The organism is Amycolatopsis suaedae (assembly GCF_004214935.1).
Taxonomy (GTDB): domain Bacteria; phylum Actinomycetota; class Actinomycetes; order Mycobacteriales; family Pseudonocardiaceae; genus Amycolatopsis; species Amycolatopsis suaedae.
The window spans coordinates 279572-334060 of sequence record NZ_SFCC01000009.1 but is presented as its reverse complement, the minus strand read 5'-3'; the positions used below and the strand labels follow the sequence as shown (position 1 = coordinate 334060).

Here is a 54489-nt window from a genome sequence, read left to right as displayed (position 1 = left end):
GACGGTGGCGCCGCCGTCACCGTAGGCGCCGAGAACCTTGGTGGGATAGAAGGAAAACGTGGCCACGTCACCGAACGATCCGGCGATCCGCCCGTGGTGGCGTGCTCCGTGGGCCTGTGCGCAGTCCTCCAGGATGGGCAGGCCGTGCTCGGCGGCCAGCCGGCGCAACGGTTCCATCTCCACGCACTGCCCGTACAGGTGCACCGGCAGCAGGCAGCGGGTCCGGTCGGTGATCACCGCGGCGACGTCCTCGACACGCATGAGGTAGGTGTCCGGGTCGACGTCGACGAACACCGGCCTGGCGCCGACCGCGTCGATCGCGACGACGGTGGGCGCGGCGGTGTTGGCGACGGTGACCACCTCGTCGCCCTCGCCGACGCCGAGCGCCCGCAGGCCGAGCACGATCGCGTTGGTGCCGTTGTCCACCCCCACGCAATGGGAAACGCCGTGGAAAGCGGCGAATTCGTTCTCGAACTCACGCACACTCGGGCCGAGTACGAGTTTTCCCGAACCGAACACGGTGTCCACCGCGTCGAGAATGTCGGCCCGCTCCTCGGCGTACTCGGAAAGATATCCCCAGACGAATTGCGTCATTGTACTGCGCCACCCTCCACCCCGATTGCGGCCAGCCAACCAGTGCGCTCGCGCATTTGACTGCCGGACAAGCCTTACCCACCACTCGCGTGGAGGCAAGGTGCCGGGGAGGACACCGTTGCCCACTCTTTGACGGACAGGACATGCGTGTCAACTGTTCAGTTGACACCTCTGACCAGCGCCGGAGCGTATCGACGGAAACGCAGTGTCAGCGATGGCCGACAGATTCACCGCGGACCGCGATAACACGGACAGTAGAGAAATCCGCATCCGATCCCGGTACCCGGGCATTCTCACTGGTCAGCGGACTCCCGTTTGCTCTAACCTGAACGAGTAGCGTTACGGAATCGGTCAATGAATTCGACAGACCCACCGCACCCTGCCACCGGACGTGTACGGGCCGTAACAACTGAGGTAAAAGCTACCGATCGGTAGGAGCTTGACAGGAGCCTATGCGGTTGGCACGTTCGCACAATGAGGTCGGTTTCATCCTCGGATGTCCGACTTTCGTCAGGCTTTGACCAAAGCCGCGGATACCTGGGGGCAAGGTGACGGACGCACGGCTGGCCGGTCCAATGCCAGATTTCGCGGGAACGAGGGCCGAAAGGCAAGAACGGGCCCAGCGCTGGTTCACCGATTCCGAACTGATTTCGGTGACGGCGGAACACGAAGCGAGGCTGACGCGCTTCTTCGGCCTGGCGACATTCTCGGTCGGCATGGGGAAACTGGGCCGCGCCCCACGCCGCGTACTCGAAGTGGGCTGCGGTACCGGTCACCAGATCACCATGGTGGCCAACATGACGGCGGAAACGGAGTTCGTCGGGATCGACCCTTCCGCGTCGGCCATCGAGCGGGCGCGGCAGAACGCACCGGACAATCCCCGGCTGCGTTTCCGCCAACTCGGCGCCGAAGACCTCGCCGACGCCTCGACCGCAGCCGGGATCGGTGAGTTCGACCTGGCGTTCGTCAACCTCACGATTGCGTTGTGGACAGACCCGGTGAGCGGGCTCCGTGCCGTCACGGCACGACTCGCGCCGGGCGGGGTATGTTATGTGATCGACCTGGTGCGGCCGTCGGATCCCGAGCATGCAGCGCAGTTTCTCTCGGGCGCGGTGAACGAGGCCGAAAAGCGGTATCTGCTGGACCAGATGGCGGCGTGGTACACGCCGCGGGAACTCGAGGAGCTGGCGTTAGCGGTGTGTCCGCCGGGGGGCGGAACATCGGTGGAACTGACCTATCGGACGCTCGACGAGTACGCGGTCGACGTCGTGGGCGGGGCGGTGCCACTGAACGAGTCCACTATGGACGGACTCGGGACACGGCGCGGGCACGTTTGCCACCTCTTCCTCACCAACAACCGAAGTGATGGGGGCAGCTGACGTGACAACGGGGTCTGACGTCCTGTCCCCGGATTGGGGGCCATCATGGAAATCAGGGCACAGGGCGAGTGCCCGCACCGGGTCTTTGTCGTCGAGGACGGGTCGATCGTGGCACACGGCCTGTCTGCCACCCTGCTCTGCCACGACGACATCGACGTCGTCGGCGTCGCCGACGACTCGGACCGGACCGTGGAACTCATCCGGCAGGCCAGACCGCAGGTCGTGGTGATCGCGTCACTGCGCCACGAACCTGCGCGGTTGATCGACCGGATCCGGTCGGCATCGGGTATCTCGACGGCGGTGTTGCTCGTGGCGGAGCACGGCGTCGCGGGCCTGGGCCACCACACGTCCGGTTACGGCGTGATTTCCTGGCGGTCCACCGCCGAACAGCTGGCCGCGGCCGTGATCGACGCCGCTCACCGCGGTCCCCGCGCCGGGCTCAACGGCTCGGTGCGCCCGGCCGGCATCCTGCCCATCCCGAACGGGCGGGTGCGGCTCAGCAACCGCGAGATCGAGGTCCTGCTGCGCGCGGCCGACGGGCAGACCAACTCCCGGATCGCACGCGCGCTCTCGCTGAGCGAAGCCACGGTGAAGACCTACTGGCAACGGGTGTTCAAGAAGCTCAACGTGCACGACCGGACCACCGCCGTCACCACCGCGCTCGCGATGGGGGTGCTCACCTACGACCCGGAGGACTCCCCGGACGCACGCAGGCAGCACCGGCGGCTGCGGCTGTCCGTGGCGGCGGGAGCGGAGAATCTGGCTCCCCGGCGCATGATCGGCGAGTAAGCGGTTTCCCGGTCGTACTGCTAGGATTGGGAGAAATGTCCGAAGTCGCAGTTGGGGATGCGATTCGATGACCGATGACGCCGCCCGCGGGATTCGCGCGGGTGAACCGGACCGCGACGCCGCCATCGAACGGCTCACCGCGTCGTTCACCGAGGGCAGGCTCGAACTCGCCGAGTACGACACCAGGCTGGCGAAGGTCATGGACGCCACCACCGTCGGCGAGGTCGAGGCAGCCGTCGCGGACCTGCCCGTGCCCCGTGCCCAGGTGGAACGCATGGAGGCGGACAAGCAACTGGTCCGTCAGCGCAAGAAGTGGCGCAAGCTGCGCAGGGAGACCGGGCAGTGGGCGGGCGGTGCGGTGTTCTTCACCGGGATCTGGGGCGCGATCTCGATCGCCGTCGGTGAGGCGACGTTCTACTGGCCGGTGTTCCCGGTCGGGATCTGGGGGGTGGCGGTGCTCGCCGACGCCCTGTCCCCCGCCAAGAAGAAGAAAAAGAAGAAGGGCAAGAAGAAGTCGGCCTGAGGTCATGCCGTTCGTCGGTGGGGTGAACCACCCACCGACGAGAGGAGCACCGATGACCGCCATCGACGTCCCCGCCCTGGTCGCGGGCGAGCGCCGCGAGCTGGCCGCACTGCTGGCCGGCCTGCCCGCGGCCGCCTGGGACGGCCCGACACTGTGCGCTGGCTGGCGGGTCCGCGAGGTCGTCGCCCACATGACCGCGCCCTACCGGCACGGCCTGCCGAAGTTCCTGCTGGCGATGCTGGCCGCACGCGGCGACGTCAATCGCGCCGCCGACCGCCTGGCCAGGCGGGACGCCGCGGCGCTGTCACCGGAACAGCTCACCGCGAGCCTGCGCGACAACGCAGGCCACCCGTGGCAGCCGCCGGGCGGCGACCGTCTCGCCGCGCTGTCGCACGACGTCATCCACGGCCTGGACATCACGGTGGCGCAGGGCATCGAGCGCACCGTGCCGCTGGAACGCGTGCGGCCGATCCTGGAGGCGACGACGCCCAAGGCGCTGCGGTTCTTCGGCGTGGACCTGACCGGGATCCAGTTGCGCGCCGACGACCTGGACTGGTCCTACGGCAGCGGTGCGCCCCTGTGCGGCAGTGCCCAGGACCTGCTGCTGGTGATGTGCGGGCGCAGCCTGCCCGCCGGCAGGCTGCGTGGCGAGCCCGCTGACCGGTTCAGCCGATGCTGAACGGGTGTCCCCGGCGCTAGTCTCGGATGGTCCGTCCATGCGAGCTCCGCCGCCTCGTCTCGCGCCCGAGAAAGGAAGCGCACATGAGGCGTCGAGCAGCCGCCGTGGCCGTCACGACACTGCTGGCACTGACCGCCGTCCCCGGCGTAGCCGCGGCGGCGACGTTCAACATCAGGGACTACGGGGCCAAGGGTGACGGCAGCACCGTCGACTCCCCCGCCATCGACAGGGCCATCGCCGCGGCGAGCGCCGCGGGCGGCGGGGTGGTCGAGGTGCCGCCGGGCACCTACCTGGCCAGAACCATCCACCTGAAAAGCGACATCACCGTCAACCTGCGGGCGGGCGCGCGCATCATCGCGGCCGGCAGCGGGATGGACGCGCCGGAGCCCAACGAGTTCGACGAGTACCAGGACTTCGGGCACAGCCACTTCCGCAACGCCCTGCTGTGGGGTGAGAACGTCCGCAACGTCGCGTTCACCGGCGGCGGCACGATCGACGGCAACGACAAGCTGGCCACCGGCGACAACGTGCCCCGGGGCGTCGCGGACAAGCTGCTGTCGCTCAAACTGTGCGCCAACGTCAGCCTGGACGGCATCACCCTGCGGCGGGGCGGCCACTTCGCGCTGATCGCCAACGGCTGCGACGGGCTGCGGCTGACCAGGGTGAAGATCCACAGCAGCGAGGACCGGGACGGAATCAACTTCATCAACAGCTCGAACGTCGAACTGGCCGAATCGGTCGTCGAGGCCAGCGACGACGCGGTGGCGTTCAAGAGCGACTACGCGCTGGGCCGCACGTTCGTCAGCAGGCACAACGTCGTGCGGGACTCCACGATCATGTCCACGGAGAACAACGCCGTCCAGTTCGGATCGGAGACCTGCGGGGACTTCCGCGACATCGAGTTCCGCAACCTGAAGATCACCGGGGCGTCCAAGGCCGGGCTGGGCATCGTGTCGATGGACGGCTCGGTGATCTCCGACGTCACGTTCAGCGGCATCACGCTGACCAGGACCGCGTCGCCGATCTTCCTGCACGTCGGCAAGCGGTCGCGCTGCCCCGGCAATCCACCGGCCGGGCGGATCGCCAACGTCACCTTCCGCGACGTCACCGGAACCGATCTGGTCGCGCCGCGGGACGTGCCCGGCGACCCGGAGTACGCGAGCACGCTGTCCGGGCGCACCGAGGCGCCGATCGAGAACGTCACGTTCGACAACGTGCGGCTGACGGTCCCTGGTGGGCATCCCGCGGCCGAGGCCGGCCTGACGCCGCCGGCGGCGCCGACCACCTACCCGCCGCGGATCTTCGGCAAGCGGCCCGCGTTCGGCTTCTGGCTGCGGCACGCCAAGGGGATCACGTTCACCCGCAGCGAGATCCACCTCGACCGCGCTGCGCTGTCTGCCCTCGCTCCGCTCGGGCGCGGTCGGGCCCCCTGAGTCGGCGTCTTCCCTCCTCGCCGTCGCTCGCGGAGCGAGCTTGGGGCTCGTCAGTCCAGACACCGACGGGCCCGACCCGTGCGGGTCGGCTCCGAAGTGGTCACCGGGGCACCGGGGCCATCAGGCCGCCCAGCGCGCGGACGAGCGCGCCGGTGAGGTCGTGGCCGGGGCCGACCGCGTCGAGCAGGCGCTGGTCGGCCTCGGCCAGCACGGCCCGGCCGCGGCCGAGCAGCCGGGAGCCGGTGTCGGTGACGTGCAGTTGCGCGGTCCGGCCGCGGCCGGGCTCGGTACGGCGTTCCACGGCTCCGCGTTCCTCCAGCTGCGCGAGCGTGGACTGCATGCTCTGCACGGTCACCCCGGCCCGGCGCGCCAGCTCGCTGTAGGACAGGCCTGGCCGGCCGGCCAGGTGTCCCAGCGCGGAGACGTGCCGCAGGGACAGGCCGTCGGCACGCAACGCGGCGTCGGCCCGTTCGCGCAGCATGCGGCCGAGCACGATCAGCAGCAGCGCGGGGCCACCGGCGTCCGGGTTCTCCGGGGCGTTGCGGGGTTCGGTCACGGGCGTCATCTTCGCAAACCTCGGCGGTTACGGCCGGACCTCGGTTCAGTTACAGTGAGACTGAAACCTACGAGAGGATTCGGTGCATGGACGACAAGCGCCCGCGGGTGGCGATGCTGGCCTACCCCGGCCTGACCCTGCTCGACATGATCGGACCGCACACCTGCTTCGTCCATCTGATGGACGTCCACCTGGCCTGGAAGACACTCGACCCCATCCGCACGGACTCCGGCCTGTTCCTGTCGCCGACGACGACGTTCGCGGACTGCCCCGCCGACGTCGACGTGCTGTTCGTCCCGGGAAGCGGCTACGCCGACGTCGTCGAGGACGAGGAGGCACTGGAGTTCCTGCACGACCGCGGTACCCGCGCCCGGTACGTCACGTCGGTGTGCAGCGGCTCGCTCGTGCTCGGCGCCGCCGGGCTGATGCGGGGCTACCGGGCGGCCACCCACTGGTCGGTCCGGGACGTGCTGCCGCGCTACGGCGCGGTGAACGTCGACGAGCGGGTGGTGGTCGACCGCAACCGGATCAGCGGCGGCGGCGTCACCGCCGGGCTGGACTTCGGCCTCAGCGTGGTCGCGGAGATGTTCGGCAGGGATTCCGCGGAGCTGACGCAGCTGCTGCTGGAGTACGACCCGCAGCCGCCCTTCGACTCCGGCTCGCCGGAGAAGGCCGCACCCGAGCTGACCGAGCGGGCCCGTACGGTGCTGCGGGACCTGGCCGACGACCACGCCGCCCGCGCCGAGCGTCTCGCCGAGCGCGGCTGGGGCCGCGCCAAGGATCCGGCGCCCCAGCCCGCCTGACCGTCAGGCGCCGGCCGGCCGCTCGGACAGCACCCGGGCCGCGCGCAGGAACGCCGCGCGATCGGCGGCGGACAGTGCGGCGAGCAGCCGCTCCTCCCCTTCCTGGATACGGGCCTGCGCCGAGCGGCGGGCACGCCGGCCCGCCTCGGTGATCTCCAGCAGCCGGACCCGGCGGTCGGCCGGGTCCGGCTCGCGGCGGATCAGCCCGCCGTCCTGCAACGCCTCGAGGGTGCCGATGATCCGTGTCTTGTCGGCCCCGATCGCCTGCGCCAGCGCGGCCTGTGTCCGAACCGGACCGTCGTCGAGCGCGCTGAGTACGACGTAGCCCCACATCGTCAGCCCGTGCTCGGCCAGCACGGGCTCCTCGGCCGCCATCAGCCTGCGCACGAGCCCGCCGAGCATCGCCGCGAGATCCGGCCTGCCCTCTTCCGCCATGCGCCGGACGATACCGCTTGACCAATCGTAAGCGGACATAGATGATACGCACATGCATATTGATGAGCTTCAGATCCTCGACGCCCTCGCCGTCCGGACCAGCCGCGACCTGATCACCGGCATCACGCCTGCCGACCTGCGCAGGCCGACACCGTGTGCGGACTGGACACTGCACGGGCTGCTGACCCACATGACCGCCCAGCACCACGGCTTCGCCGCGGCAGCCGAAGGCGACGGTGATCTGGCCAACTGGCGTGCCGTGCCGCTCGGCGACGACCCGGTCGCCACCTACCGGAGCTCGGTCGACCGGGTGCTCAGGGCGTTCGCCGCCAACGGCATCGGCGACCGGAAGTTCCCGCTCACCGAGCTGTCCGCCGACGTCCTGTTCACCGCGGAGCAGGCGCTGACCTTCCATTTCGTCGACTACGTCGTGCACTCGTGGGACGTCGCACGCACGCTCGGGCTGCCGCTGCGGTTCGACCGGCACGTGGTCGAGGCCGCGCTGAGTGTGGCCAGATCCGTTCCGGACGGACCGTCTCGTCTCGAGCCCGGCTCACCGTTCGCGCCGGCGGTCGCGGCGCCGGGAGCATCCGGACTGGACGAGGTGGTCGCGCTCCTGGGCCGCTCGCCCGCCTGGCCGGAGGCCTGACACCCCGCGGCGCCGATCACGCATGAGTTCACCGCGGCGGGGAACCCGGAGCCGGTGAGCGGAACGGACATTCCCACGGTCACCCGGCTGCGGGACCTGGTCGGCCTGCTGCGCACGCGGGGTGACGAGGAGTTGTACGTGCGCTGGTCCCGCGGTCCCGGCGTCGACCTGGCGCAGACCCAGTCCAGCAAGGACGGGCTGACCGGTGTCAGGTTGCCGGGTCTGTCGGCCAACCCGCTGCGGGTGCAGCCGTGGTGGGGCGACCGGCCGCTCGACCTGTGGCTGGCCCGCAGGCTGCACGACTACCGGCACCTGCGCGAACTGCGTGCCGACGACGTGCGGCCGTGGGTGTTCCACGGCGTGGAGCGGTCCCGCGGCCCGGACAACGAGCCGCTCGTCGAGTGCCGTACGCCGCTGGCCTGGGTGGCCGACTCGGTGATCGAGGAAGCTCAGCGACGGGTCGACGAGCAGGGCTCGGCCGAATGGGGACCACTGGATCGCAGCCGCGACTGACGCGGCGCGGTCACGGCGTCCACGCCGGGTCCCGCCCGGTGACGCCCAGCAGGCGGTGCAGTGCCGGTGCCCCTTCGGCAACCGCCACCTCGGGACCGTAGACGCCCATCTGCCTGCCCAGCTCGGCCGAGCCCGCCGCCTCGGCGTAGACGTAGTCGATCAGTTCGGCGTCCCACTCCGGTTGCTGGCCGGTTGCCGCCGCGAGATCCCAGCCGTGCACGACCAGCTCCCCCGCGACCATGCCGCCGACCAGCGGCGCGGGCATCTCGGTCGGCCCGCCCATGTGCGTCATGCCCTGCCAGGCTGCGGGTTCGCTCCACACCTTCGCCGTGCGGGACAGCTGCGCGGCCAGGTCGGCTGCCCAGTCGCCGCCGGTCAGGTCGAGTTCGGTGTCGGAACCGGCGGGCGGCGGGACGGTTTCCTTGCGGCCGGCGCCTTCCAGCGACGGTCCCCAGAACAGCAGGTGGTTGAGCAGGCCCCGGACGTCGTAGTCGGAGCAGGGGGTGGCGGCGTCCAGCACGCCGGGGTCGATGCCCCGCACGACGGCGGTCAGGGTCCGTGCCGCGGAGGCGACGTAGTCGGTGTCACGCATGGCCGAATGCAAGCATCGCGCTCGCGGCGCTGTCATGAACAAACGCGACATAGACTCCGGGCGTGGGCAGGGACACCCGGGAACTGGGCGGTGCGTGGACGAAGTTCCAGCGGCACGAGTTCCCCGCGCCCTCGCCCGACCTCGCCGGCCTGGTGGACCACTACTGGCAGGTCTGGTGGGACTACGCCGAGCCGTACCGGCAGCTGATCGTGCCGTACCCGAACGTCCACCTCACGTTCCATCCGGGCGGTGGACGGGTCAACGGCGTGTGCACCGGCCACCAGATCCAGGTTCTGAGCGGGCGGTCGGGGGTGTTCGGCGTGGCGTTCCGGCCGGGCTGCTTCCGTCCGTTCCTGGGCGGACCGGTCAGCTCCATCACCGACCGGGTGATCGACGCGACCGAGGTGTTCGGCCAGGATCTGCCCGGCGAGGTGAACGTCGAGACCGTCGAGGCGTTCCTGCGCTCGCGGCTGCCCGAACCCGACCCGAAGGCGGGCGAGGCGGCCTCGGTCGTGGAGCGCATCGCGTCGGAACCCGAGCTGACCCGGGTCGACGCGGTGGCCCGCGAGCTGGGCACCGGCGTGCGGCAGTTGCAGCGGCTGTTCGCCGAGTACGTCGGCGTCGGGCCGAAATGGGTCATCCGCCGCTACCGGCTGCGCGAGGTGACCGACCGGCTGGCCGCGGGCGTGACGATCGAGTGGGCGGCACTGGCCGCCGAACTCGGCTACGCCGACCAGGCCCATTTCACCCGCGACTTCACCGCCATGTTCGGCGAGTCGCCCACCTGGTACGCCCAGCGCTACTAGGCCGTGTTTCATAAGTCTGTTCGATGGGCTTCGTGATCCAGGTGGTTCCTGGCGGTGCGGGCGGATCGCCCTCGTACTGGGCCGTACTCGGGCGCATCCGCCCGTGCCGTCCAGGGGCCGCCTGGGCGCGAAGACCGCGAACGTGACTTGTGAAACACGGCCTAGGAGACCCCGCAGTACCGCGGGCCCAGGCTCTCGCCGGGACCGACCACCGTCACCGGGCCGCTGACCGACGGGGCGCCGAGAGCGCCGCGGATGTTCGTCACCGTGCACGCGATCTGCTGGACGGCCAGCCCCGACAGCGTGTGCGGAGCCACCGACACCGTCACCACGAGGTCCGCGTTCGAGTAGTCGCGGCCGATCGAGATCCCCGGGGGCAGTTCGGTCCGCAGTCCCTGCGCCCGCTCGTCGGCAGTCGGTCCGGCGGCGAGCTGAGCGAGGGTGTCGGTGCTGCCGTCCGGCCGGGGCGCGGGCGCCAGCTCGTCCCCGGACACGAAGAAGATCAGCGTCGTGACCACCGAGCCGCCGGGTGCGTCGCCGCCCGGGATGACGGCGCTCGGCCGGACCCCGCAGGCCGCGACGGCCAGCAGGACGGCGAGCAGGACGGTCAGCCGCTTCACGTGTCCTCCCCCGCCATCCGGCTGTGCCGCGGCAACCGCAGCGTGAACACCGCGCCGCCCTCGGGCCGGTTGCCCGCCGTCAGGCTGCCCACCCGGTCGCCGTCGCGGTGCAGCCTGGCGTTCTCCCACGCGATCGCCAGGCCCAGCCCGCTGCCCTCGGACCTGCCGCGTGCGGTGTCGGCCTTGTAGAACCGGTCGAAGACGTGCGGCAGCACGGCGGTGTCCAGTCCCGGTCCGCTGTCGGTCACCTCGAGCACTATCCATTCACCGTCGGCCCACAGCCGGACCGACACCGGCGGCGCGCCGTGCCGCACCGCGTTGCCGACGAGGTTGGCCATCACGACGTCCAGCCTGCGTGGGTCCAGCCGTGCCATGACGCCGCCGGGAAGGTCGGCCTGGACGGTGTCGGTCCACCCGCGCGCTCGCAGGGTGGCCCGCACGGCGTCGGCGACGTCGACGTCGTCCAGCGCGAGTGCGGCCACCCCGGAGTCGAAGCGGGTGACCTCGATCAGGTCGTTGACCACCCGGGTGAGGTTCGACGTCTCCCTGCTGACCAGGCGGGCGGCGGTGCCCGCGTCGCCGGGCAGCCGGTCGGCCTCCTCGTCCAGCACGTCGGTCACCGCGGTCATCGCGGCCAGCGGGGTGCGCAGTTCGTGGGAGACGTCGGCGACGAACCGCCGCGCGTCGGCTTCCATCCGCCGTAGCTCGCCGACCTGGTTCTCCAGTGCCTGCGCCGTCGAGTTGAACGTGCGGCCCACCTCGGCCAGCTCGTCCGCGCCTCGGACGTCGACGCGAGCGGTCAGGTCGCCCTCGCCCAGTCGCCGGGCGGCCCCGTGGAGTTCACGGACCGGGACCAGGACACCGCGCGCGGCGATCCAGGCCAGCAGCAGCGCCAGTCCGAGCGAGACGCCGCCGGTGACCACGGCCGCGAGGGTGAGCTGTTCGACGCTGGCCCGCTCGGCCTCGAGGCTGCGGAAGACGTAGATCTCGACACCGGTGGGCACGTCCGGCCCGTTCGCGTTCTTGATGCGCAGCTGGGTGCCGATCACGAGCGCCGGAGCGCCGGAGCGGGTGACGCGCTGCCAGGCCACCCGGCCCGAGGCCACCACCGCGCGCAGTTCCGGGGTGGCCAGGTCCATGTCCCGGCCGGCGGTGATCGGCCTGCCGCGGAACAGCACGACGGCCGCGGAGTCCCGGTCGGACAGTGCGTCGGCGACGCGCTCCAGCTCGGGACCGGACGGTGGCAGGCTGGTCAGCGGGAACAGGGTGGCCACCTGGTCGGTGAGCGCCACGGCCGCCGCGTCCTGGGAGGTCTGCAGGATGACGTTGCGGGCCTGCCAGTACAGCACGCCTGCCACCACCGTCGTCGTGACGAGCCCGAGCAGTCCGAACGCGAGCAGCAGCCGGGTCCGCAGACCCCACCAGCCCGCGGTGTTCACAGTGGACCGAACCGGTAGCCGAATCCGCGGACGGTCTGGACGTAGACGGGGCTGGCGGGATCGTCCTCGATCTTCGCCCGCAGCCGCTGCACGCAGGCGTCGACCAGCCGCGAGTCGCCGAGATAGCCGTGTTCCCACACCGACTCGAGCAGCTGCTGCCTGCTGAGCACCCGGCCGGGTGAACCGGACAGCTCCAGCAGCAGACGCAGCTCGGTCGGGGCGAGCGCGACCGGCCTGTCGTGCTTGGCGACCACGAGACCGACCCTGTCGATGGTCAGGTCACCGTGCAACTCGACGTCGCGGCGGGTGTCCTTCGGCTCGCTGCCCACACGGCGCAGGACCGCGCGGATGCGGGCTTCGAGTACCCGCGGCTGGACCGGTTTGACGACGTAGTCGTCGGCACCGGCCTCCAGCCCGGCGACGACGTCCATGTCGTCGTTGCGCGCGGTGAGCATGATGATCGGCAGGTCACCGCCCGCGCGGATGCGGCGGCAGACCTCGAAACCGTCCATGCCGGGCAGCATCAGGTCGAGCACGACGACGTCGGGTGCGGCACCGGCCAGCTGCGCGAGGCCCTGCTCGCCGGTCCCCGCGGTCTCCACGCTGTGCCCCTGGCGGCTCAGCGCGAGGCTCAGCCCGTCCCGCACCGCCTCGTCGTCCTCGATCAGCAACACCCGCGACATGCCGCCCACTATCGCAGGGCGGCCGGACGGCGGGTCACCGCCACGGCCAGGCAGAACAGGATGGCAGCCACGAGCACCGCGCCGAGCCCGTCGGACAGGCGGTGCCAGCCCGCGACCATCGTCGCGCCGACGACCACGCCGATCCCGGCCGCGCCGGGCAGTACCAGCCACGGGCGTACCCGCGGCGGCACGAGGAGCAACACGGCGAACACCAGCCCGGCGGTGGCCGCGACATGGCCGCTCGGGAAGCTGTTGTGCGTGGTCGACCCGATCACGTCGAGATCGGGCCGGACGATCAGCTCCTTGAGCACGCGGGCGGCGGCGATCGAGCCCAGCACCACGGCCACACCGGCGGCCCCGGCCCGCAACCGGCGCAGGAGCAGCCCGGCCAGCAGGATCGCCCCCAGCGCGAAGGCCAGCAGCAGCGGGTTGCCGACCAACCGCAGCACGGCGCCGGCCGGCTCGCTCAGGGCGGAACGCTGCTCGTACCCGCCGCCGCGCTCGGCCCTCGGCAGCAGCACGCCGTCGATCCGCTGGCCGGTCCTGGTCCACACGAACACCAGGCACACCAGCGCGAGCCCGAACACGCAGCCGAGCGCGGCCCACAGCTCGGGGCGGCGGCGCCGGACGGCGCGGGTGTGGAGGGGAACGGTCGTGGCGGAGGCGAGATCGGTGGACACGCCTCCATCGTCGCCGCGTGATGTCCGGGGCCCGTCCTGCGAATGTCATCGTTTCGTCACAGGCTCACGCCGGGCAGGTTTCCGTGCGAAACGGTGACATGACCGGCGCACGGCGGTCACCTGACGGCGGCGGCGGGCGGACATCGGTGGCCCAGCGTTGTCGGCATGACCACCGAACCGTTCGTCGTGCCGGCACCCGCCCTGACCCGGGAGCGGGTCCTCGCCGCGCTCACCCGTGTCCTCGCCGTCCTGCTCGTGCCATTCGCCGTGCTGCGCAACCCGGCGCACCCGCTGCGGGTCGCCGCGAACTGGGCGCTCTCCCTGCGGTTTCCCGCCGAGGACCTGCGGGGGCTCACCGGCGCGACGCGGTCGGCACTGCTGGCGGCCCGTTCCCTCGCGCTGTGGCGGGACGGTCAGCTCGTCGGGGTGACCTCGGGCTACCGCGACCCGGCGCGGCAGCTGTCGCTCTACCGCAGGGAGGTCGGCCGGGCGGGTTCACCCTGCGCGGCACGCAGCCGGGTGCTGCCGCCGGACGAGTCCGCCCACGTGCGCGGCCTGGCCGTGGACGTGCGGCCACGCGAGGGAGCGCTGTGGCTGGAGCGGCACGGCGCGGCCCTTGGCCTGTACCGGATCTACGACAACGAGTGGTGGCACTTCGAGTACCGCGGCGCGGGGGCGGCGCCGCGCCGTCTGCCGTCACCGCGCTTCGCGTCGGCGTGACCGGTCACCAGCGGCGGATGCCGTTCAGCACGGTGTCGACGACGCGGTCGGTGTAGCGCTTGGTCAGCGGGCCCTCGCGGTAGAGCCAGCGGGTCCGCAGCGGTCCCCACAGCAGGTCGACGACGACGTCGAGGTCGGCGTCCGCGGACACCTCGCCCGCGTCGACGGCGCGGCGCAGCCTGCGTAGTTTCAGCTCGCGGACCGGCGTCTCCAGCCGGTCGGCGTAGTCGGCGGCCAGCACCGGGTCGGCCAGGATCTCGGTGGACAACGCCCGCATCGGCGCACTCAGCCGCGGGTCGTTCAGTTCCTCGACCGTGGCCCGCAGCACGGCCTTCAGGTCAGCCGACAGGTCTCCGGTGTCGGGCAGTTCGACGTCGTCGATCCGGCCGGACGGGCCGGTCGTGTACGCGAGCAGCGCGTCCAGCAGCACCGCGCCCTTCGACGGCCACCAGCGGTAGATGGTCTGCTTGCCCGCTCCCGCCCTGGCCGCGATGCCCTCGACGCTCAGCTTCGCGTAGCCCACCTCGCCCGCCAGCTCCAGTGCCGCGTCGAGGATCGCCTGCCTGGTCGCCTCACTGCGCCTACGTTCCGCCATGCGAACAGAGTAGACGAGACGGTCCGTCTTGCGAAATCGGCGACAGTGCTCTAGTGTAGGCGCGAGACGAGACGGACCGTCTCGTCAACGAGAGGAGCACCGCATGACGCGAGTCTGGTTCATCACCGGCGCGAGCAAGGGCCTCGGCAGGGCCTTCACCGAGGCCGCCCTGGGCGCCGGCGAGAGCGTCGCTGCCGCCGCCCGCACGGTGTCCACTTTGGACCAGCTGCGGGCGGAGCACGGCGACCGCCTGCTGACACTGCCGCTGGACGTCACCGACCGGGCGGCGGTCCACGCGGCGGTGGCCAAGGCGAGCGAGCATTTCGGCTGTCTCGACGTGGTCGTGAACAACGCCGGTTTCATGGCCACCGGCATGGTCGAGGAGTTCACCGAGGAACTGGCGCGCGCCCAGCTGGAGACCAACTTCTTCGGCGCGCTGTGGGTCAGCCAGGCGGTTCTGCCGGTGTTGCGAGCCCAGCGGTCCGGGCACATCGTGCAGATCTCCAGCATCGGCGGGATCGGTGGATTCCCGCAGAGCGGCCTGTACAGCGCCAGCAAGTTCGCGCTGGAGGGCATGAGCGAGGCGCTGGCGGGCGAGGCCGCGTCGTTCGGCGTGAACGTCACGATCGTCGAACCGGGCGGGTATTGGACCGATCTGTACACAACGGGAATGGTCGCCGCTGAGCCGAACGAGGCCTACGCACCGCTGCGCGCGGAGCTGGCGAAGCAGTTCGCCGAGGGGTCGGTGGACAGCCTGCCGCACCTGGCAGCACGGGCGCTGCGGACGCTGGTCGACAGCGACAACCCACCGCTGCGCCTGCTGCTCGGCAGTGCGGTCTACGACATCGCGCGGGAGCTGACCCAGGCCCGGCTGGACACCTGGGCGGCGTGGGAGGACACCAGCCGGGCCGCCGAGGACGCCGTTGCGGCACCGGCCGGCTATGGCGAGTGAAGCTCGGCGAGCCGCCGGGCGAGCAGCTCACGTTCGGCGGCGTTCCCGGCGCGGTCGAGTGCCGCCCGGTAGGCGTCGGCGGCCTCCTTCGCGCGGTTCAGCCGTCGCAGCAGGTCGGCGCGTACGGCGTGGAACAGGTGGTAGCGGTCCAGGTCCAGCCGCTCCACCTGGTCCAGCGCCGCGGCGGGACCGTCCACCTCCGCCACCGCGACCGCGCGGTGCAACGCCACGACCGGGCTGGGCGCCACGGCGGCCAGCTGGTCGTACAGCCTGACGATCTGCGGCCAGTCCGTCCGTGCCGCGGACGGCGCGTCACAGTGGACGGCGTTGATGGCCGCCTGGATCTGGTAGGGCCCCGGCTGCCCGCGCCGCAGGCAGCGGCGGACCAGGGCGTGGCCCTCCGCGATCAACGTGCGGTCCCAGCGTGAGCGGTCCTGGTCGGCCAGCCGGACCAGACAACCGTCGGCTCCGGTCCGTGCCGGGCGGCGGGCCGCGGTGAGCAGCATGAGCGCCAGCAGGCCGGCGACCTCGGGTTCGTCCGGCATCAGCTCGGCCAGCAGCCTGCCCAGCCGGATGGCCTCGTCACACAACTCGTCGCGGACCAGCGCCTCCCCCGAGCTGGCCGAGTAGCCCTCGTTGAACACGAGGTACACCACGGCCAGCACCGCTCGCAGCCGATCGGGCAGGTCGGCGTCACCGGGCACCCGATAGGGAATCCTCGCGTCACGGATCTTGCCCTTGGCCCGGACCAGCCGCTGCGCCATCGTCGGCTCGGGCACCAGGAACGCGCGGGCGATCTCCGCGGTGGACAGCCCGCCGAGCAGCCGGAGCGTCAGCGCCACCCTGGCGGCCGGAGCGAGCGCGGGGTGACAGCAGGTGAAGATCAGCCGCAGCCGGTCGTCGCGCACGGGTCCCGCCTCCTCCGGTTCGTCTCCTCCGCGCAGCAACGCGGCCTGGGCGTGCCGTGCGTCGCGGGTGGACTCGCGGCGCAGCCGGTCGATCGCCCGGTTGCGGGCGGTGGTGATGATCCAGCCGGCGGGGCTGGGCGGCAGCCCCGCCGACGGCCAGCGGTCGACCGCGGTGGCGAACGCGTCGGCGACCGCGTCCTCGGCCAGGTCGATGTCGCCGAGGACCCGGACCAGGACGGCGACGGCGCGGCCGTGTTCGCGGCGGAACACCTCCCCGATCTCGGCGATCCCAGCGGTCATCCGCAGCCGTCACCGTCCTGCAGCGGCCGCACCTCGATCGGCAGCGTGATCGCGGCGGCGAGCTTGCGGCCCCATGCCAGTGCCTCGTCGAGGTCGGCCGCCCGGACGACGGTGAACCCGCCGATGTGTTCCTTGCCCTCCAGGTACGGGCCGTCGGTGATCAGCACGTCGTCGTTCTTCGCGGTGAGCACGGTCGCGGTGCTCGGCGGGAACAGGCCGGCGGCGAACACCCAGGCTCCCGCCGCGCGCATCTCGGCGTTGACCGCCTCGACGTCCCGCATGATCGGGTCGAGTACCTCGGGCCCGGGCGGCGGGCCGTCGGGCTGGTAGATGCTGAGCAGGTACTGCGGCATGGTCGTGTCCTTTCCGGAGCCGACGGTACGGGTTCTCGCCCACTACACGAACGCACGACCGCCGGATCGACAGGCACCGTGGACTACCCGCGAGTAATATCGCCCGCATGGGTGTCGCCGCGGACGAACGTCAGGCCCTCTGCGCACTGTTCGACGAGGTCGGACCGGATGCGCCGACGCTGTGCGAGGGCTGGCTCACCAAGGACCTCGCCGCTCATCTGGTGGTGCGTGAGCACCGGCCGGACGCGGCACTCGGCATCCTGGTGCCCGGACTGGACGGCCACACCCGCCGGGTACAGGACGGCTACGCGGCCGAGCCGTGGCCGCGGCTGGTCGAGCGCGTCCGGTCCGGCCCGGCGTGGTTCTGGCCGACGTCGATCCCCGCCGTCGACGAACTGGTCAACAGCGCCGAGTTCCTGGTCCACCACGAGGACGTGCGCCGGGCACGCCCCGGCTGGGAGCCACGGCCGGCCGACGGCGCCCGGGACGCCGCGGCCTGGAAGGCGGCCCGCATGGCGTCGCGGATGACGCTGCGTTCGTCCCCGGTCGGGGTCGTGCTGCGCACGCCGGCGGGACGGCAGGCGCAGGTGCGTTCCGGCGACGAGCTGGTGGGGGTCGTCGGCGAGCCGGTGGAACTGCTGCTGTTCGTCTTCGGCCGGGACGAGGCCAGGGTCGAGTTCGAGGGCACGCCGGACGCCGTCGAACGACTGCGCGCAGCCGGCCGGGGACTCTAGAACAGCGCGCGCAGCGCCGCGTCGAAGGCCTCGGGGGCCTCCAGGTTCAGCAGGTGCCCCGCACCGGCGACGACCTCCCGCCGGGCACCCGACACCGAGTTCGTCACCAGGTCGGCGACGTCGTGGATGTCGCCGGAGTCGAGGTCGCCGACCAGGACACTCACCCGGCCCCGCAGCTCGCCGACCCGGTCGATGGCGCCGATGTCGATCGCGTGGACGAAACCGGTGGGCCCGTGCCGCTCCAGGCTGGCGGTGTGCAGCCGGCCCGCCAGCTCCCGCACCCGCGGGTCGACCTGGTCCGGCGTGCGCCGCGGACCGTCGGTCCACATCCGCAGCAGGCATTCGACGGCCTCGGCCGTGCTGGTCGCGGCCCGGATCCGGGCGAGGTGGTCGAGGATGTACGGATCGCGGTTGACCATCCCGCTGATCCCGGGCCCGGCGAGCAGCATCGCGTCGACCCGCTCGGGATGGGACAGGGCGAAGTCGATCGACGTCCGGCTGCCCTGCGACACCCCGGCCAGCGTGACCGACTCCAGGCCCAGCCCGTCGAGCAGATGAGCGAGGTCGGTGTAGTTGGCGAACGGCTCGGTGGGCGTCGAGGACTCGCCGTGACCTCGCGCGTCGAAGCGGATCACGGTGTGCTCGGCCGCGTGAACGTCCATCTCGCGGTCCCACATGCCGCCGCTCAGCGCGCCGGCGTGCAGGAACACGACCGGGCTGCCGGTGCCGCGCACCTCGTAGGCCAGCTCCCCGCCGGGTACGGGCATGCGCCGCCTCATGCCGCCACCGTCCGCACGAGCCGCAGCTGACCGATCTCCGCGACGTTCTTCATCAGCTCCGCGTTGACCCAGCCGAGGGTGTGCGCCACGGTCAGCCCGGAGTCCGGGAACGGGAACGGCGCGGGCCCGTCGAGGTCGGCGTCGGACAGCGAGTCGAGCACCGCCAGCCAGCGGGTACGCAGGTCACGCAGCCAGGCGATCGCAGGCTCGCCCGGCCCCGGCCAGGCGACGTCCTCACGACGACGGGGTTCGCGGCCGGACAGGTGATCCGCGGTCACCGTCCACCACCAGCCCAGATGCCACGTCACCCAGCCGATCGTCGGAACGGGGACGGGATCCGGTTCGGTCTCGGCCCAGTCCGGCACCCAGCCGTCACCGTCGGGACGCATGGTCCAGCACACCGGCGCCGGTTCGGCGAGGAAGTCCCCGGCACGCAACCGGCCGAGGTGGTACTCGAACAGCTGCCAGGTCAGGTCGAACTGCCAGCGCATCAGGTCGCGACGGGGTTCGGTCACCACGCGATCGTGTCACGGCGCTTCGCCGCGGCGAAGTGAATTTGGTGCCCGATGAGGCATACATGCGGCCGGAATCGCCCGCTACGGTCGGATGACATGAGCGGAGTCGATCTCACCGGCCGGGTCGTGGTGGTCACCGGCGCGGGGTCGGGCATCGGGCGCGCGACGGCCGTGGCGTTCGCCGAGGCGGGCGCCCACGTGCTCGGTGTCGGCCGTCGCAAGCAGGCACTCGACGAGACCGCCGGGCTGCACGCCGGGATCGAGGTCTTCCCCGCCGACATCTGTGCCGACGGCGCCCCCGAGGCGGTGGTCGCGGCCGCCACCGGCCGCTGGGACCGGCTCGACGTGCTGGTGAACAACGCCGGCGCGGTCGCCTTCCTTCCGCTGCCCCGGGCCACCGCGCGGCGGATCAACGAGCTGTTCGCACTCAACGTCACCGCGCCCAGCCTGCTGTCCCGCGCCGCCCTGCCACACCTGCGCAGGACGCAGGGGTCGATTCTCAACGTGTCCAGCACGCTCGGGCAGCGTCCCGGCGGCGAGGTCTCGCACTACGCCGCGTCGAAGGCGGCGATCGAGGCACTCACCCGCAGCTGGGCCCTGGAACTCGCGCCCGTCCGGGTGCGGGTCAACGCCGTCGCGCCTGGCCCGACGAAGACCGACATCTTCGTCAACGCCGGGCTGCCGCGCCGGATCGTCGACGCCATGGAGCAGGAGGAAGCGGACAAGATCCCGCTGCGCCGGTGGGGCGTACCGGAGGAGATCGCGGTCTGGCTGGTGCGGCTGGCCGATCCGGGCGCCACCTGGCTCACCGGTCAGGTCCTCGGGGTCGACGGCGGTCAGGCACTCACCTAGCGAGCATTCCGGCGAGCAGCGTCTCCAGCAGTTCCCGCACGGCCGGGACGAACTCGATGCGCATCCGCGCGAGGCCGGGCTCGGCGGCGTAGGCGGCGAGCAGGGCGGGCGAGGGCTGGGAATGCGGCCAGAGCGCGGACACCGTCAGCGCCGCCGCCAGCGCGAACCGTTCGGCCCCCTCGTTTCCCAGCTCCGGAACGGCCCGCACCACGAGGTCACGCAGCACCTCGACCCGCTTCAGCGTGCTCCGCTTGTGGCGCAGCACCGCCTCCGGTGAGACGTTGCGTTCCAGCACGGACGCCTGCGCGGCCATCAGATCGCACAGCACCGGGTGCCGCGACAGGGTCGTCGCCAGCACACCGACCAGCCGGATGGCCCGCTCGCGCACGCCGGCGTCCTCGTCGACGGTGAGGTCGGCGTCCACCTCGGCCAGCCACTTCCCCAGGTGCACGTCGAGCAGTTCGAGCAGCACCGCCTCCCGGGACTCGAAGTAACGCAGCACGTTCGACTTCGCCAGGCACACCCTGCGGCTGAGCGCGTTCAGCGACAGCTGGGCCACCGGCATCTCGGTCAGCATCGCCGCCGCCGTGTCGAGGATCACCCGGCGCCGTTCGCTGCGCTGTTCCTCGCTGTGCGCCCGCTTGAACGTGCCCATACGCGCAGCTTACAGACCTCCGGTCTGTTGCTAGCAGACCACCGGTCTGTTAGCGTCGAAGCTGTAACAGACCACCGGTCTCCAACAAAGGGGCAGCTCATGTACCAGGTACCCGACCAGACCGGCAGGCGGTTCGTCGTCACCGGAGCCAACAGCGGGACCGGCCGGGAGGCGACCCGGTGGCTGGCCGCCGCCGGAGCCGAGGTCGTCATGGCCGTCCGCTGCACGCGCTGGTCAACAACGCCGGCGTCATGACGCCGCCAAAGCGGCAGACCACCGCCGACGGCTTCGAGCTGCAGTTCACCCGGCGCTACTCGCCGGTGCGGGCCTACGCGCAGTCCAAACTCGCCGACATGCTGATGGGCCCGCACCTGGCCACTGTCGCGGACGAGCACGGCTGGGACCTGCTCAGCACGGTGGCGCACCCCGGCTACACGCGCACCAACCCGCAGACCGCAGGGCGGCTACTACGGCCCGAAGCGGTGGCTGGTCGGCCCGACGATCAAGGCCGGACTGCCCCGCAGCGCACGGGGTACCGATCTGGCCGCGTCGCTGTGGTCGGTCGCCGAGGACCTCACCGGCACCACGCTGCCGGCCGGTGCGCTCAGCCGAGTGTGACCGGCAGGCTGACGATGCCGTTCATCAGCAGGCTCGGGAACCGCTCCGGCTCGGTGTCCGGATCGGCGAGCCGCAGCCGGGGGAACCTGCGCAGCAGGCTGCCGATGGCGATGACCGCCTCCATCCTGGCCAGCGGCGCACCCAGGCAGTGGTGCAGGCCGTGACCGAACGCCAGATGCGGCGCGGGCGGCCGGGCGACGTCGAACCTGTCCGGCTCGGGAAACCGGGCCGGGTCGCGGTTGGCGGCCAGCAGCACCGGCACCACGACGTCGCCCTCGGGAATGGTCACTCCGCCGACGGTGATCGGCGCGGTGGTGACCGACGGGATCGGCACCTGCGCCGGGCCGTCGTAGCGGAGCTGTTCCTCGACGGCCGCGGCAAGACGGTCCGGTTCGTCTCGAACCAGCGCCAGCTGTTCCGGGTGGGACAGCAACGAGTACGCGGCGCCGGTGATCAGGCTGACCGTCGTCTCGTGCCCGGCCACCAGCAGCAGGAAGACCATGGAGCTGAGCTCGTCCTCGGACAGCCGGTCGCCGCCGTCGTGTACCTCGATCAGCGCCGAGAGCAGGTCGCCGGCCGGCGCGGAACGCTTGTCGGCGATCAGCTTGCGCACGTAGTCGACCATGTCGGCCGCCGCGCGCAGGTAGACCTCGGCCGGGTGCACCGGAGCGTTGATGACGATCGACGACCAGCGGCGGAACGTCTCCCGGTCGTCGACGGGAACGCCGAGCAACTCGGCGATCACCGTGATCGGCAGCGGGTAGCCGAGGCCGGCGACGAGGTCGGCCGGGGAACCACCGGCGCTGGCGAGCTCGTCGAGCAGCCCGTCGGTGATCTCCTGGATCCGGGGACCGAGCGACTCGACCCGGCGGGCGGTGAACGCCGCCGTCACCAGCTTGCGCAGCCGGGTGTGGTCGGGCGGGTTGGTGCTGAGCAGGTGGGTGTTCATCGCGGCGTGCAGGTCGGCAGGCACGGAGTCCTGGTGCGGTCCGCCCAGGTACTCCTTGGCCATCGCCGGGTGCGCGAGCAGTGCGCGGGCCTCGGCGTAGCCGGTGACCAGCCAGACGGGTACCCCGGTGAACAGCGTGAGCCGTTGCACCGGACCGGACTCGGCGAGGGCGGCCATCGCGGCGTGCCGGGCTGTGCCGGTGGTCTCGGTGAACGGCGAGGGAGCCTGGTCGGCGCTCATACTGCAGACGTTACTGGTCGGACTGGGAGGACGGGCATGGATTCGATGGAGCGTCTGCGCGCACTGCTGGACCAGGACCGGGTGCGCGGTCCCGGCGACGACTCGGCCGGCTACCTCGACCTGCTGCCGCCGGACACGCGGCGGCCTCGCAACCTTGCCCAGGCGGCCATGCACAACCCGCTGCTGGCCGCCGTCTACCAGCGCTGGTGGCGGCCCGCTGGAGCGATGCTGCTGGGCGGTGGCCTGCCCGGCGGCGACGGCGAGGCCCGGCTGGCGCGGCAGGCGCTGCGGCTGGGCGGCGAGCAGACCGTGCTCGACGTGGCCTGCGGCCCCGGCAACTTCACCCGTGGGTTCGGCGAGGCCCTGAGCGGCTCCGGGTTCGCCGTGGGACTGGACGTCTCCCCGCCCATGCTGGCCAGGGCGGTGCGGGACAACGCCCACGAGCGGGTCGGCTACCTGCGTGCCGACGCGCGGGAACTTCCGTTCGCCGACGGCACGTTCGACGCTGTGTGTTGTTTCGCCGCGCTCTACCTGGTGCCCGAGCCGTTCCGGGTGCTGGACGAGCTGATGCGGGTGCTGGCCCCCGGCGGCCGGATCGCGCTGCTGACCAGCGTCCACGCCGGGCCGGCGCCGCTGCACGCCGTCGAGGACCGCATCGCCACGCTGGCCGGCGGGCGGATGTTCGGCCGCGACGAGATCACCGGCGTGCTGCGTGACGCGGGCCTGGTCGACGTCGACCAGCGGGTCTCCGGGCTCGCCCAGTTCGTCAGCGCGGGCAGAGTCCCCGCCTAAACCCAGGAGAAGTCATGTCCACCGTGTCCACCAGCGTGGCGAAGCCGCCGGTCGCACTCGTCCTGCTGCGGCGCGCGGCGATCACCCTCGCGGCGCTCATCGTGCTCGCGGCCCTGTTCTGGGTGCCGTGGCACGCGCTGTTCGGCCCAGCGGCCCAGTGGCCCACCGCGGTCACCGTGACCGGGACGGTCGTGTTCGCGGTGGCGTTCCTGTCGTTCCCGGTCCTGATCGTGCGCGGGCACCGGCGCGGGTCGGACGCCGCGGCGCGGATCGCCGACACGATGCTCGGGGTGGTGTGGCTGCTGTTCGCGTGGGCAGTGCTCACCCATCTGCTCCGGCTCGTGCTCGCACTGTCCGGTGTGGACAATCCGCTGCGGGGGCGGATCGTCGCGCTGGCGCTGGCCGGGATCGTCGTGGTGCTGGTGGTCTACGGCGTGGCCGAGGCCATGCGGCTGCCGAGAATCCGCCAGGTCGACGTCACCCTGCCCCGGCTGGGCGCGGCGTTCGACGGGCTGCGGCTGGTCATGATCACCGACACCCATTTCGGGCCGATCGACCGCACCGCGTGGGGCGAGCGGGTGATCGCGGCCGTCAACGAGCTGGAACCCGACGTCGTCGTGCACGACGGTGACCTCGCCGACGGCACGGTCGAGCAACGCGCGGGCCAGGTCGCCGCACTCGGCGAGGTCGCCGCGGAGCAGCGCTTCTACGTGTCGGGCAACCACGAGTACTTCAGCGGTGCGCAGTCGTGGCTGGACCACATGGACACCCTGGGCTGGACCGGGCTGCACAACCAGCACCGGGTGCTGGAGCGCGACGGGCAGCGGCTGGTGTTCGCCGGGGTGGACGACGCCACCGCGGCGGCCTCCGGCGAGCCCGGCCACGGCCAGAACCTCGCCGCGGCGCTGCACGGCACGGCGCCGGGTGACCCGATCGTGTTGCTGGCCCACCAGCCCAGTCAGATCGGGCACGCGGTGGCGGCGCAGGTGGACCTGCAGCTGTCCGGGCACACCCACGGCGGGCAGATCTGGCCGTTCCACCTGCTCGTGCGTGCCCAGCAACGGGCACTGCAGGGACTGACCCGGCACGGCGAGCACACCCAGCTGTACACCAGCCGCGGCACCGGCTTCTGGGGCCCGCCGTTGCGGGTGTTCGCACCGAGCGAGATCACCATGCTCACGCTGCGCGCGGGGACCGCTGACCGAGCGCGGCCAGACCAGCCAGGTCGGCTCCACGCAGGGTGAAGCTGTTCGCCAGCACCACGACCGCGCGGCCGGTGTCCGGGACCAGCCCGGCGAACGTCCGGAACCCGGCGGTGGCGCCGTTGTGCCACAGGACCGTCCGGCCTTCGGATGTCGTGCGCATCCAGCCCAGTCCCACCGGGGGTGTCTGCGTGAGCTCGATCGCCTCGCCCAGTTCGGTGGCGCCCGGTCTCAGCTGTGCCCCCAGGAACACGGCCAGATCCGTGGCCGTGGAGTGCAGGCCACCGGCGGCCACCATGCCGTCGAGGTGCCACGGCTCCGCGCGCCGCCGACGCCAGCGGTGTCCGGTGGCGTGATCGGTACCAACGGGTGGACCGACGTCTGTGTTCACCAGACCGAGCGGTTCACAGATCCGGCGGCGTACCAGGTCCGAATAACCGGTACTGCCTGTCGCAGCCACCAGCGCCAGCCCGAGCAGCGCGGAACCGAGGTTCGAGTAACGCATCCGTCCACCCGGGGCACGACGCGACAACCGCGCCGCGGCGGCGAGCACGTCGGCTGGGGTCAGAGCGGAGTACGGATCGGGTGAACGCAGGTCTGCCAGTACGCCGACCGGCGACTTCGGCAGACCCGAGGTATGCGTCGCGAGGTGGCCGAGTGTGATGTCGCCGGGCAAGTCGACCGGAACACACTCCCGCACCGGTGTGCCGAGCGTGACGACATCGCGGATGACCGCGTCAGCGAGCAGCGTCGCGGTGAACAGCTTGGTCAGCGAACCGGTCTCGAACACGGTGGCCGCTCCAGGCATGCGGCCACCCCTCAGTTCGGTAGCACCGGCCGCGTAGATCACCGGTTCAGGCTCGTCCCTGGAAAGGACGGCGACCACCGCGCCGGCATGGGTCCGGGCGACCCTGCGCGCGGTGTCCTCAGCCGTCTGCCGCAGATCCATTCCTCCCCTGTTCGCCGAAACTCGCTAGGACTGACGGGGCCGCTCCAGCATGGTGTGATCCGGCTCGGCGAAGCCGAACTGACGGTACAGCCCGTGTGCGTCGTCGGTGTGCAGCAGCCAGCGCAACCGCTCGCCACCGGGCGACTCCTCCACCATGGCCCGCACCAGCGCCTTGCCCAGGCCGTGGCCGCGGTGCTCGTCGAGGACGTACACGTCGGCCAGGTAGGCCAGCGACACGCCGTCCGAGATCGCCCTGGCGAAGCCGACCATCGCACCGTCGCGGTGGTAGACGCCGACGACCCGCCAGGCCGCGTCGAGCTGCCGCAGCACCTGCTCCCTGGTCCGCCACCGCGCCCAGTAGGCCTTGGTGGACATGAAGTCCCACAGCGCGTCGCGGTCCACCCTGGCCGGGTCGTCGTCGAGTTCGTAGTCCCCTGTCGTCGCGATCATGACCGCGACCCTACGGCTACAGCCGTTCGACGATGGTGGCGTTGGCCAGCCCGCCCGCCTCGCACATGGTCTGCAGCCCGTAGCGACCACCGGTCTGTTCGAGTACCGACAGCAATGTCGTCATCAGCCGGCCGCCGCTGGCGCCGAGCGGGTGCCCGAGCGCGGTGGCGCCGCCGTTGACGTTGACCTTCGCCGGGTCGGCGCCGGTCTCGGCGAGCCAGGCGAGCACGACGCTCGTGAACGCCTCGTTGACCTCGAACGCGTCGATGTCGGCCAGTGCGAGCCCGGCACGGTCGAGCACCTTGCGGGTGGCGGGGATGATGCCGGTCAGCATGTACAGCGGGTCGTCGCCGGTGACGGCGAAGGTGTGCAGCCGTGCCCGTGGCCGCAACCCGAGCGCGGTGGCGGCCTCGGAACTGGTGATGAGCACCGCCGAGGCACCGTCGTTGACGGGGCTGCTGTTGCCCGCGGTGATGTTCCACGTCAGGTCGCCGAACCGCTGCTCCCATAGCTCGGCGCGAAACGCCGGGCGCAGGCCGGCCAGCACCTCGACCGTCGTTCCCGGCCGGACCGATTCGTCGGTGCCGACGGGCACCGGCACGCCGTCCGGACCGGGTGCCTTGAGCGGGCTGACCTCGCCGTCGAACCGCCCGTCCGCCCATGCGGCGGCGGCACGGTGGTGACTCTCGGCGGCGAACGTGTCGAGCTGTTCACGCGACAGGCCCCACCTGCGGGCGATCAGCTCGGCGCTGATGCCCTGCGGCACCAGGCCTTCCGGGTAACGGCGGGCCACGCCGGGGCCGAGGAAGTCCTTCCCCGCTGTCTGGCTGCCGATCGGCACCCGGCTCATCGACTCGACGCCGGACGCGATCACCACGTCGTATACCCCGCTGAGTACACCCTGAGCCGCGAAGTGGATCGCCTGCTGGCTGCTGCCGCACTGCCGGTCGACGGTCACCGCGGGCACCGACTCCGGCAGTCCCGCGGCCAGTGCCGCCCACCGCGCGGTGTTGGAACTCTGCTCGCCGATCTGGCCCACCGCGCCGCTGATCACGTCGTCGACGCGGGCGGGGTCGATTCCGGTGCGTTCGACGAGCGACCGGATGGCGTGGGCATGCAGATCGACCGGGTGCACTCCGGACAGTGCCCCGCCGGGTTTGCCCTTGCCGATGGGCGTACGCACAGCGTCGACGATCACCGCGTCGGTCATGTCTCCTCCTCGGACTGGTGGTTCCAGGTATACGCCGAGTCAGTTGGATTTCACAACCCACTGTGCGGAAGTGTGCGAGAATCGGCCCATGGGCACGAAAGGACGCGACTGCTCGATCGCGGGCGCGCTGGCGGTCATCGGCGAACGCTGGACGCTGCTGGCGTTGCGCGAGGTCAGCCTGGGCGTGCGCCGGTTCGACCACATCGCCCGCAACACCGGCGCCAGCCGGGACATCCTGGCCGCCCGGCTACGCAAACTCGTCGACGCCGGCGTCCTGGACCGCGTGCCCTACCAGGACAATCCGCCGCGGCACGACTACGTCCTGACCGAGGCCGGCCGGGCGCTGCGGCCGATCCTGCACAGCCTGATGGAGTGGGGCGACCGCTACGTCACCACCGGCGAGGGGCCGACGGCGTGGGAACACACCTGCGGCGACGAGCTGCACCTGCGGCACACCTGCGAGTCGTGCGGGCAGCCGGTCGACTTCGACGCGCTGCGCCCGTTGCGCGTCGGCAGCGTCGGAAACACGTGAAGGCCACCTTCACCACGTCGGACGTGGTGAAGGTGGCCTTCACGTGACAGCGGACCGCTACACGGCCGCCCGGGTCGACATCGGAACGCCGACGTTCGACTCGATCGCCGCGGTGACGATGCGGTCGCGGTGTGCCGACGGGATCACACCGTCGCGCACCAGCTCCCTGGTGACCGCCTTGACGTGCCGCACGAACTGGTTGTGCGACGCGTACTGGCCGTCCTCGTCGATGACGTCGTTGATCGTGCAGCCGTTACCGATGTCGATGTTGGGCACCTGACTGTCGACCGTGCCGATGACCACCGTCAGCCGGGTGTCGGAGTCGGGGCAGACGTCCGGTGCCGGTGGCGGTCCGTCCGCCACCACGGTGAACGACCCGGTCAGTTCCTGCGACACGTTGCCGGCCTTGTCACTCGCCCGGTAGGCGATGGCGTGCTTGCCCACCGCCGTCACCTCGACCGGCGCCGAGTAGGCGGTCCACGCCCCGCTGTCCAGCTTGTACTCGACCTTGTCCACACCGGACTTGTCGTCGGTGGCCGACACGGTGATCGTCGCCTTGCCGACGTAGGCCCAGTTGGCGTCCTGCGGACCGGTGATCAGCGTGAGCACGCTCGGCGGCGTCGTGTCGTCGGCCTCGACGACGGTGAACGACACCGACCCCTCCTGGGAGGCGTTGCCCGCCTTGTCGGTCGCGCGGAACTTCATGGTGTGCGCACCGACCGCGGTCACGGCGACCGGGGTCGTGTACGCCGTCCATGCGCCGCCGTCGAGCGCGTACTCCGTCTTGGCGATCCCGGAGCCCTCGTCGGTGGCCGCCACGGTCACCGTGGCCCTGCCCTTGTAGTTGCCGTCCGGATCCTGCACGCCGCCGACCGACGCCGACACCGTCGGCGGAGTCGTGTCGGACCTGACGACCGTGAAGTGGGCCATGCCCTCCGGTGAGGTGTTGCCTGCCTTGTCGGTGGCCCGGTAGTGCAGCATGTGCATGCCCGCGGTGGTCACCTCGACGGGCGTGCTGTAGGGGGTCCACGCGCCGTCGTCCAGCTTGTACTCGACCTTGTCCACACCGGACTCGGTGTCGGTGGCGGTCACGGTGACCTTGGCGACGTCGAGGTAGTTGCCCTGCGGGTCCTTGTTTCCGGTGACCTCCGACGTGACCGTCGGCGGTGTCTTGTCCCCACCGGTGTCCTCGACCACGGTGAACTCCGACGTGCCCTCAGGTGAGACGTTGTTGGCCTTGTCGGTGGCCCGGTAGAGCACCTTGTGCGCGCCGACGGCCGAGACCACGACCGGTTCGGTGTACGCGGTCCAGGCACCGTCGTCCAGTTTGTACTCGACCTTGCCCACACCGGACTGGGTGTCGGTGGCGTTGACCTTGACCGTCGCCGAGCCGATGAAGCGGCCCTGCGGGTCCTTGTTGCCGGTGATCTCGGTCGAGACGGTCGGCGGGGTGGTGTCCGGATCGCTTCCCTCGGTGACGACCAGTTCACCGGTCATCTGGCTGTGGCCGGGGATGGCGCAGAAGTACTTGTACTTGCCCGGCGTCAGCTTGATGCCGGGGACCGTCCACTCGCCCTTCTTCGAGTCGCTCGGCGACGCCTGGATGTTGAGCCGGACATCGTGGTTGTACCCGGGCGTCGACGTGTCGAACGTCAGGGTGTGCACCATGTCCGTGGTGTTTCCGGTGGCCAGGCTGTTCTTGAACGAGATCGTGTAGGTGCCTGCGGCGGTACTCGTCGGTGCGCTCTTGTACCTGACGAGGCTGTCGTCCGCGGTCCACTCCAGCACGGGCTCCTGCTGGACCGAGGGCCGGGGCGACGCCGCCGGCGTGGCCGAGGCCGGTATCGCGACCAGCCCCAGCATGGTGAGCGCCGCGGCCAGCGCGGCGAGCAAACGTCGGGACATTACGGGAAAACCTTCCTGGCGAGAGAGCCGGCCGGCGCGCCGTGGCACGCCGGCCGGCCGCTCTGGTTACAGCTGCCGCACCCGGATGTTGCGGAACTCCATCAGGTCGTTGTCACCGTGGTTCTGCAATCCGATGAACCCGCTGACGAACTGCCGCAGGTCGGTGGGCGGATCACCCTGCCGCGACGACTGCTTGCCCGGGACGTTGTCGAACTCGTTGATCACGACACCGTTGCGGATGATCGTGTACTTCTGTCCGACGACCCGGATCTCGTACTCGTTCCAGGTTCCCTTGGGCAGCGCTCCGGCCTGGTCGAGCGACACCGGGTCGAAGTTGTAGATCGACCCGGTCTTCTGCGGCTCACCGGTCGCGCCGTCGTAGAGCTGGACCTCGTGTCCACAGTAGATCGCCACCCAGGCCTGCGACGTCCTCGCCGACCCCGTCGTGCCGCAGCTACCCGGCGGACGCTGGTCCAGCGGCGTTCGCGGATCGGGGAACCGGACGAACACGCCGCTGTTGGCGCGATGCTCGTTCGGTGCGATGTCCTTGAACTGCAGCTTGAGCGAGAAGTTGCCGTACTGCTTCCCGGCGAACCACAGCATGCCCAGGCCACCGCTGGGCCGTAGCGACCCGTCCGGCTGAATGGTGAACTGCCCCGAAGGTGCCTGTTCCCAGCCCGCCAGCGACGTACCGTCGAAGATGGCGTCGTAACCGAAGTGACCCGGCCGTCCCACCGGCGACGCCTCCGCGTCGGCGTTGATCCGGCCCTGCTCGGCGTTGTTGATGATGCCGAGCTGCTTGAGGTTCTTCGTCGCCAGCTTCACGTGGTTGACGAAAGCAGCGTGGGTGGACCACGTGCTCTCGTCGTCGATCATGTCATCCACCGTGCACCCGCCGCCCGCGTTGCGGTTGGCGATCGTGGTGTCGGTGTCGGCGATCGTCACCGTCTTGCCGGAGTCGGGTACCAGGCAGCCGACGTTGGCCGTCGTCCGCGCGGTCGCCGTCGTCCCGTCGGCGTAGGTCACCGTCAGCTTGGCGGTGAACGGACCGGTGCGGGTGTAGGTGTGCCGCGGGTTGGCCTCGGCGGACATGGTGCCGTCGCCGAACTCCCACTTGTACGACACGCCACCCGCCTTCGACCCGTTGAACGCCACGGTCAGCGGCTTGTTCTGCACCTGCGTCGACGTCGCGGTCACCGCGGGGGTGGCCTCACCGCCGGTGTAGGTGATGCGGATCAGCTTCTGGTTCGGGTGCAGGCTGAAGAAGCCGTCGGCGTAGTCGAGCATGTACAGCGCACCGTCCGGCCCGAACTTGGCGTCCATCCAGCTGTCCAGCTGGTTGGGCGCGGTGCCGCGCGGGATGATGTGCCGCAGCGTCTCGGCGAACGCCGGTGGCTTCGCCTGCGGGACACCGGCCGGGTCCACGGTCACCGCGACCCGGTTGCGGTCGTTGCTCTGGTCACCGATGAACCACTTGTTGTCCCAGTACGCCGGCCACGCGACTCCGCTGTTGGTGTTCACCTGGCTGCGGTGGTACGTCGGCCCGGACATCACGGCCTGACCGCCGCCGGTGAGGTACGGCTGGGTGTAGGTGGCGTCGGCCTTGTTGTACGTCGGCACGGTGCTGTTCGGGCGGGCCGGGAACACCGGGCCACCGCCGTCCGGCGCGTACCAGATCATGTTGTCCTTGATCGGCGGCAGGTTCACCAGGCCGGTGTTGCGCGGCGAGGTGTTCAGCGGGTTGTTGCAGTCGTACCAGCCGGTCAGCACGGCCGGGTCGGTGTTGCTGCGGTCCCGGTAGGGCTGCCGGTTGCCCATGCAGTACGGCCACCCGTGGTTGCCGGCCTCGGTGATGATCGTGGCCGTCTCGTACTTCGCCGGCCCGAGTTCGGGACTCGGGTCGTTGGCGTCCGGGCCGACCCAGCCCGCGGTCACCCAGTTGTGCACCGGATCCACCTGCAGGCGCGAAATGTTACGCACGCCCATCACGTAGATCTCCGGCCGGGTCTTGTCACCGGGGTCACTGGCCTCGGGGAACAGGTTGCCGTCCGGAATGGTGTAGGTGCCGTCGGCCTGCGGGCGGATCCGGAGGATCTTGCCGTTGAGGTCGTTGGTGTTACCGGAGGTGCGGCGAGCGTCCTGGAAGGACAGTCCCTTGTAGTCGGCACGCCAGTTGTTGCCGGAGTAGCCGTTGGAACCCTGCGACGAGTTGCTGTCGCCGGAACCGATGTAGAGGTTGCCGTCCTTGTCGAACGCCATCCCGCCACCGGCGTGGCAGCAGCTGTGGATCTGCACGTCCCAGGACAGCAGATCCTTGCGGGTCGCCTGGTCGATCGTCTGCTTGGCGGCATCGTAGGTGAACCGCGAGACGGTGCGCTTGCCGATCCGCTTGTCCCTGTCGATGGACTCGTGCGGCATCCAGTAGGCGTACATCCAGCCGTTCTCGGCGAACTTCGGGTCGAGGGTGAGGCCGACCAGGCCCTCCTCGTTCTTGACCAGCTCGTCACCGCTGCCGCGGTTGCCCATCACCTTCAGCGCGGTGAGCAGCTTGACCTTCTTGGTCGCCGGGTCCCACTGGTGGATGGTGCCGCAGCCGAGGCCGACGTTCGGGTCCTCCCACTCGGGGACGGGGCCGGTCGGGCAGGCGGCCTTGCCGATGTAGAAGACCCGGCCGTTGGGGGCGATCGTCAGGCCGTGCGGCTCGCCGATCTGGTCCAGCTGTCCTTCGGCGTTGGTCGTGGTCAGGCGTTCGACCTTGTAGTTGGAGGCGATGGTGGCCTTGCAGTCGGCCCGCACCATGCCGGTCGTCCACTGCAGCGCACCGAGCAGGTGGCTGCGGAACTGGTCCTCGCCGTAGCTGCCCTCGGTGCGGCCCATGGTGGTGTAGAAGGACCGGCCGCCGTCGTAGTCACGGCACCACGAGACCGGGTGGAACGGGCCGTTCGCGCCCGGGCCCGGGTTGTAGGTCTTCTCCTGTACCTGCAGCACCGTGTGGACGTTGCCGACCGGGTTGACGTCCCAGTTGAGGAACCGGTCGGTGCGTTCCCAGTTCAGCGGCAGGCCCTTGTTCGCAGGGTGCTGCCGGTCGAGAACGTCCAGCGTGGCCTTCTGCGGAGCGGGCTCCGGCGGGGGCGGAGTCTGCGAGTTGTTCTTGTACAGCTCCAGATCCGCCAGCTGGGTGGCCGACTGACCGCCGTTGGCGGTGATGTTGAGCCGGTAGTGCGGGTACGCCGTGGTGTTCGCGATATCGAACTTCCTGGTCTGGTACCGCTCCGGGAACACCTCGTTGGTCCTGGTGTCCAGGACGGTCCAGTTGGTGCCGTCGGCCGAACCTTCCAGCGTCCAGTTCTTCGGGTCGCGGCCTTCGAAGTCGTTGGCCGAGGTCAGCGAGTAGCTGGAGATCGCGGTCGGCGTGGCGAGCTTGTAGGCGACCCACCCCGTGTTGGCGAACGTGAGCCACTTGGTGTTCGAGTTGCCGTCGAACAGCTTTTCCTTGGTCTCGTTCGGCGGATTCTCGCCGCTCGCGGTTGCCGAGGCGACGGCCTCCGGAGTGGGCCGGGAGCCCGTCGGGCGAGCGCCGATCAACCCGGTGAACCAGTCCGAGCCGTCCTGCGCGCGGGCGGCGTCGGACACGCCGAGGAAACCGTTGCCGGCCTTGATGTAGTTCTGCAGCGCGGTTTCCTGCTCACGTGTGAACTCGACGCCCTGCGCGGAGAGGAACACGATGCCGCGGTACTTGGCCAGGTTGGCCGCGGTGAACACGCCCGGATCGGATGAGGACGTCACGGCGATGCCGTTGTCCTGACCGAGCCGTGCGATGGCGTCGGATGCCCGGAGTACCGGGTCCTTCTGGTCCGCGGCGGGACCGTGGAACACGAGCACGGACACGCCGGTCGCTGCGGTCTGCGCCTGCTGTGCCAGCGGAGCCGGCGCGGCCTGCGCGGGCATGGTCGTCGCCAGCGGCAGGCCGAGCGCGACCACCGCCCCGACAGCCAGCGTTGTCGCGGCTCGTCGCCGCCTGAACCAGCCTGTCGAAACTCTTCGCCCCATCCCTCGCTCCTTCGTTGGTGGTTGGGTCGCGGTGAAAGTGCTGTCGGATCAGTGGCCGGCGTGGCCGCCGTGGTCGTGCGGTGCGGGCGGCGCCGGAGGTGGCGGCGGGGCCTGCTTCGCCGCCGCGCCGCCGGTGGTGTCGAGCGGTCCGCCGCCCGCGTTCGGGTGCTTCTGCGCCCCACCCGGCGGGATCGACGGGGGCAGCGGGCGGCCGTTGGGATCGGCGGCGACGGCGCCGGAATGCGCCGAGTGCCCGCCGTGACCGTGCCCCTTGAACCGGTCGATGGCCTCCTGCGCGCCGGGTGGCATGCTGCCGTCGGCGTTGCGCACCAGGAAGACCCCAGCCATGCCCTGGTCGGAGTGCAGCTGGACGTGGCAGTGGTACATCCACGCCCCCGGGCCGACGCCCTCACCCGCGATGACCTGGAACCCGAACGACGCGCCGGGGTCGAGGTTCTTGTTGTCGATCACGTGTGAGCGGTCGTTGTCACCGTTCAGCATGCCGGTGCGGGTGTCGGCCCACCGATGGGCGTGCAGGTGGAAGGTGTGCGGCAGGTTGCCGTGGCCGATGCAGATCCACTCGACGCGTTCGCCCAGGTTGGCCTCGAAGATCGGGGTCTCCGGCGCGATCTTGTGGTTGACCATCATGTCGAGGAACACGACGGTGTACTGCTTGCTGGGCAGCAGGTCGCCGCGCTTGCGCACGATCAGACCGCCGTAGAGGCCACCGAGGAGGCCGGCCGTGCCGTGGTCGCCGCCGAGGGCGTGGTCGTGGTAGTGCCAGTAGCCCGCGCTGCCCGGCATCCAGAACCCGTTGCTCGCCTGGTACTGGGTACGGCTGCGCCAGATGTAGGTGCGGGTTTCCCCCGGGTTGTTGAAGGAGTTGTTGAACGGCGCGCCGTCGGAGGCGGTGTCGTAGTTGACGCCGTGCGGGTGAATCGACAGGCGCTGGTCGGTGTTGTTGACCAGCTCGATCTCGAGCGTGTCGCCCTCGTACATCTCCAGCAGCGGGCCGGGAATGGTGGGCTTTCCCGGCTCCAGGCCGTAACCGTAGAGATCGGTGCCGGGGATCTTCTCGGCGTACATGGTGATCTGCCGGGTGATGCCGGGGGCGGCACTCGCCGGGGCCGACGACGCCGCGGCGGCCACCGCCGGGACGATCACGCCCGCGGCAGCGCCGGCCAGCATCGATCGACGCGACAGCCCGGAGCGGGCCGGAGCGCGTTTGTCCATTGTGGAGCTCCGTTTCGAGGGGACCGGGAGGGGACGGACTGGCCGCTCTTATCGCCTGACCGGCGGGAGGTCGGGACCAGCAGGGAGCGAGACAACGGCGGGGCGCGTCGAACGCCCCCGGCTATGTCGCCTGTGGGGTGACACCGTTGTCACACTGCCTCGCCTTCAACCCGGGCGTCCCGCTGGCGGCTCCGCGGGCTCGCGCTTCCGACGAAATGCGTCCAACTTATGCAGCGGTCCGACAAAAGTTAAGGCCCAAACGGACTAACGGGCGCGACATTTAGTGGACAAGGTCAAACTTGACCGGCTGAACCTACGTGGATAGCTCACCGAAGGGAAGGGTCCGGACGCGCCCGCGGGCGTCGTCCTGCAAGCGCTTCCAGGAAGCTGACGCTCCGTCCCCGGACGGCTACAGCGCGCTCCTGCTTTCTGCTGGCATCCGGGTGAACCGGGTTGCGCGAGAAATTATTTGCACCTCGCCGGGCGAAATGTCCAGACTCGGGTGAGTGGAGAAGGTGATCGTCATCGGAGCCGGCCAGGCCGGTCTCGCAGCTGCCAGAGCCCTGCTTGCCCACGGCGTACGTCCACTGGTTCTGGAAGCCGGCCCGGAAGCGACCGGTTCGTGGCCGCGCTACTACGACAGCCTGCAACTGTTCAGTCCGGCCCACATCAACTCCCTGCCGGGCCTGCCGTTCCCCGGGAACCCGAACCGCTTCCCCACCAAGTACGAGGTCTCGGACTATCTGCGTGACGGGATGGCGAAGACGGACTGCGAACTGCGCACCGGGACCCGGGTGACGTCGGTCGACCGAGTACGCGGCGCCTATGTGGTGCGGACCGACTGCGGCAACGAGTTCGTCACCCGTGCCGTGGTCGCCGCCACGGGGCAGTTCGACAACCCCTACCGCCCGGAGTTGCCCGCGCTCGGCAACTACACCGGCACCGTGCTGCACGCGGCCGACTACCGCCGGCCGGAGCCGTTCGCCGGCCAGCGAGTCGTCGTGGTCGGCGCCGGCAACAGCGCCGTGCAGATCGCGGCCGAACTGGTGGAGCACGCCGAGGTGACGCTGGCATCCCGCTCGCCCGTCCAGTACGCCACCCGTAAGCCGCTGGAACCCGACGCCGGGGCCTGGTTCTGGAAGATCATCACCGTCGCGTCCAGGATCCCGCTGGGGAGCCGGGTCAAGCACAGCTCCATTCCGGTGATCGACATCGCCGGTTACCGGGCGGCCATCGAAGCCGGCCGGCCCGGTCGGCGTCCGATGTTCACCGAGGCGGACGGTACGGTCCTGCGCTGGCCGGACGGCCGGTCCGAGCACGTCGACACGATCCTCTTCGCCACCGGTTACCGCCCCGCACTGGAATACCTGCGTCCGCTCGGCGCTCTCGACGCCAGCGGCATGCCTGCTCACCGCAACGGGATCTCCCGTACGCATCCCGGACTGGCATTTGTCGGCATGGAGTACCAGTGGGGCGTCCTGTCCGCCAGCCTGTACGGCGTCGGCCACGACGCACGGTATGTCGCCCGGCGTCTGACCGGGGTCCGGTCATCCTGCTGGCCGTGACGGAGGCTCGCCGTCGTCGAAGACCGCGACCGCGCGGGTCCAGCCCGCCGATGCGGCATGGATCTTCACCGGGAAGCAGGACACCTCGAAGCCCGTCGACGGCAGCGCCTCGAGGTTGTGCAGCTTCTCGATGTGGCAGTACCCGATCTCCCTGCCTGCCCGGTGACCTTCCCAGATGATCGAGGCATCGTGTTCCTCGGCGAAGCGACGTGCGGTGTAGGAAAAGGGCGCGTCCCAGCTCCAGGCGTCGGTCCCGGTGAGCCGCACGCCCTGGCGCAGCAGATGCAAGGTCGCGTCCCGGCCCATTCCGCAGCCTTTGGCGAGGTAGTCGTCCTCGCCGTAGCGGGTACCCGCACTGGTGTTGACCACCACGATCTCCAGCGGGCTCAGGGTGTGCCCGATCCGGTCGAGTTCGGCGTCGATGTCGTCGGGGGTCACGACGTAGCCGTCCGGCAGGTGCCGGAAGTCCAGCTTCACCCCAGGTTGGAGGCACCATTCCAGCGGCACCTCGTCGATGGTTATGGCCCGCCTGCCGTTGTCCATTGTGGAGGCGTAGTGGTAGGGAGCGTCCAGGTGTGTGCCGCAGTGCGTGGTGAGCCGGATCCATTCCAGCGCCCAGCCCTCGCCGTCGGGTAGATCGGCCTTGGTCGCGCCCGGGAAGAGCGACAGCATCTGATCGACGGTGTCGTCGTGCGCGAGATACTCGATCTCCGGGCACATGCCCGGAGGATCGGACGGGATGCCCGACTTCAACGGGACCGAGATGTCGACGAACGTGCGCATGCCGTCAGCCAACCACATCTCGCCCGGGAACTTTCCGGTCGTCGCGGACGACTCGTTAGCTGTGACCACCGATGACCTCGCCGAACGCCCCACCCAGGCGCGCGCTTCGCTGCGCCCGCTGCTGTTGCGCCTGCACTTCTACGCCGGCGTGCTCGTCGGCCCCTTTCTGCTGGTCGCGGCACTGAGCGGGCTGTTCTACGTGTTCACTCCGCAGCTTGAGCGCGTCGTGTACGACCACGAGCTGCAGGTGCCTGCCGGCGAGGTGACGCTGCCGTTGCAGCGGCAGATCGACGCCGCGGCACGAGCCGTCCCCGACGCCACCGTCGTCCGGGTACGGCCGGGGGGCGAGCCGACCAGCACCACGCAGGTGATCTTCAGCAGGCCGGACCTCGAGCCCAGCCACTGGCTGACCGCCTACGTCGACCCGTACACAACACAGGTGCGCGGTGTGCTGGAGACCTACGGTTCCAGTCAGGCGACCCCGCTGCGCACGTGGGTGGACGAGTTGCATCGGGGGCTGCACCTCGGCGACGTCGGCCGGCTGTACAGCGAGCTGGCGGCGAGTTGGTTGTGGGTGGTCGTACTCGGCGGGCTCGTGCTGTGGTGGTCGCGGGTGCGGCGCCGCCACGGCCGGGGCCGGCTGCTGCTGCCGGACCGCCGGGCGAGCGGTCGCCGTCGCGTCATCTCGTGGCACGCGGCCACTGGGACCTGGATCGCGGCGGTGCTGCTGTTCCTGTCGGTGACCGGCCTGACCTGGTCCCAATACGCCGGCGAGACGATCACCGATCTGCGTGCGGCCCTGTCCTGGGAGACGCCGACGTTGTCGACGAGCCTGTCGGAGCACGCAGAGCACGGTGGCCATGCCGGTCACGAGGGGCACACCGGCACCGCCACCGGTCCGGACGTCGGGCCCGACCGCGTCCTGGCCGCCGCCCGTGCGTCCGGCCTCGACGGACCGGTGGAGGTGACGCCACCGTCTGCCGAAGGTGAGGTCTACCTCGTCAAGCAGATCACCAACAGCTGGCCGGTGAAGCAGGACAGTGCCGCCTTCGACCCGGCCACCGGGCAGTTGCTCGAAGCGTTGCGGTTCGACGACTACCCACTGGGCGCCAAGCTGGCGCGCTGGGGAATCGACGCCCACATGGGACTGCTGTTCGGGCTCGCGAACCAGATCGTGCTCGCAGCGGTTTGCCTTGCTCTGGTGGCGGTGATCTGCTGGGGCTACCGCATGTGGTGGCATCGGCGGCCGACCCGCGACCGATTCGGCGTAGGCAGACCGTTTCCCCGGGGCGCCTGGCGTGCGGTCCCTCGCTGGGCGCTCGTGCCGCTGGTCGTGGCAGCCGGGTTCGTCGGGTGGTTCCTCCCCGTGTTCGGTGTGAGCTTGCTGGCGTTCCTCGTCGTGGACGCGCTCAGCGGGATGCTTGCCCGACGTCCTTCACGTAGCGGTGCGCGGGAACGGTAATCGGGCCGTCCTCATGGGGAGCCGCGTGATCGAAGATGCCTTCGTCGATCCAGCCACGGCGTTCATAGAACCGGCGGGCCCTCGCGTTGCCAGCTACGACAGCAAGCCATGCACGGCCGTGGCCCGCCTCGCGGACCAGCCGCTCGGCTTCGTCCAGCAACAAAGCGGCGACGCCGTGTCCCCGGTGTTCCTCGGCGACGTAGACCTGCTCGACCTCATCGCCGATGACCATGACGAAGCCCGCCACGGCACCGTCGACGGTGGCGACGACAGTGTCACCGACATGTTGCGCTGCACGGGTGTCGAAGGACTCCCTCGTACGGGCCACGAGCAGCGCATCGGGAACGTTGCCGAGATGGGCATCACGCCAGCCGGCGTACCAGATCCTTGCGATGGTGGCCCCGTCAGCCGCGGTCGCCGGGCGAATAGCGACGATCGACATCGGCTGAGTTTAGAACGAGCGGTTCGAGGCTCTAGCACGTCCGCCCGACCGTTCCCGCTAGCAACTCGCACCGATTCCTTCCTGCTTAGACGATTCCACCGTTGGCGCGCAGCACCTGACCGTTGACCCAGCGCGCGGGCCCGGCGAGGAACGAGACGACCTCGGCGATGTCCTCCGGCCTGCCGAGCCGCTCCAGCGGAGCCTGACCTGCCAGCCGGGCGACCGTCTCCTCGTCCTTGCCGTCGAGGAACAGGGCAGTTGCCGTCGGCCCGGGCGCGACTGCGTTGACCGTGATGTCCCGGCCACGCAGCTCCCTGGCGAGAATCAACGTTATCGCCTCCACCGCTCCCTTCGACGCGGCGTAAGCCGCGTAACCAGGCATCCCCAGCCCCAGTACCGACGACGAGAAGTTGATGATGGCGCCGCCCGTTCGGACCCGGCGAGCCGCCTGCTGGTCGACGACGAACGTGCCACGAATGTTCGTGCGGTGCATGCGATCCATCGCGTCGAGGGCGAGTTCAGCCAGTGGCGCCAGGTGCATGACGCCGGCTGCGTGCACAACAACGTCGATACCCCCGAACGCGCTCTCAGCCGTGTCGAACAGGACCTTGACGGCGACCTCATCGCCAACATCGGCCTGAACCGCGATCGCCTGACCGCCACCGGCGGTGAGGGTTTCGACCACATCGTGTGCTTCCTTGGCGTTTCCGCCGTAGCCGACGACGACGGCGAAGCCGTCCTCCACGAGCCGCTCGACACTCTGCCTGCCAATGCCACGAGAACCACCGGTGACGATCGCTACCCGGGTCATGAACTCTCCTTATCGTCGCAACCGACATGATGTTACCAACGATAACACACCTGATAACATGACTCTGTTATCGTCGTTACTGCGCCTCACGCTGCGCATGGGTCGCGCACCGCCGGAGAGCTCAGCCGCCGCCCATCACGCAATGTGGTTCTCATGACCTTCCGTCACGGAGGTGCGGCGGCTCGTGGCTCATGGAGCGGCACCAGCCGACTCACGTGCCGGCTTCCGCCCGGAGTCGTGATGACCACGTCTCCGTTCTCGGCCACGTGTTTCCATCCCGGGGTGTGCTTGATCCGGTGATGTCGTTTGCAGTACCCGTGAAGCTGAGCCACGTCGGTCGTCCCGCCTCGGCTCCACGGCTTGTTGTGGTCCAGCTCCGCGAAGTGAGCTGGCCGATGACAGCCGGGATGCCGGCACTCGCGGTCGCGGATGCGAAGAAACTCGTCAACGGTAGCCGTCGGTCGATATCGGCGCCGGCCGAGTTCGATCGGCTGCCCGGTCGCAGGCTCGGTGATGATGCGACGCAGGACGGCACCGGGTGTGGCGACCAGGTCACGGGCAAGGCTCGCCGAGATGGGGCCGTGCCCAGCCAGGTCGGCTGGATTGTCGTTGAGCTTCGCCAAGGTGAGGTAGTCGAGGTAGACATAGACCTCAGCCTTCGGTGGCGTACCGCCTGTTCCGGTTAGCAGCAGGTCAAGCGCGACATCGCTGCGGAGCTGGTCCAGTTTCCGTGGTTCATCCTTGGTCTTCAGCGCCTTCGCCATGTTGTCGATACGCGTATACGCAGCGACGGCACGCTCCACCGGTGCGTCCACCAACAACAGGTCGGCCACGCCGGCGCCGTTGTGCACGAGGTGCACGGCCCGCTGCTCGCGGCGCTTTCGCGTACGCCGGGCAAGCCCTTCAGGGTCGGCTTTGGCTGCGGCGTAGCACGCAGCACGGCGGGCACTCAATGGGTTCTTTCCAACTAACCGGCTTTCGAGCACCGCATCGACCTCACGGACTGCCGATTCGGACAGCCAGGAGGTCGCCTCACACACCTTGCCCGCGGTGTAGAAGCGCACCTTTCCTGCCCGCATCAGTCCCATGACCTTGGGCAGGCGTGAACGCAGCGATCGCGCATGCGAGAGTTCGCGGGTGGCCTGGTTCTCAGTTATCGCCAGCACCAGGGCAAGTTCCGCCGCACCATCCCGCTCGCTTCCACACAGGTCACCGAACATGGCGAGGGCGTCAGCCCTTACCGCCTCCAACTTCGCCAGCTGCGCGTCCACGGCAGCGAGCAGTCGCACAGCGGCGCGCCGCGAGTACTTCTCCGCGAGCCCAGCACTGGCCCGTTCGAGCAGCGTCGACGCCCGACCTTCCAGTACATGCACGACCTCCTCTTGGTACATGTCCATTGATTCCATGGGATCCGCTCTTGTGCCCATGATTTCAACATAACCCCTCCGACGACAGATTCGTCGCCCGTTCCGCGCGAATGGGCCATTCACGAAAGCCACTTACGCGAACGGACCGTTCGCATTCTTCGACGATTGCGGTTTTGACCCCGACGAGTCGCACGAGTAGCGTTGACGACATGACACGGGACGGGGCGCCGCCACGGGCGCAAAACTCCCCGCAGGACCTACACTCCCACCGTCATCCGCCGAAGAGCTTGGCACCTTGATCGATGACAGTGAGCACGCTGAGCACACCGAAGAGCAGGAAGGACCACGCCAGCGCCACCATCCTGCCGGAGCCGATACGTATCTGCTTCGGCAGGGTTCGGCGGTTGAGCACCATCAGCAAGGCCGAGTAGACGAACATCATCATGCCGCCAACCGATGCTGAAATGACGAGCAAAACCAACGGCTGCCCGAATCCAGCGAGCAGGATCACGCAACCGACCAGGATCAGGAGCCACACCAGGAGGAAATACAGAGTGGATTCCTTGACTCGCCGGGCGTAGGACGTCTTGATCACGTCCGCGACCAGCCGCGCGGTGTAGTCCACAATTCCGAGAGCAGCTGCGAAGAGCGAAACAGCTCCCACAAGCCAGAACAAGGTGCCGAACCAACCACCAACGGTCGCCGCCAGCTGCTCGCCCTCGATTCGAAGAAAACCGATGCCGTTGGGCAGGTCATCGCGGCCGAACACCGTTGAATAGGCAAGTAATGAGGTGAAAAGGATGGACACGAACGTGATCAGCACAAACGTGTACAGCTGTTCCCTGTTGGCGAAGCGCCACCACGCTCGCCATCGGGTCAAGTTCTCCTCTGTCGGCTCGAAGACGAACCCCGTACTCGGTGCGGCCTCCGGCTTTCCGGTGACGGGGCTCGCGATCCTGGGTACGTACCGCCCCATGCCGAAGCCCTTGTCACGGATCCAGTTGCTCTGCACGAGGTTCTGCCCGCCACCCGCGCCGGCGAACGCAAGGGCACCCAGCAGCAGGGCGAAACCCAGCTCCTCCGCGGGCAATCCAGCATCGGTAATGATCGTCGGCAGGTCGTTCCACGCGTCTGCCGAGATCGCCACGAACGCACCGACCCCCAGCAGGACGACAACGGCGGCGACCTTGAGCATCTCGACGCGTTCGAGCGCGACATAGACAATGGGCGCGAGAGTGAGAATCAACCCGATGGCCACCAGCATGCCGACGGCGATCCAGGTGACGCTTCCGCCCCAGAGGTAGGTCACCAAGGTGGCCGAGCTCGTCACCCAGCCCGGCCACAGGTTGGCCAGAATCGTCAGAACGGCGAACACCAGACCCCAGTGCCGCCAGTACCGGCTGAACCCGGTGAGAGCGGTCTCCCCCGTCGCCAGGGTGTACCGCTCGATCTCCATGTTGAGGAAGTACTGCGTCACCACGCCGACCAGTGCGGCCCAGACGAAAACCAGGCCGACCTGTGAGGCGATGTACGGAAACAGGATGAACTCACCGGAGGCGAGCCCGACACCCGCGGCGACGACGCCCGGCCCGATGATTCGCCAGGTCGATGTCGGCGGCTCAGGTAGCTGTGCGACCTTCGGGCGCGCCAGCACCCGCGCCGGGAAACGGTCCGCCACCGAGTTCGTCGCTTCGTCGCGTTCACTCGTCATCGCCGCGCCCTTCGACGTGGAAGATTCGCGGACCATACCGGATAGCCGGCCGTTCCCACCAGAACAGCCACGGCGCCCGATGGACAATGGGTGGGTGATGGACGATGCGGCGAGGCAGCCCGAGTGGGTCTGGTACGTCAGCTACGGCTCCAACATGGCTCGTCGCCGTTTCGACTGCTACTTGTCGGGCGGCACCCCGCCTGGGGCCCAGCGGATCTACCCCGGTTGCCGCAACCGCACCGCACCCACCCGGATACGCCCGTGCTCGATTCCCGGTGGGGTCTACTTCGCCACCTACTCCCCCGTCTGGAACGGCGGGCGCGCGTTCCTCGACGTGGCGCTTCCCGAGACCACACCGGCCACCGCCTACCTGATCACCGCCGGCCAGTTCGCGGACGTCGCCGCTCAGGAGATGTATCGCGATCCCGGCGCCGACGTCGACCTGCGGGCGGTGTTGACCAACGGCAGGGACCAACTGGGCCCCGGACGGTACGAAACGCTGCAGTACCTGGGAAACGTCGACGGCTACCCGTTACTCACCTTCACCGCGCCTTGGTCAGCGGCTGACGTCGAACCTGTACCGCCCTCGGCCGCGTACCTGCGCATGCTCGCCATCGGGCTTCGTGACACCCACGGCTGGACGGTCGCCGATACCGCCGAACATCTCGCGCACCGTCCCGGGGCTCGCGGCAACTGGACGGCCGGATCGATCGCCGCGGCGATCAGCTCGTAGCCGTCGGCAACACGTAACCTGACGACATGGAGGAGTTCGCGCACTACAACTGGCACCAGGCGATGAGTGGCTTGGCGATGCTGCACGCGCGGTTCCTGCACCACGAGTTCAGCAGGCACGCACACGACACCTACACGATCGGTGTACTGGACAGCGGCAGAGAGGAGCTGCGGTACGGCCGCGACACCGAGTACGCAGGCGCTGGCGCGATCGTGCTGATCAACCCCGAGATCGTCCACACCGGACGGTCAGTGGACGAGTACGGCTGGTCCTACGTCGCGCTGTATCCGCCGGTCTGGCTGGTACGTTCGCTGCTGGGCGCACAACCGGTGTTCACCTCGAGAATCGTGAACGACCCGCGGCTGGCCCGCCAATTGCGAGCACTGCCGAACGCGGACGCGGACGATCTCACGATCGTCCTTCGGCGACTGTTCGCGGAACACGCGACGCCGTACACCGACCCCGAGGCTGGACCGGGCTTGGCTCAGGAGGCGCAGCAGTTGCTGTTGGACCAGTTCCGCGACCCTCCTGGACTCGCCGAACTGGCTTCCAGATTCGGCGTGAGTCAGTACTCGGTGTTGCGTGCGTTCCGGCATCGCTATGGCATGCCACCACATGCCTACCTCAACCAGTACCGGGTTGGGCTCGCCCGGCGGCTCATCGAGCGCGGCCACCCACTGCCCGACGTCGCCACCGAGGTGGGATTCGTCGACCAGGCCCACCTGACACGACACTTCCGCAGGATGGTGGGAACGACACCAGGCCGCTACCAGCGAGCGGCGCAAGAACGTACAAGACCGCTCGGTTGAGTTCGCCTACGTTCGGCCAGGTGTTACCGCTCGAATCGTCACCCGCCGAACTGCGCTCACTCGGCTCCGCGGTCCTCGACGCCGCGGTGGACTTCCTCGAATCACTCGGCGCCCGGCCCGCCCACGATCCCCGGTCGTTCACCCAGGACGTCGCGATCACCGGCGAAGCGCAACCACTTGCCGAGGTGCTGGCCACCGCCCTGCGCGCCGCCGAAAGCGGTGTGGAGACCGCCGGGCCGCGCTACCTCGGCTACATCCCGGCGGGCGGGCTGGTCAGCTCGGCGGTCGCCGCCCTGCTCACCCAGGTACTCAACAGATACGCGACGGTGGCCGACCTCGCCCCCGGCCTGGTCGCCATCGAGCAGAGCGTCCTCGACTGGCTGACCACGGAGTTCGCCTTGCCCTCGACCGCCGGCGGCCTGCTCACCACGGGCGGATCCGCGGCCACGCTGTCGGCCGTCGTCGCGGCGCGCGAACACCACCTCGGCGACGAATCCCGCGGCGCGACGCTCTACGTCAGCGGCCACACGCACCTGTGCGTCGCGAAAGCCGCGAGAGTAGCCGGGCTTCCCCGCGACTGCGTCCGCGTCGTGCCGGTGGATGACCGGCTACGAATGGACCCGGACGCGGCAGCCCGGATGATCGCCGCCGACCGGCGGGCAGGGCGACAGCCGTTCCTGCTCGCCGGAACAGCGGGTACCACCGACACCGGCGCCGTCGATCCGCTGACGGACCTGGCTGCGCTGGCCCGCCGGGAGAACCTGTGGTTCCACGTCGACGGCGCCTACGGCGGCGCGTTCCAGCTCACCGAACGCGGGCGTGAACGCCTGGCGGGCGTCGAACTGGCCGATTCGATCGTCCTGGATCCGCACAAGGGCCTGTTCCTGCCCTACGGCCTGGGCACGCTGCTGGTCCGCGACACGGCGACGCTGGTCGCCGCCCATCGGCACGACGCACCGTACCTGCAGGATCTCGGGGACGGCACCGGGCTGCCCGACTACGCCGACCACGGCGTCGAGCTGACCCGGGAGCATCGCGGTCTCCGGCTGTGGCTACCGCTGCGGCTGCACGGCGTGCAGGCGTTCCGGGACGCCCTCGACGAGAAGCTGGACCTCGCCGAGCACACCTACCGCGAACTGGGGGCGATGCCCGGCATCGACGTGCCATGGCACCCGAGCCTGTCCACCGTGGCCTTCCGCTGTGCCGCGGGTGACACCGCCACTCGCGCCGTCTTCGACGCGATCCGCCGGGACGGCCGGGTGTTCCTCACCAGCACGACGATCGGCGGCCGGTTCCACATCCGGCTGTGCGTACTCAGCCATCGCACCCACGCCGAGCACGTCGACGAGGCGCTGGCCGCCGTCCGTGCCGCTTGCTCATCGACGGCGGCCATGACGAGGTCACCACGTCGCCTGCCGACGCCCTAGAAAGCCGCCTTGTACGCGGCCGCACCCTCGATCGAGTCGAACGGCCAGCTGACGAGACTGACCGGCACCCGGTCTCCGACCTCCGCGGCGACCCGAGCCGCGGTGATCAGTGAGGTACCGCCGCAGATCTCGATCAGTTCGGCACCGCCGTCGACGAGTTCGGCAGCGACACGAGCCGCCGAATCCGGGTCCGGCGCACCGACGACGGTGGTGCTGCCCTCGGCCCCGTGATCACGGACGAGTCGCTGGGTTCCCGCCGGATCCGATCCCGGCTCGTCGTAAATGGTGACCGTTCGGCGCGGTGACGCCTTCTCCTTCACCGCGGGGCCGTACCCGGCCACGCCGACCGGTACCCGCCCGGCGACAGCTTCGATGACCGGCGCCGCCGAGGCCAGGTCGAATCCGCGGTACAGCTCGATCAGCCTGATCCCGTCGGCCACGAGTTGACCGGCCACGGCCGCGGCAGCCGCGGCGTCGGGCACCCACACGAGCACGGTACGGCTACCGGTCCGCTCGAGCACCTGGCGATCCGAGCCGTCAGCGGGAGCACCCGGCCGAAGGAAAAGGAAGGCTCCGTCCAGCGTCTCCTCGTTGCGCATCTCAACCTCCACGATCAGCTTGGCATTAACTTGATACCAAGCTAACTGGCGAGCCGAGCCGGTTATTCCGTTCGCCGCGAGGTAGTGTCTGGCGAGTGTCGGAGGATGCCGTGGACCGGATGGTCCGGGAGTGGACCGTGCGGGAACCCGGACGGGACGTCACACCGCTGGAGGTCGTCGGGCGACTGCTCATCGCCGCGGGGCAACTGCAGCGGGACATCGTCGCGGCGCTGCGGCCGCTGCACCTGAGTTACGGGGACTTCGACGTGCTCAACACCCTGCGCCGCCGGGGTCCCCGCGGCGGCGTGCACGCCGGGGACCTGGCCAAGGCGTCCCTGATCACCACCGGCGCGATGACGTCACGACTGGACCGCCTGGAAAACGCCGGCCACATCCGCCGGACCACCGACCGGCACGACCGCCGTGGCGTCATCGTCCACCTGACGGCGAAAGGTGAGCGCCTCGCCAAGCAGGCACTCGACGCGGTGCTCACGGTCGACCGCGACTTCCTCGAGCCCCTGGACGGCGAGGGCCGCACAGCCCTCGCCGCGACGCTCAAGCAGTTACTCGTTCGCCGCGGCTGACGCCGTGCGGACCCTCCCTGCCGGGACCACCGAAGCCGCGGTGTAGAGCCAGGCGAACAACAACCACATCGCGGCGAAGATCAGGCCGACCGTGACGTAGGCGACGGTCCACAGCACAGCGGGAGTCTCGCTCTTGCGCTCGCGCTGGAGGAACTCGATCTCCGACATGAACGGCCGGGGGCCCGACGCCGCCTCGATGGCCGGCGCGCCCGCCGCCGGGTCGTCCGGGGCGTACACCGGCGCGAGCGCCAGCATCCGGTTCGCGGTGTGCAGCCTGATCCCGGTCTTCCAGGCGCCGTACACCGGCAACGGCTCGGCCGTCCGGTAGCGCCCTTCGCCGAGCGGCACCAGCGGCGCACTGAAGAAGTCGCCACCCTGCCACGAGAAGCCGTTGAGCCAGATCGCCGACTCCGCCAGTTCGGGGTCGCTGATGCGGACGGTCGCGTCGACCCAGCGCGGCTGGCCGCCACCGTGCGGGTTGGACACCGGCAGCCCGTTCGCGGACTCGGTCAACGTCACGTCGGCGGCCAGGCCGGCGGGCGGATCCTGCGGGACCACCACCGCGGACAACAGCGCGACCGCACCCAGCGCCCCCACTACGCCGCCGGCGTGACGCAGCCGGAACCCGCCGGGACGGCGCTCGACCGGACCGGTGGCGATGTCCTCGACTCGCTGGTACTGCCAGGCCCCGATCAGGCAGCCGGCCACCGCGGCCGCGGTACCGAACAACAGGAACAACCCGAGCTGCCCGGCGGGCCACGGGTCGGGCGACAGCCACCGCGACAGCGCCCACTCGCCGAGCAGACCGGCGGTACCTACGCCGATTCCGGCCAGAACCGCGCTCCGCAGCACGCCGGCACGCCCGGCGACGAGCACCACCACCTCGATCACCACGGCCTCGGCGACGTAGGGCAGCAGGGACGCGACGTGCAGGTCTGCGGCGAACGGAATGACAGCGAACAGCAGCCGGGAGGCGAGGAAGATCGCCAGCACGATCAGCGTGCCGCCCGGCCCCCAGGCGAGCCGGCCGTAGAGCAGGGTCCAGCCCGCGATCAGCCCGACCAGCACCACCTGCGCCAGCATCGGGAACTGCGGTACACCGAGGTCGAACTCCATCAGGAACGCCGATGCGCCCATCATCCACGCCCCGGCGAGCACCGGACCGAGGATCCGCACGAGCGGACCGTTCGCGCCGACCTGGCGGGCTTCGGCGAGCAACAGCTGCAACCCGATCACCACGCCGATGCCGCCGCCGATCATCAGCACGTGCGTCGGACCCCATTCCGTGACGTCCTGGCCGAACAGCCGGTGCCACACGTCGTCCAGGGGGAACCCGGCCACGCCGACCAGTCCGGTGGCCATCATCTGGACGCTGCCCATCGGAACCCGCCAGTACGGGCCGATCGGGAAGGTACGGGCCGGCAGCCTGCCTTTCGCCAGCCCAGCGCTGAGCACGCCACTGGCGAAGATTCCCATCAGTCCGAAGTAGATCGGGTAGTGCGACGGGTTGGCCAGCGGTCCCTCGTCACGCCCCAGTTCCATGTGGATGGGCACGTCCCAGTAGACGCCGACCAGGGCGGACAGTCCGGACAGGCCGGCGACCCCCATCGGCAGCGCCGCCCAGCGCGGCAGCCCGGTCCATTCGGCGACCTGGTCGGCGAACCGGCCGACCACCGTACGGTGCCCGGCACGCTCGCGGAGCACGAACAACGCCAACGGCAGGAACACGGCGAAGAACATCAACCCCGCGATGGCGATCTGACCGATCTCCGCTCCACCCGCGGGCGGACTGGGCTGCTGCGCGAACGTCCCGAGTGTCACTTCCGGCGCCTTCCGGACGATGATCTATGTGTTACCTTTAGTAACAGTTACCGAGGTTAGCATGTTACCTTCGGTCGCACCAAGACCTCTGGAGGACCCATCGTGAGCAGGTCAGCCCGTCTCCTGTGGATCGTGCCGGCACTCGTTGCCGCCGCCTGCGGCTCCGGTGAGACGGCGCAACCGGCGCCGCCCACCGAAACGTCGGCACACAGGTTCGCGATGGCAGGGGGCCACCGCACCGAGGGGCCCGACCGGATCGAGGTCACCGTCGGCTCGCCGGTACGCATCGAGGTCACCTGCGACGCCGACGACGAACTACACGTCCACGGCTACGACAAGGCCGCACAGTGTGGCCCCGGCGCACCGGCGGCGCTGACCTTCACCGCCGACGTACCAGGCGTCTTCGAGGTCGAGATGCACGCCAGCGGACCGTTGACACAGCTGCGGGTGCAGGAACCGCGGTGACCGGCACGTACCTGGCCCACGGGCTCGGCGGCCGCTCGGATCTGCCGGTCCCGCTGTGGCTGGCCCTCTACGCCGGGGCCGCTGCCGTACTGGTGTCGTTCGCGGCACTGGTCGTGCTGTGGACGAAGCCGCGGCTGCGTGGTCGCCAGGGCGGCGTACCGCTGCCCGCTGCCGTCACCCGGGCCGCGGACTCCCCCGTGGTCCGGACGGCGGTGCGAGTGCTCGGCGTCCTGGCCCTCGCCGGGTTCCTCGCCGTCGCCTGGGGTGGCCCGGCGTCCTCGGCCGACAATCCCGCACCGGCGTGGTTCTACGCCTGGTTCTGGGTCGGCCTGGTCGCCCTCTCGCTGGTGCTGGGACCGGTGTGGCGAATGGCCAATCCGCTGCGCACGCTCGCGTCGATGGTCCGTTCGCGCGCGAACCGCCCACTGCCCGCACGGATCGGTTACCGGCCGGCCACCGCGGGAATGCTGGCGTTCCTCTGGCTGGAACTGGCCTTCCCGCACTCCGACGCGCCACGTGCCGTCGCGGTGTTCGTGACCGTCTACGCCCTCGTGCACCTCGTGGCCGGGGTCGTGTACGGGCCCGCCTGGTTCGACCGCGCCGACACCTTCGAGGTCTACTTCGGACTCGTCGCGGCGCTGTCACCGATCGGCAGGCGCGACGACGGCAGGCTGGTGCTGCGCAATCCGCTCGACGGCCTGCTCACCGTCGACCGCGCGCGGGGACTGACGCCGTTCGTGCTGGTGGTCCTGGGATCGACGGCGTTCGACGGCCTCACCCGCCTTCCGGTGTGGACCGATACCACCAGGGAGCTGGGCGGTGTGGCCTCGGCGCTGCTGGCCACGGCCGGCCTGGCCGCGGCGATCGGCCTGGTCTCCGGCGCCTACGCGGGCGCGATCCGGCTCACCCGGCCGTTCCTGCGCCGGGGAACCGAGCCCTACCGCGAGTTCGCCCACTCGCTCGTCCCGATCATGGTCGGATACACGGTGGCGCACTACTTCTCGTTCGCTGCCTTCGAGGGCCAGCAGGGGGTGCTGCTGGCGACCGACCCGTTCGGCCTCGGCTGGGACCTGTTCGGGACGGCCGGTACGGCGGTCGACTACACCGCGGTACCCGTCGCGGTGATCGCCGCCGTGCAGATCGCCGGGATCGTCGCCGGCCACGTGCTGGGTGTCGTATCCGCCCACGACCGTGCGCTCGGCGTGCTGCGGAGGGACCATGTCAAGGCGGGCCAGTACCCGGTACTGGCCCTGATGGTCGGCTACACGGCCGTCGGCATCTACCTGGTCTCGGGAGCGTGACACGTGCACGTGGTGCGGATGCACCAAGGCGGCTGGGACGAGATCATGCTCTTCACCGGCCCGGTCGCCATCATCGTGCTGCTGATCGTGCTTGCCCGCCGCCAGGCCCCGCCGCCTGACGACGACGACACCGACGACGAGTGACCGCGGGTGCGACACTGTCCGGATGCACGTGCTGGTCGTCGAGGACGACGACGGGGTGGCCGCGGCGGTCACCGACGCCCTGGTGTCGGCGGGACACGGCGCCGTGCGGGCCCGGCAGGCGGCCGAGGCCGCCGCGCTGCGCAGGGAAGCCGACCTCGTGCTGCTCGACCTCAGCCTGCCCGACGGTGACGGGCTGACCCTGCTGCGCGACATCCGCCGCTCGTCCGACGTTCCGGTGCTGGTAGTGACGGCCCGCTCGGCCGAGCGCGACATCGTGCGCGCCCTGCGCCTGGGCGCCGACGACTACCTGGTCAAACCGGTCCGGCTGCGCGAACTGCTTGCCCGCATCGACGCGGTCGCCCGGCGCTCGCCCGCCCGGGCGGAACCGGGCATCGTGGATGTCGGCGACATCCGGATCGACCTGGCCGCCGAACGGGTCACTGCGGGCAGCACCGAGGTGAACCTGACCGGCAAGGAATACGGCATCCTCGCCGCACTGGCCCGCCGGGCGGGCCGCGCCGTCAGCAGGCAGACCCTGCTGGAGGAGGTGTGGGGGCAGTCCGGCCCGTCGGTGTCCCGGTCACTTGACGCACACCTGGTGGCCTTGCGGGGAAAGCTCGGCCGGCCGGGCCTGCTGACCACTGTCCGGGGGTTCGGCTACCGGCTCGGGGGCTGAGTAGCGCCGCCGAGTCCCATCCGTTACGAAGACAGTCCTAAGAACCGGTGAAGACCGGCGTGACGGGCCGCACAGCGTTCCTACGGTGTCGGCACACATCTCCGGCGCAACGAGGAGCAGGAGCGATGGAAACGTCTGCCACGACGAAGGACCCGCAGGCCACACCACCGACGGGCAAGGCGCGATTCCGCGGGCTGGGGCCGGGCTTGCTGGCCGCGGCGACCGGCGTCGGCGCGGGCGACCTCGTCGCCACCATGGTGGCCGGAGCGCAGTACGGCATGCTGCTGCTCTGGGCGGCGATCATCGGCACGGTCCTCAAGCTGGCCCTCGGTGAGGGTGTCGGCCGCTGGCACTTGGCTTCGGGCACGACCCTGCTCGACGGCTGGCGCAGGCTCGGCCGCTGGGCGACCGGGTTCTTCGGTCTCTACATCGTGGTGTGGGGCTTCGTCTACGGCGCGACGGCCATGTCGGCCGTCGGGCTGCCGCTCAACGCGCTGTTCGGCGGGCTCGCCGTGCGCGAATGGGCCATGATCGCCGGCGTCGTCGGCCTGGTGCTGGTGTGGATCCAGCGCTATCACCTGTTCGAGAAGTTCATGACCGTCCTGGTCCTGATCAAGTTCGCCTCGGTGGTCTCGGTGGCCTTCCTGGTCGCGCCCGACCTCGGTGACCTGCTCACCGGCCTGACGTTCCGGCTGCCCGAGGGGTCGACGGTGTACGTACTCGGCCTGATCGGCGGCGTGGGCGGCACGATCACCATGGCCGCGTACGGCTACTGGATGTTCGCCAAGGGCTGGAAGGGCACCGGCTGGCTGTCGATGATGCGGCTGGACAACGCCGTCGGCTACATCATGACCGGCATTTTCGTAGTGGCCATGCTGATCGTCGGGTCGACCATCCTGTTCGGACAGAAGCTCACCCAGTCCGACAGCGGCCTGCTGGTGCTCGGCAACGCACTCGGCGACCGGTACGGCCAGTGGGCGCGGATCCTGTTCCTGGTCGGCTTCCTCGCGGTCACGACGACGTCGCTGCTGGGGGTGTGGAACGGCGTGAGCCTGCTGTTCGCCGACTGGACCCGCACCATCCGGCTGCCGCACGGACGCCGCGCGGAACTGGAGACCGCCGTGGTGCCAGGGGAATCCGACGGCAAGCGCGGCGCCGCCTACAAGGCCACCGCGGCCGAGCGGTCGCTTCCGTTCCGGGGTTACCTGCTCTGGCTGACGTTCCCGCCGATGATCCTGCTGTTCCTGGACCGCCCGTTCGGGCTGACCCTGGTGTACGGCGTGCTGGGCTCGGTGTTCATGCCGTTCCTCGCCATCACTCTGATGCTGCTACTGAACTCGAAGCGGGTCGAACGGGACGGCCGCTCCCGCTGGCTGTCCAACGGGCTGCTCGGCGCGGCTTCGGCGCTGTTCCTGTTCCTGCTGATCACCGACCTGATCGAGCGCTTCGGCTGACCGATCAGGCGTCTCGACCCCGGGCCCGCACCGAGAACCGCCGCAGGCCCGGGGTCGCCGCACCGACCAGCACCACCCCGGCGACGGCCAGCAGGCCCCCACTGGACAACGCGACGGCACCCGACGTCGCACCCGCGACCAGACCGCCTCGCAGGTTGCCCAGCTCGGGTCCGGCCTGGCCGATGATCTGCTCCGCCGCCATCACCCGGCCACGCATACCGTCCGGCGTCGCGAGTTGCACGATGGTGCTGCGCGACACGACCGCCACCGTGTCGGCCGCCCCGGCGACCACCAGCAGCGCGAGTCCTGTCCACGCGTCGGGCGCGATGCCGAACAGGGCCAGCGCGACGCCCCAGGTGGCCGAGGCCGCCAGCACGACCCAGCCCGTGCGCGGCTGCCGGGTGAACGTCCCGGACAGAACCGACGCCGCCACCCCGCCCACCGCGACCGCGGAGAGGAACAGGCCGAGCGTGCGCGGGTCACCACCGAACCGTTCGGCGTTGACCAGCGGAAACAGGCTCATCGGCATCGCGAAGACGGTGGCGGCCAGGTCGGTGAGCAATGCGCCGCGGACGACCGGGGTGCGGACGAGGAACGTCAGGCCGTCCGCCACCCCGCGCAGCCCGGGCCGGGCCGGGTCACCGTCCGGCCGCATCGGCGGCAGACCGAACGCCCCGTAGAACGCCAGGCCGAACAGGACGGCGTCGATCAGGTAGCAGACACCGGCACCCCAGGCACCCAGGACGACACCTCCGAGCGCGGGCCCGGCCAGCATCGCGCCCTGGAACGAGATCCGGTTCAGTGCGAGCCCCGCCGCAAGCCGGGTCTCCGGCAGCAGGCGCGGCAGGAACGTCCGCGCCGCCGGGCCGGCGCCCGCCCCGAAACTGGACTGCGCCGCCACCAGCAGTAGCACCACGACGACCGGTACGCCGCCGGTGAATCCCTGCACCGCCAGCAACACCGCGCACGCCGCCTGGCCGATCACCATGACCAGGTAGAACGACCGGCGGTCCACCCGGTCGATCACCGTCCCGGCGAACAGACCGAACAGGATGACCGGTATCGCCTGCGCTAGACCGACGAATCCGGTCCACACCGGACTGTTCGTGGCCTCCCACACCTGGAACAACACGGCGACCAGCGACATCTGCCCGCCGAGCCCGGAACAGGTCTGGCCGATCCAGAGCCTGCGGAAAGCGGGTGCCGAACGCAACGGGCCCACGTCGACGAGCAGGCTGACGATCTTCACCGACGAAATATAACAGTGCTTATATTCCTAGCCCAGCCGCTCGGCGAGATCGTCGACCAAGCCGCCGATGTGCCCGCGCAGGAACGTGGCGACCAGTTCGGCGTCGCGCATGCGCACCAGGGCCAGCAGATTCTCGTGTTCGGCCAGCAGCGGGTCCGGCGAGGTGTAGTACCGCCGGTGCAGGCGGAAGGTATGCAGGACAGGCAGGCGCATGCCGTCCCACAACCGCTGCAGGCGGGCGACCCCGGACAGCTCGTAGAAGACGGCGTGCAACTCCATGTCGGTGGTGACCAGCGCGCTCCAGTCGCCGGCCTCCGCGGCGCCGCGCATCGCGCCGAGCCGTTCCGCCAGGCACTGTTCGAGCTGGTCCGGACCGCGGTGCAGGGCGAACTCCGCCGCGACCGGCTCGACAGCCTGGCG

At 70.1% G+C, this 54489-nt stretch carries 57 protein-coding genes and 1 pseudogene (2 of these 58 only partly in view); 28 read left to right on the top strand and 30 right to left on the bottom strand.

The genetic code is table 11. From position 1 onward, the window contains the following. A protein-coding gene (locus tag EWH70_RS19850) for a DegT/DnrJ/EryC1/StrS family aminotransferase (protein WP_130476933.1) crosses the window boundary here: on the bottom strand, positions 1-594 show its 5' portion. 513 nt of this gene lie to the left of the window's left edge; only the first 594 of its 1107 coding nucleotides appear in the window; it begins with the start codon at positions 592-594; the stop codon falls past the left edge of the window. Between the two features lie 548 nt (positions 595-1142). Here EWH70_RS19850 and EWH70_RS19845 point away from each other — a divergent pair. The 5 genes from EWH70_RS19845 to EWH70_RS19825 all read left to right on the top strand — a co-directional run bounded on the left by EWH70_RS19845 (position 1143) and on the right by EWH70_RS19825 (position 5397). After that, a complete protein-coding gene (locus tag EWH70_RS19845) occupies positions 1143-1973 on the top strand; it encodes a class I SAM-dependent methyltransferase (protein WP_130476932.1) in 831 nt (276 codons plus the stop codon). A 45-nt stretch (positions 1974-2018) separates the two neighbouring features. After that, on the top strand, positions 2019-2762 hold the full coding sequence (locus EWH70_RS19840; protein WP_130476931.1) for a response regulator transcription factor: 744 nt from the start codon (positions 2019-2021) through the stop codon (positions 2760-2762). Between the two features lie 67 nt (positions 2763-2829). Continuing rightward, positions 2830-3285, top strand: a complete 456-nt coding sequence (locus EWH70_RS19835) for a DUF1707 SHOCT-like domain-containing protein (protein ID WP_130476930.1) — start codon at positions 2830-2832, stop codon at positions 3283-3285. Positions 3286-3337: 52 nt separating this feature from the next. Continuing rightward, positions 3338-3964, top strand: coding sequence for a maleylpyruvate isomerase family mycothiol-dependent enzyme (locus tag EWH70_RS19830; protein ID WP_130476929.1), 627 nt, complete (start codon positions 3338-3340; stop codon positions 3962-3964). Between the two features lie 83 nt (positions 3965-4047). Further along, complete coding sequence (locus tag EWH70_RS19825) at positions 4048-5397, top strand: glycoside hydrolase family 28 protein (protein WP_165436338.1); 1350 nt, start codon at positions 4048-4050, stop codon at positions 5395-5397. 100 nt (positions 5398-5497) lie between these two features. Here EWH70_RS19825 and EWH70_RS19820 read toward each other — a convergent pair whose 3' ends face one another. Further along, a complete protein-coding gene (locus tag EWH70_RS19820; protein WP_130476927.1) occupies positions 5498-5962 on the bottom strand; it encodes a MarR family winged helix-turn-helix transcriptional regulator in 465 nt (154 codons plus the stop codon). 77 nt (positions 5963-6039) lie between these two features. Between EWH70_RS19820 and EWH70_RS19815 the strand changes: the two genes are divergently transcribed. Beyond that, entirely contained in the window at positions 6040-6756 is a 717-nt protein-coding gene (locus EWH70_RS19815) for a DJ-1/PfpI family protein (protein WP_130476926.1), read from the top strand. Positions 6757-6759: 3 nt separating this feature from the next. Here EWH70_RS19815 and EWH70_RS19810 read toward each other — a convergent pair whose 3' ends face one another. Continuing rightward, a complete protein-coding gene (locus EWH70_RS19810) occupies positions 6760-7191 on the bottom strand; it encodes a MarR family winged helix-turn-helix transcriptional regulator (protein WP_130476925.1) in 432 nt (143 codons plus the stop codon). Positions 7192-7243: 52 nt separating this feature from the next. Here EWH70_RS19810 and EWH70_RS19805 point away from each other — a divergent pair, with 52 nt between their 5' ends. Both EWH70_RS19805 and EWH70_RS19800 read left to right on the top strand, forming a co-directional pair. Next, positions 7244-7840, top strand: a complete 597-nt coding sequence (locus EWH70_RS19805; protein ID WP_130476924.1) for a TIGR03086 family metal-binding protein — start codon at positions 7244-7246, stop codon at positions 7838-7840. A gap of 54 nt (positions 7841-7894) precedes the next feature. Further along, positions 7895-8353 (top strand): DUF6098 family protein, encoded by a 459-nt coding sequence (locus tag EWH70_RS19800; RefSeq protein ID WP_130476923.1) that lies wholly within the window; start codon positions 7895-7897, stop codon positions 8351-8353. 10 nt (positions 8354-8363) lie between these two features. Here the strand turns inward: EWH70_RS19800 and EWH70_RS19795 are convergent, their stop codons facing one another. Beyond that, on the bottom strand, positions 8364-8945 hold the full coding sequence (locus EWH70_RS19795) for a TIGR03086 family metal-binding protein (RefSeq protein WP_130476922.1): 582 nt from the start codon (positions 8943-8945) through the stop codon (positions 8364-8366). Between the two features lie 62 nt (positions 8946-9007). Between EWH70_RS19795 and EWH70_RS19790 the strand changes: the two genes are divergently transcribed. After that, positions 9008-9751 (top strand): helix-turn-helix domain-containing protein, encoded by a 744-nt coding sequence (locus EWH70_RS19790; RefSeq protein ID WP_240687083.1) that lies wholly within the window; start codon positions 9008-9010, stop codon positions 9749-9751. Positions 9752-9912: 161 nt separating this feature from the next. Here the strand turns inward: EWH70_RS19790 and EWH70_RS19785 are convergent, their stop codons facing one another. Genes EWH70_RS19785 through EWH70_RS19770 form a run of 4 tightly spaced genes read right to left on the bottom strand, consistent with a single transcriptional unit; the run spans position 9913 to position 13173 of the window. Continuing rightward, complete coding sequence (locus EWH70_RS19785) at positions 9913-10371, bottom strand: GerMN domain-containing protein (protein ID WP_130476921.1); 459 nt, start codon at positions 10369-10371, stop codon at positions 9913-9915. Next, entirely contained in the window at positions 10368-11810 is a 1443-nt protein-coding gene (locus tag EWH70_RS19780) for a sensor histidine kinase (protein WP_205669176.1), read from the bottom strand. The genes EWH70_RS19785 and EWH70_RS19780 overlap by 4 nt, the downstream gene beginning before the upstream one ends. Then, positions 11807-12493, bottom strand: coding sequence for a response regulator transcription factor (locus EWH70_RS19775; protein ID WP_130476920.1), 687 nt, complete (start codon positions 12491-12493; stop codon positions 11807-11809). Before EWH70_RS19775 ends, EWH70_RS19780 begins: the two co-directional genes overlap by 4 nt. Before the next feature lie 8 nt (positions 12494-12501). Beyond that, on the bottom strand, positions 12502-13173 hold the full coding sequence (locus EWH70_RS19770) for a phosphatase PAP2 family protein (protein ID WP_130476919.1): 672 nt from the start codon (positions 13171-13173) through the stop codon (positions 12502-12504). Positions 13174-13338: 165 nt separating this feature from the next. Between EWH70_RS19770 and EWH70_RS19765 the strand changes: the two genes are divergently transcribed. After that, complete coding sequence (locus EWH70_RS19765) at positions 13339-13893, top strand: D-alanyl-D-alanine carboxypeptidase family protein (RefSeq protein WP_130476918.1); 555 nt, start codon at positions 13339-13341, stop codon at positions 13891-13893. Between the two features lie 4 nt (positions 13894-13897). Here the strand turns inward: EWH70_RS19765 and EWH70_RS19760 are convergent, their stop codons facing one another. Continuing rightward, a complete protein-coding gene (locus EWH70_RS19760; RefSeq protein ID WP_130476917.1) occupies positions 13898-14488 on the bottom strand; it encodes a TetR/AcrR family transcriptional regulator in 591 nt (196 codons plus the stop codon). Between the two features lie 103 nt (positions 14489-14591). Here EWH70_RS19760 and EWH70_RS19755 point away from each other — a divergent pair, with 103 nt between their 5' ends. Beyond that, positions 14592-15440: an SDR family NAD(P)-dependent oxidoreductase gene (locus tag EWH70_RS19755; protein WP_130476916.1), complete on the top strand. Its 849-nt coding sequence runs from the start codon at positions 14592-14594 to the stop codon at positions 15438-15440. Here EWH70_RS19755 and EWH70_RS19750 read toward each other — a convergent pair. Next, complete coding sequence (locus tag EWH70_RS19750; protein ID WP_130476915.1) at positions 15428-16648, bottom strand: RNA polymerase sigma factor; 1221 nt, start codon at positions 16646-16648, stop codon at positions 15428-15430. The genes EWH70_RS19755 and EWH70_RS19750 overlap by 13 nt on opposite strands. Further along, positions 16645-17001 carry a YciI family protein gene (locus tag EWH70_RS19745; RefSeq protein WP_130476914.1) on the bottom strand — a complete coding sequence of 119 codons (357 nt, stop codon included), beginning with the start codon at positions 16999-17001 and terminating at the stop codon, positions 16645-16647. Before EWH70_RS19745 ends, EWH70_RS19750 begins: the two co-directional genes overlap by 4 nt. Before the next feature lie 107 nt (positions 17002-17108). Between EWH70_RS19745 and EWH70_RS19740 the strand changes: the two genes are divergently transcribed. After that, the gene (locus EWH70_RS19740) at positions 17109-17735 is read left to right on the top strand and encodes a TIGR03085 family metal-binding protein (RefSeq protein WP_130476913.1); all 627 of its coding nucleotides are present in this window, start codon (positions 17109-17111) and stop codon (positions 17733-17735) included. On the opposite strand, the gene EWH70_RS19735 is transcribed toward EWH70_RS19740, so the two are convergent. Next, complete coding sequence (locus EWH70_RS19735; protein ID WP_130476912.1) at positions 17732-18514, bottom strand: alpha/beta fold hydrolase; 783 nt, start codon at positions 18512-18514, stop codon at positions 17732-17734. The genes EWH70_RS19740 and EWH70_RS19735 overlap by 4 nt on opposite strands. Then, complete coding sequence (locus EWH70_RS19730; protein WP_130476911.1) at positions 18511-19029, bottom strand: DinB family protein; 519 nt, start codon at positions 19027-19029, stop codon at positions 18511-18513. The genes EWH70_RS19735 and EWH70_RS19730 overlap by 4 nt, the downstream gene beginning before the upstream one ends. Before the next feature lie 96 nt (positions 19030-19125). Between EWH70_RS19730 and EWH70_RS19725 the strand changes: the two genes are divergently transcribed. Then, on the top strand, positions 19126-19881 hold the full coding sequence (locus EWH70_RS19725; protein ID WP_130476910.1) for an SDR family NAD(P)-dependent oxidoreductase: 756 nt from the start codon (positions 19126-19128) through the stop codon (positions 19879-19881). On the opposite strand, the gene EWH70_RS19720 is transcribed toward EWH70_RS19725, so the two are convergent. Next, positions 19874-20536 carry a TetR/AcrR family transcriptional regulator gene (locus EWH70_RS19720; RefSeq protein ID WP_130476909.1) on the bottom strand — a complete coding sequence of 221 codons (663 nt, stop codon included), beginning with the start codon at positions 20534-20536 and terminating at the stop codon, positions 19874-19876. The genes EWH70_RS19725 and EWH70_RS19720 overlap by 8 nt on opposite strands. A gap of 99 nt (positions 20537-20635) precedes the next feature. On the opposite strand from EWH70_RS19720, the gene EWH70_RS36245 reads away from it, so the two are divergent. Next, the gene (locus tag EWH70_RS36245; protein WP_420809076.1) at positions 20636-20791 is read left to right on the top strand and encodes a hypothetical protein; all 156 of its coding nucleotides are present in this window, start codon (positions 20636-20638) and stop codon (positions 20789-20791) included. Between the two features lie 349 nt (positions 20792-21140). Here EWH70_RS36245 and EWH70_RS19710 read toward each other — a convergent pair whose 3' ends face one another. Beyond that, complete coding sequence (locus EWH70_RS19710; RefSeq protein ID WP_130476908.1) at positions 21141-22343, bottom strand: cytochrome P450 family protein; 1203 nt, start codon at positions 22341-22343, stop codon at positions 21141-21143. A gap of 36 nt (positions 22344-22379) precedes the next feature. On the opposite strand from EWH70_RS19710, the gene EWH70_RS19705 reads away from it, so the two are divergent. Together EWH70_RS19705 and EWH70_RS19700 are read left to right on the top strand one after the other, a co-directional pair. Next, complete coding sequence (locus tag EWH70_RS19705) at positions 22380-23135, top strand: class I SAM-dependent methyltransferase (RefSeq protein ID WP_130476907.1); 756 nt, start codon at positions 22380-22382, stop codon at positions 23133-23135. A gap of 14 nt (positions 23136-23149) precedes the next feature. Next, positions 23150-24379 (top strand): metallophosphoesterase, encoded by a 1230-nt coding sequence (locus EWH70_RS19700; RefSeq protein WP_130476906.1) that lies wholly within the window; start codon positions 23150-23152, stop codon positions 24377-24379. Here EWH70_RS19700 and EWH70_RS19695 read toward each other — a convergent pair. From EWH70_RS19695 to EWH70_RS19685, 3 genes are read right to left on the bottom strand one after another with little or no spacing between them, the layout of a single operon-like run. Then, positions 24312-25286, bottom strand: a complete 975-nt coding sequence (locus EWH70_RS19695) for a serine hydrolase domain-containing protein (RefSeq protein ID WP_130476905.1) — start codon at positions 25284-25286, stop codon at positions 24312-24314. The two genes, EWH70_RS19700 and EWH70_RS19695, sit on opposite strands and share 68 nt — an antisense overlap. Positions 25287-25310: 24 nt before the next feature. Next, a complete protein-coding gene (locus EWH70_RS19690; RefSeq protein ID WP_130476904.1) occupies positions 25311-25736 on the bottom strand; it encodes a GNAT family N-acetyltransferase in 426 nt (141 codons plus the stop codon). Positions 25737-25752: 16 nt separating this feature from the next. After that, complete coding sequence (locus EWH70_RS19685) at positions 25753-26946, bottom strand: thiolase family protein (RefSeq protein WP_130476903.1); 1194 nt, start codon at positions 26944-26946, stop codon at positions 25753-25755. An 88-nt stretch (positions 26947-27034) separates the two neighbouring features. Between EWH70_RS19685 and EWH70_RS19680 the strand changes: the two genes are divergently transcribed. Beyond that, the gene (locus EWH70_RS19680; RefSeq protein ID WP_130476902.1) at positions 27035-27478 is read left to right on the top strand and encodes a winged helix-turn-helix transcriptional regulator; all 444 of its coding nucleotides are present in this window, start codon (positions 27035-27037) and stop codon (positions 27476-27478) included. A gap of 57 nt (positions 27479-27535) precedes the next feature. Here EWH70_RS19680 and EWH70_RS19675 read toward each other — a convergent pair whose 3' ends face one another. The 3 genes and pseudogenes from EWH70_RS19675 to EWH70_RS19665 all read right to left on the bottom strand — a co-directional run. Beyond that, positions 27536-29383, bottom strand: a complete 1848-nt coding sequence (locus EWH70_RS19675) for an OmpL47-type beta-barrel domain-containing protein (protein ID WP_130476901.1) — start codon at positions 29381-29383, stop codon at positions 27536-27538. 66 nt (positions 29384-29449) lie between these two features. Beyond that, entirely contained in the window at positions 29450-33433 is a 3984-nt protein-coding gene (locus EWH70_RS19670; protein WP_130476900.1) for a ThuA domain-containing protein, read from the bottom strand. Positions 33434-33682: 249 nt separating this feature from the next. Next, positions 33683-34666, bottom strand: a pseudogene (locus EWH70_RS19665) (multicopper oxidase domain-containing protein); the annotation flags it as partial. Between the two features lie 506 nt (positions 34667-35172). Between EWH70_RS19665 and EWH70_RS19660 the strand changes: the two are divergent. Continuing rightward, positions 35173-36231, top strand: a complete 1059-nt coding sequence (locus EWH70_RS19660) for a flavin-containing monooxygenase (RefSeq protein WP_130476899.1) — start codon at positions 35173-35175, stop codon at positions 36229-36231. Here the strand turns inward: EWH70_RS19660 and EWH70_RS19655 are convergent. Then, the gene (locus tag EWH70_RS19655) at positions 36214-37014 is read right to left on the bottom strand and encodes a cyclase family protein (RefSeq protein ID WP_130476898.1); all 801 of its coding nucleotides are present in this window, start codon (positions 37012-37014) and stop codon (positions 36214-36216) included. The two genes, EWH70_RS19660 and EWH70_RS19655, sit on opposite strands and share 18 nt — an antisense overlap. Before the next feature lie 61 nt (positions 37015-37075). Between EWH70_RS19655 and EWH70_RS19650 the strand changes: the two genes are divergently transcribed. Next, positions 37076-38476: a PepSY-associated TM helix domain-containing protein gene (locus tag EWH70_RS19650; protein ID WP_240687082.1), complete on the top strand. Its 1401-nt coding sequence runs from the start codon at positions 37076-37078 to the stop codon at positions 38474-38476. Here the strand turns inward: EWH70_RS19650 and EWH70_RS19645 are convergent. The 4 genes from EWH70_RS19645 to EWH70_RS19630 all read right to left on the bottom strand — a co-directional run bounded on the left by EWH70_RS19645 (position 38424) and on the right by EWH70_RS19630 (position 42807). Further along, the gene (locus EWH70_RS19645) at positions 38424-38918 is read right to left on the bottom strand and encodes a GNAT family N-acetyltransferase (protein ID WP_130476897.1); all 495 of its coding nucleotides are present in this window, start codon (positions 38916-38918) and stop codon (positions 38424-38426) included. The genes EWH70_RS19650 and EWH70_RS19645 overlap by 53 nt on opposite strands. A gap of 85 nt (positions 38919-39003) precedes the next feature. Further along, positions 39004-39729 (bottom strand): SDR family oxidoreductase, encoded by a 726-nt coding sequence (locus EWH70_RS19640; protein ID WP_130476896.1) that lies wholly within the window; start codon positions 39727-39729, stop codon positions 39004-39006. A 164-nt stretch (positions 39730-39893) separates the two neighbouring features. Further along, positions 39894-41156, bottom strand: a complete 1263-nt coding sequence (locus EWH70_RS19635; protein WP_240687081.1) for an HNH endonuclease signature motif containing protein — start codon at positions 41154-41156, stop codon at positions 39894-39896. 211 nt (positions 41157-41367) lie between these two features. Beyond that, positions 41368-42807: an Nramp family divalent metal transporter gene (locus tag EWH70_RS19630; protein ID WP_130476895.1), complete on the bottom strand. Its 1440-nt coding sequence runs from the start codon at positions 42805-42807 to the stop codon at positions 41368-41370. Between the two features lie 97 nt (positions 42808-42904). Here EWH70_RS19630 and EWH70_RS19625 point away from each other — a divergent pair, with 97 nt between their 5' ends. The 3 genes from EWH70_RS19625 to EWH70_RS19615 are packed head-to-tail and all read left to right on the top strand — an operon-like array spanning position 42905 to position 45776. Next, positions 42905-43540 (top strand): histone deacetylase, encoded by a 636-nt coding sequence (locus EWH70_RS19625; protein ID WP_240687092.1) that lies wholly within the window; start codon positions 42905-42907, stop codon positions 43538-43540. Positions 43541-43566: 26 nt separating this feature from the next. Further along, a complete protein-coding gene (locus EWH70_RS19620) occupies positions 43567-44349 on the top strand; it encodes an AraC family transcriptional regulator (protein ID WP_130476893.1) in 783 nt (260 codons plus the stop codon). Between the two features lie 20 nt (positions 44350-44369). Then, positions 44370-45776 carry a pyridoxal phosphate-dependent decarboxylase family protein gene (locus EWH70_RS19615; RefSeq protein WP_130476892.1) on the top strand — a complete coding sequence of 469 codons (1407 nt, stop codon included), beginning with the start codon at positions 44370-44372 and terminating at the stop codon, positions 45774-45776. On the opposite strand, the gene EWH70_RS19610 is transcribed toward EWH70_RS19615, so the two are convergent. Next, the gene (locus tag EWH70_RS19610) at positions 45773-46375 is read right to left on the bottom strand and encodes a DUF6506 family protein (protein WP_130476891.1); all 603 of its coding nucleotides are present in this window, start codon (positions 46373-46375) and stop codon (positions 45773-45775) included. The genes EWH70_RS19615 and EWH70_RS19610 overlap by 4 nt on opposite strands. 95 nt (positions 46376-46470) lie before the next feature. On the opposite strand from EWH70_RS19610, the gene EWH70_RS19605 reads away from it, so the two are divergent. Further along, entirely contained in the window at positions 46471-46959 is a 489-nt protein-coding gene (locus EWH70_RS19605) for a MarR family winged helix-turn-helix transcriptional regulator (protein WP_130476890.1), read from the top strand. Here EWH70_RS19605 and EWH70_RS19600 read toward each other — a convergent pair. After that, positions 46939-48780: a hypothetical protein gene (locus tag EWH70_RS19600; RefSeq protein WP_130476889.1), complete on the bottom strand. Its 1842-nt coding sequence runs from the start codon at positions 48778-48780 to the stop codon at positions 46939-46941. The two genes, EWH70_RS19605 and EWH70_RS19600, sit on opposite strands and share 21 nt — an antisense overlap. Positions 48781-48882: 102 nt before the next feature. Between EWH70_RS19600 and EWH70_RS19595 the strand changes: the two genes are divergently transcribed. From EWH70_RS19595 to EWH70_RS19580, 5 genes are all read left to right on the top strand, one after another. Further along, positions 48883-49245 carry a cupredoxin domain-containing protein gene (locus EWH70_RS19595; RefSeq protein ID WP_240687080.1) on the top strand — a complete coding sequence of 121 codons (363 nt, stop codon included), beginning with the start codon at positions 48883-48885 and terminating at the stop codon, positions 49243-49245. Further along, a complete protein-coding gene (locus EWH70_RS19590) occupies positions 49242-50546 on the top strand; it encodes a hypothetical protein (protein ID WP_240687079.1) in 1305 nt (434 codons plus the stop codon). The genes EWH70_RS19595 and EWH70_RS19590 overlap by 4 nt, the downstream gene beginning before the upstream one ends. Positions 50547-50558: 12 nt before the next feature. Then, a complete protein-coding gene (locus tag EWH70_RS36515; protein WP_276320566.1) occupies positions 50559-50690 on the top strand; it encodes a hypothetical protein in 132 nt (43 codons plus the stop codon). 22 nt (positions 50691-50712) lie between these two features. Beyond that, positions 50713-51366 (top strand): response regulator transcription factor, encoded by a 654-nt coding sequence (locus tag EWH70_RS19585; protein ID WP_130476888.1) that lies wholly within the window; start codon positions 50713-50715, stop codon positions 51364-51366. 125 nt (positions 51367-51491) lie between these two features. Then, positions 51492-52820, top strand: a complete 1329-nt coding sequence (locus tag EWH70_RS19580) for an Nramp family divalent metal transporter (RefSeq protein WP_130476887.1) — start codon at positions 51492-51494, stop codon at positions 52818-52820. A gap of 4 nt (positions 52821-52824) precedes the next feature. Here the strand turns inward: EWH70_RS19580 and EWH70_RS19575 are convergent, their stop codons facing one another. Next, positions 52825-54069, bottom strand: coding sequence for an MFS transporter (locus tag EWH70_RS19575; protein ID WP_165436337.1), 1245 nt, complete (start codon positions 54067-54069; stop codon positions 52825-52827). Positions 54070-54096: 27 nt separating this feature from the next. Beyond that, positions 54097-54489 carry the 3' portion of a GntR family transcriptional regulator gene (locus tag EWH70_RS19570; RefSeq protein ID WP_130476886.1) on the bottom strand. 279 nt of this gene lie beyond the right edge of the window, so the window shows 393 of its 672 coding nt (coding positions 280-672); its start codon lies beyond the right edge, outside the window; its stop codon occupies positions 54097-54099.

Excerpts from the sequence above, each read along its gene's own strand:
- EWH70_RS19740 (WP_130476913.1), top strand. The coding sequence starts at position 17,109 with ATGGGTGTCGCCGCGGACGAACGTCAGGCCCTCTGCGCACTGTTCGAC.
- EWH70_RS19710 (WP_130476908.1), bottom strand. The coding sequence starts at position 22,343 with ATGAGCGCCGACCAGGCTCCCTCGCCGTTCACCGAGACCACCGGCACA.
- EWH70_RS19685 (WP_130476903.1), bottom strand. The coding sequence starts at position 26,946 with ATGACCGACGCGGTGATCGTCGACGCTGTGCGTACGCCCATCGGCAAG.
- EWH70_RS19645 (WP_130476897.1), bottom strand. The coding sequence starts at position 38,918 with ATGTCGATCGTCGCTATTCGCCCGGCGACCGCGGCTGACGGGGCCACC.
- EWH70_RS19830 (WP_130476929.1), top strand. The coding sequence starts at position 3,338 with ATGACCGCCATCGACGTCCCCGCCCTGGTCGCGGGCGAGCGCCGCGAG.
- EWH70_RS19585 (WP_130476888.1), top strand. The coding sequence starts at position 50,713 with ATGCACGTGCTGGTCGTCGAGGACGACGACGGGGTGGCCGCGGCGGTC.
- EWH70_RS19625 (WP_240687092.1), top strand. The coding sequence starts at position 42,905 with ATGGACGATGCGGCGAGGCAGCCCGAGTGGGTCTGGTACGTCAGCTAC.
- EWH70_RS19630 (WP_130476895.1), bottom strand. The coding sequence starts at position 42,807 with ATGACGAGTGAACGCGACGAAGCGACGAACTCGGTGGCGGACCGTTTC.
- EWH70_RS19725 (WP_130476910.1), top strand. The coding sequence starts at position 19,126 with ATGAGCGGAGTCGATCTCACCGGCCGGGTCGTGGTGGTCACCGGCGCG.
- EWH70_RS19820 (WP_130476927.1), bottom strand. The coding sequence starts at position 5,962 with ATGACGCCCGTGACCGAACCCCGCAACGCCCCGGAGAACCCGGACGCC.
- EWH70_RS19700 (WP_130476906.1), top strand. The coding sequence starts at position 23,150 with ATGTCCACCGTGTCCACCAGCGTGGCGAAGCCGCCGGTCGCACTCGTC.
- EWH70_RS19720 (WP_130476909.1), bottom strand. The coding sequence starts at position 20,536 with ATGGGCACGTTCAAGCGGGCGCACAGCGAGGAACAGCGCAGCGAACGG.
- EWH70_RS19840 (WP_130476931.1), top strand. The coding sequence starts at position 2,019 with ATGGAAATCAGGGCACAGGGCGAGTGCCCGCACCGGGTCTTTGTCGTC.
- EWH70_RS19765 (WP_130476918.1), top strand. The coding sequence starts at position 13,339 with ATGACCACCGAACCGTTCGTCGTGCCGGCACCCGCCCTGACCCGGGAG.
- EWH70_RS19620 (WP_130476893.1), top strand. The coding sequence starts at position 43,567 with ATGGAGGAGTTCGCGCACTACAACTGGCACCAGGCGATGAGTGGCTTG.
- EWH70_RS19825 (WP_165436338.1), top strand. The coding sequence starts at position 4,048 with ATGAGGCGTCGAGCAGCCGCCGTGGCCGTCACGACACTGCTGGCACTG.
- EWH70_RS19690 (WP_130476904.1), bottom strand. The coding sequence starts at position 25,736 with ATGATCGCGACGACAGGGGACTACGAACTCGACGACGACCCGGCCAGG.
- EWH70_RS19815 (WP_130476926.1), top strand. The coding sequence starts at position 6,040 with ATGGACGACAAGCGCCCGCGGGTGGCGATGCTGGCCTACCCCGGCCTG.
- EWH70_RS19755 (WP_130476916.1), top strand. The coding sequence starts at position 14,592 with ATGACGCGAGTCTGGTTCATCACCGGCGCGAGCAAGGGCCTCGGCAGG.
- EWH70_RS19775 (WP_130476920.1), bottom strand. The coding sequence starts at position 12,493 with ATGTCGCGGGTGTTGCTGATCGAGGACGACGAGGCGGTGCGGGACGGG.
- EWH70_RS19810 (WP_130476925.1), bottom strand. The coding sequence starts at position 7,191 with ATGGCGGAAGAGGGCAGGCCGGATCTCGCGGCGATGCTCGGCGGGCTC.
- EWH70_RS19670 (WP_130476900.1), bottom strand. The coding sequence starts at position 33,433 with ATGGGGCGAAGAGTTTCGACAGGCTGGTTCAGGCGGCGACGAGCCGCG.
- EWH70_RS19695 (WP_130476905.1), bottom strand. The coding sequence starts at position 25,286 with ATGGATCTGCGGCAGACGGCTGAGGACACCGCGCGCAGGGTCGCCCGG.
- EWH70_RS19675 (WP_130476901.1), bottom strand. The coding sequence starts at position 29,383 with ATGTCCCGACGTTTGCTCGCCGCGCTGGCCGCGGCGCTCACCATGCTG.
- EWH70_RS19805 (WP_130476924.1), top strand. The coding sequence starts at position 7,244 with ATGCATATTGATGAGCTTCAGATCCTCGACGCCCTCGCCGTCCGGACC.
- EWH70_RS19835 (WP_130476930.1), top strand. The coding sequence starts at position 2,830 with ATGACCGATGACGCCGCCCGCGGGATTCGCGCGGGTGAACCGGACCGC.
- EWH70_RS19635 (WP_240687081.1), bottom strand. The coding sequence starts at position 41,156 with ATGGGCACAAGAGCGGATCCCATGGAATCAATGGACATGTACCAAGAG.
- EWH70_RS19745 (WP_130476914.1), bottom strand. The coding sequence starts at position 17,001 with ATGCCGCAGTACCTGCTCAGCATCTACCAGCCCGACGGCCCGCCGCCC.
- EWH70_RS36245 (WP_420809076.1), top strand. The coding sequence starts at position 20,636 with ATGTACCAGGTACCCGACCAGACCGGCAGGCGGTTCGTCGTCACCGGA.
- EWH70_RS19610 (WP_130476891.1), bottom strand. The coding sequence starts at position 46,375 with ATGCGCAACGAGGAGACGCTGGACGGAGCCTTCCTTTTCCTTCGGCCG.
- EWH70_RS19680 (WP_130476902.1), top strand. The coding sequence starts at position 27,035 with ATGGGCACGAAAGGACGCGACTGCTCGATCGCGGGCGCGCTGGCGGTC.
- EWH70_RS19760 (WP_130476917.1), bottom strand. The coding sequence starts at position 14,488 with ATGGCGGAACGTAGGCGCAGTGAGGCGACCAGGCAGGCGATCCTCGAC.
- EWH70_RS19705 (WP_130476907.1), top strand. The coding sequence starts at position 22,380 with ATGGATTCGATGGAGCGTCTGCGCGCACTGCTGGACCAGGACCGGGTG.
- EWH70_RS19750 (WP_130476915.1), bottom strand. The coding sequence starts at position 16,648 with ATGACCGCTGGGATCGCCGAGATCGGGGAGGTGTTCCGCCGCGAACAC.
- EWH70_RS19655 (WP_130476898.1), bottom strand. The coding sequence starts at position 37,014 with ATGCGCACGTTCGTCGACATCTCGGTCCCGTTGAAGTCGGGCATCCCG.
- EWH70_RS19795 (WP_130476922.1), bottom strand. The coding sequence starts at position 8,945 with ATGCGTGACACCGACTACGTCGCCTCCGCGGCACGGACCCTGACCGCC.
- EWH70_RS19735 (WP_130476912.1), bottom strand. The coding sequence starts at position 18,514 with ATGAGGCGGCGCATGCCCGTACCCGGCGGGGAGCTGGCCTACGAGGTG.
- EWH70_RS19640 (WP_130476896.1), bottom strand. The coding sequence starts at position 39,729 with ATGACCCGGGTAGCGATCGTCACCGGTGGTTCTCGTGGCATTGGCAGG.
- EWH70_RS19580 (WP_130476887.1), top strand. The coding sequence starts at position 51,492 with ATGGAAACGTCTGCCACGACGAAGGACCCGCAGGCCACACCACCGACG.